The organism is Micromonospora sp. NPDC048842, assembly GCF_040649935.1.
In the GTDB taxonomy this organism is placed as follows: Bacteria; Actinomycetota; Actinomycetes; order Mycobacteriales; family Micromonosporaceae; genus Micromonospora; species Micromonospora hortensis.
Genome location: NZ_JBEZGK010000004.1, coordinates 56234 through 113904, shown reverse-complemented (window position 1 = coordinate 113904; position 57671 = coordinate 56234). Strand labels below are relative to the sequence as shown.

The 57671-nt window shown below is 72.2% G+C and carries 52 protein-coding genes (1 of these 52 cut by a window edge); 23 read left to right on the top strand and 29 right to left on the bottom strand.

Annotated features, from left to right (window positions below):
• Window positions 1-6 carry the 3' portion of a glycine cleavage system aminomethyltransferase GcvT gene (gene gcvT, locus AB0C19_RS07610; protein WP_357180973.1) on the top strand. Its footprint begins 1125 nt before the window's first position, so only the last 6 of its 1131 coding nucleotides appear in the window; the start codon falls outside the window, past its left edge; its stop codon occupies window positions 4-6.
• Window positions 7-78: 72 nt separating this feature from the next.
• Here the strand turns inward: gcvT and AB0C19_RS07605 are convergent, their stop codons facing one another.
• The 4 genes from AB0C19_RS07605 to AB0C19_RS07590 all read right to left on the bottom strand — a co-directional run bounded on the left by AB0C19_RS07605 (window position 79) and on the right by AB0C19_RS07590 (window position 6021).
• Entirely contained in the window at window positions 79-1377 is a 1299-nt protein-coding gene (locus tag AB0C19_RS07605; protein ID WP_357180969.1) for a DUF2314 domain-containing protein, read from the bottom strand.
• A gap of 67 nt (window positions 1378-1444) precedes the next feature.
• Window positions 1445-2218, bottom strand: coding sequence for an adenosylcobinamide-GDP ribazoletransferase (locus AB0C19_RS07600; RefSeq protein ID WP_357180966.1), 774 nt, complete (start codon window positions 2216-2218; stop codon window positions 1445-1447).
• Window positions 2208-4148, bottom strand: a complete 1941-nt coding sequence (locus AB0C19_RS07595; RefSeq protein ID WP_357180963.1) for a bifunctional adenosylcobinamide kinase/adenosylcobinamide-phosphate guanylyltransferase — start codon at window positions 4146-4148, stop codon at window positions 2208-2210. The genes AB0C19_RS07600 and AB0C19_RS07595 overlap by 11 nt, the downstream gene beginning before the upstream one ends.
• Window positions 4149-4197: 49 nt before the next feature.
• Window positions 4198-6021, bottom strand: a complete 1824-nt coding sequence (locus AB0C19_RS07590) for a protein kinase (RefSeq protein ID WP_357180960.1) — start codon at window positions 6019-6021, stop codon at window positions 4198-4200.
• A gap of 144 nt (window positions 6022-6165) precedes the next feature.
• Here AB0C19_RS07590 and AB0C19_RS07585 point away from each other — a divergent pair, with 144 nt between their 5' ends.
• Window positions 6166-6366, top strand: coding sequence for a hypothetical protein (locus tag AB0C19_RS07585; RefSeq protein ID WP_357180957.1), 201 nt, complete (start codon window positions 6166-6168; stop codon window positions 6364-6366).
• A complete protein-coding gene (locus AB0C19_RS07580; RefSeq protein WP_357180954.1) occupies window positions 6366-7160 on the top strand; it encodes a site-2 protease family protein in 795 nt (264 codons plus the stop codon). The genes AB0C19_RS07585 and AB0C19_RS07580 overlap by 1 nt, the downstream gene beginning before the upstream one ends.
• A gap of 125 nt (window positions 7161-7285) precedes the next feature.
• Here AB0C19_RS07580 and AB0C19_RS07575 read toward each other — a convergent pair whose 3' ends face one another.
• The 6 genes from AB0C19_RS07575 to nadA form a co-directional block, all read right to left on the bottom strand.
• Window positions 7286-8284, bottom strand: a complete 999-nt coding sequence (locus AB0C19_RS07575; protein ID WP_196918984.1) for an aldo/keto reductase family protein — start codon at window positions 8282-8284, stop codon at window positions 7286-7288.
• 44 nt (window positions 8285-8328) lie between these two features.
• Window positions 8329-13227, bottom strand: a complete 4899-nt coding sequence (locus AB0C19_RS07570; protein WP_357180949.1) for a WG repeat-containing protein — start codon at window positions 13225-13227, stop codon at window positions 8329-8331.
• 383 nt (window positions 13228-13610) lie between these two features.
• Window positions 13611-14171, bottom strand: a complete 561-nt coding sequence (locus AB0C19_RS07565) for an XRE family transcriptional regulator (protein ID WP_357180946.1) — start codon at window positions 14169-14171, stop codon at window positions 13611-13613.
• Window positions 14172-14342: 171 nt separating this feature from the next.
• The gene (locus AB0C19_RS07560; RefSeq protein WP_355007751.1) at window positions 14343-14936 is read right to left on the bottom strand and encodes a DUF3043 domain-containing protein; all 594 of its coding nucleotides are present in this window, start codon (window positions 14934-14936) and stop codon (window positions 14343-14345) included.
• Between the two features lie 112 nt (window positions 14937-15048).
• A complete protein-coding gene (gene murA / locus AB0C19_RS07555) occupies window positions 15049-16404 on the bottom strand; it encodes a UDP-N-acetylglucosamine 1-carboxyvinyltransferase (RefSeq protein WP_357180942.1) in 1356 nt (451 codons plus the stop codon).
• Between the two features lie 212 nt (window positions 16405-16616).
• Window positions 16617-17816 carry a quinolinate synthase NadA gene (gene nadA / locus AB0C19_RS07550; protein ID WP_357180939.1) on the bottom strand — a complete coding sequence of 400 codons (1200 nt, stop codon included), beginning with the start codon at window positions 17814-17816 and terminating at the stop codon, window positions 16617-16619.
• A gap of 68 nt (window positions 17817-17884) precedes the next feature.
• On the opposite strand from nadA, the gene AB0C19_RS07545 reads away from it, so the two are divergent.
• The 3 genes from AB0C19_RS07545 (at window position 17885) to AB0C19_RS07535 (ending at window position 20753) form a co-directional block, all read left to right on the top strand.
• On the top strand, window positions 17885-19024 hold the full coding sequence (locus AB0C19_RS07545; RefSeq protein ID WP_357181615.1) for a glycerate kinase: 1140 nt from the start codon (window positions 17885-17887) through the stop codon (window positions 19022-19024).
• A 181-nt stretch (window positions 19025-19205) separates the two neighbouring features.
• Window positions 19206-19574: an iron-sulfur cluster insertion protein ErpA gene (erpA, locus tag AB0C19_RS07540; RefSeq protein WP_091407494.1), complete on the top strand. Its 369-nt coding sequence runs from the start codon at window positions 19206-19208 to the stop codon at window positions 19572-19574.
• Between the two features lie 198 nt (window positions 19575-19772).
• Window positions 19773-20753: a carbohydrate kinase family protein gene (locus AB0C19_RS07535; RefSeq protein WP_357180935.1), complete on the top strand. Its 981-nt coding sequence runs from the start codon at window positions 19773-19775 to the stop codon at window positions 20751-20753.
• Between the two features lie 112 nt (window positions 20754-20865).
• On the opposite strand, the gene AB0C19_RS07530 is transcribed toward AB0C19_RS07535, so the two are convergent.
• Entirely contained in the window at window positions 20866-21099 is a 234-nt protein-coding gene (locus tag AB0C19_RS07530; protein WP_357180932.1) for a sulfurtransferase TusA family protein, read from the bottom strand.
• Complete coding sequence (locus tag AB0C19_RS07525) at window positions 21096-22247, bottom strand: aminotransferase class V-fold PLP-dependent enzyme (RefSeq protein ID WP_357180929.1); 1152 nt, start codon at window positions 22245-22247, stop codon at window positions 21096-21098. The genes AB0C19_RS07530 and AB0C19_RS07525 overlap by 4 nt, the downstream gene beginning before the upstream one ends.
• A 230-nt stretch (window positions 22248-22477) precedes the next feature.
• On the opposite strand from AB0C19_RS07525, the gene coxB reads away from it, so the two are divergent.
• Together coxB and AB0C19_RS07515 are read left to right on the top strand one after the other, a co-directional pair.
• Entirely contained in the window at window positions 22478-23449 is a 972-nt protein-coding gene (gene coxB, locus AB0C19_RS07520) for a cytochrome c oxidase subunit II (RefSeq protein WP_266304854.1), read from the top strand.
• 9 nt (window positions 23450-23458) lie between these two features.
• Window positions 23459-23884 carry a cytochrome c oxidase subunit 4 gene (locus tag AB0C19_RS07515; RefSeq protein ID WP_091407506.1) on the top strand — a complete coding sequence of 142 codons (426 nt, stop codon included), beginning with the start codon at window positions 23459-23461 and terminating at the stop codon, window positions 23882-23884.
• Window positions 23885-24054: 170 nt separating this feature from the next.
• Here the strand turns inward: AB0C19_RS07515 and AB0C19_RS07510 are convergent, their stop codons facing one another.
• The 4 genes from AB0C19_RS07510 to AB0C19_RS07495 all read right to left on the bottom strand — a co-directional run bounded on the left by AB0C19_RS07510 (window position 24055) and on the right by AB0C19_RS07495 (window position 27100).
• Window positions 24055-24255 (bottom strand): hypothetical protein, encoded by a 201-nt coding sequence (locus AB0C19_RS07510; protein WP_357180924.1) that lies wholly within the window; start codon window positions 24253-24255, stop codon window positions 24055-24057.
• A gap of 278 nt (window positions 24256-24533) precedes the next feature.
• Window positions 24534-25580 (bottom strand): anthranilate phosphoribosyltransferase, encoded by a 1047-nt coding sequence (gene trpD, locus AB0C19_RS07505; RefSeq protein ID WP_357180921.1) that lies wholly within the window; start codon window positions 25578-25580, stop codon window positions 24534-24536.
• 91 nt (window positions 25581-25671) lie between these two features.
• Window positions 25672-26067 carry a hypothetical protein gene (locus tag AB0C19_RS07500; protein WP_091407513.1) on the bottom strand — a complete coding sequence of 132 codons (396 nt, stop codon included), beginning with the start codon at window positions 26065-26067 and terminating at the stop codon, window positions 25672-25674.
• Between the two features lie 103 nt (window positions 26068-26170).
• Entirely contained in the window at window positions 26171-27100 is a 930-nt protein-coding gene (locus AB0C19_RS07495; protein WP_357181612.1) for a cytochrome c oxidase assembly protein, read from the bottom strand.
• Window positions 27101-27199: 99 nt separating this feature from the next.
• Here AB0C19_RS07495 and AB0C19_RS07490 point away from each other — a divergent pair, with 99 nt between their 5' ends.
• The 5 genes from AB0C19_RS07490 to AB0C19_RS07470 all read left to right on the top strand — a co-directional run bounded on the left by AB0C19_RS07490 (window position 27200) and on the right by AB0C19_RS07470 (window position 32374).
• Window positions 27200-27799, top strand: a complete 600-nt coding sequence (locus tag AB0C19_RS07490; protein WP_112582810.1) for a heme-copper oxidase subunit III — start codon at window positions 27200-27202, stop codon at window positions 27797-27799.
• Window positions 27800-27869: 70 nt separating this feature from the next.
• Window positions 27870-28706 carry a cytochrome c gene (locus AB0C19_RS07485; protein WP_238682815.1) on the top strand — a complete coding sequence of 279 codons (837 nt, stop codon included), beginning with the start codon at window positions 27870-27872 and terminating at the stop codon, window positions 28704-28706.
• 64 nt (window positions 28707-28770) lie between these two features.
• Complete coding sequence (locus AB0C19_RS07480; protein ID WP_357180916.1) at window positions 28771-29859, top strand: Rieske 2Fe-2S domain-containing protein; 1089 nt, start codon at window positions 28771-28773, stop codon at window positions 29857-29859.
• Complete coding sequence (locus tag AB0C19_RS07475; protein WP_357180913.1) at window positions 29856-31487, top strand: cytochrome b N-terminal domain-containing protein; 1632 nt, start codon at window positions 29856-29858, stop codon at window positions 31485-31487. Before AB0C19_RS07480 ends, AB0C19_RS07475 begins: the two co-directional genes overlap by 4 nt.
• 194 nt (window positions 31488-31681) lie before the next feature.
• Window positions 31682-32374, top strand: coding sequence for a DUF4142 domain-containing protein (locus AB0C19_RS07470; protein ID WP_238680080.1), 693 nt, complete (start codon window positions 31682-31684; stop codon window positions 32372-32374).
• A 105-nt stretch (window positions 32375-32479) separates the two neighbouring features.
• Here AB0C19_RS07470 and AB0C19_RS07465 read toward each other — a convergent pair whose 3' ends face one another.
• The 5 genes from AB0C19_RS07465 to AB0C19_RS07445 form a co-directional block, all read right to left on the bottom strand.
• Window positions 32480-32767, bottom strand: a complete 288-nt coding sequence (locus AB0C19_RS07465) for an Lrp/AsnC ligand binding domain-containing protein (RefSeq protein ID WP_074313163.1) — start codon at window positions 32765-32767, stop codon at window positions 32480-32482.
• Window positions 32768-32846: 79 nt separating this feature from the next.
• Window positions 32847-33716, bottom strand: coding sequence for a sugar phosphate nucleotidyltransferase (locus tag AB0C19_RS07460; RefSeq protein ID WP_357180909.1), 870 nt, complete (start codon window positions 33714-33716; stop codon window positions 32847-32849).
• Complete coding sequence (locus AB0C19_RS07455) at window positions 33713-34255, bottom strand: NUDIX domain-containing protein (protein WP_357180906.1); 543 nt, start codon at window positions 34253-34255, stop codon at window positions 33713-33715. The genes AB0C19_RS07460 and AB0C19_RS07455 overlap by 4 nt, the downstream gene beginning before the upstream one ends.
• Before the next feature lie 53 nt (window positions 34256-34308).
• Window positions 34309-36102 carry an HD domain-containing protein gene (locus tag AB0C19_RS07450; protein WP_357181609.1) on the bottom strand — a complete coding sequence of 598 codons (1794 nt, stop codon included), beginning with the start codon at window positions 36100-36102 and terminating at the stop codon, window positions 34309-34311.
• A gap of 126 nt (window positions 36103-36228) precedes the next feature.
• Window positions 36229-37983: a DEDD exonuclease domain-containing protein gene (locus AB0C19_RS07445; RefSeq protein WP_357180903.1), complete on the bottom strand. Its 1755-nt coding sequence runs from the start codon at window positions 37981-37983 to the stop codon at window positions 36229-36231.
• Window positions 37984-38110: 127 nt separating this feature from the next.
• On the opposite strand from AB0C19_RS07445, the gene AB0C19_RS07440 reads away from it, so the two are divergent.
• The 5 genes from AB0C19_RS07440 (at window position 38111) to AB0C19_RS07420 (ending at window position 43278) form a co-directional block, all read left to right on the top strand.
• Window positions 38111-39565, top strand: coding sequence for an NYN domain-containing protein (locus AB0C19_RS07440; protein ID WP_357180900.1), 1455 nt, complete (start codon window positions 38111-38113; stop codon window positions 39563-39565).
• A 62-nt stretch (window positions 39566-39627) separates the two neighbouring features.
• Window positions 39628-40347 carry a DinB family protein gene (locus tag AB0C19_RS07435; RefSeq protein ID WP_357180897.1) on the top strand — a complete coding sequence of 240 codons (720 nt, stop codon included), beginning with the start codon at window positions 39628-39630 and terminating at the stop codon, window positions 40345-40347.
• A 229-nt stretch (window positions 40348-40576) separates the two neighbouring features.
• The gene (locus AB0C19_RS07430) at window positions 40577-40795 is read left to right on the top strand and encodes a hypothetical protein (protein ID WP_196918964.1); all 219 of its coding nucleotides are present in this window, start codon (window positions 40577-40579) and stop codon (window positions 40793-40795) included.
• 102 nt (window positions 40796-40897) lie between these two features.
• Window positions 40898-42157, top strand: a complete 1260-nt coding sequence (locus AB0C19_RS07425) for a M48 family metallopeptidase (protein ID WP_357180893.1) — start codon at window positions 40898-40900, stop codon at window positions 42155-42157.
• Window positions 42154-43278, top strand: coding sequence for a glycosyltransferase family 4 protein (locus AB0C19_RS07420; RefSeq protein ID WP_357180890.1), 1125 nt, complete (start codon window positions 42154-42156; stop codon window positions 43276-43278). Before AB0C19_RS07425 ends, AB0C19_RS07420 begins: the two co-directional genes overlap by 4 nt.
• A 101-nt stretch (window positions 43279-43379) precedes the next feature.
• Here AB0C19_RS07420 and AB0C19_RS07415 read toward each other — a convergent pair whose 3' ends face one another.
• The 8 genes from AB0C19_RS07415 to AB0C19_RS07380 form a co-directional block, all read right to left on the bottom strand.
• Window positions 43380-44306, bottom strand: a complete 927-nt coding sequence (locus AB0C19_RS07415) for an endonuclease/exonuclease/phosphatase family protein (RefSeq protein WP_357180887.1) — start codon at window positions 44304-44306, stop codon at window positions 43380-43382.
• Window positions 44307-44469: 163 nt separating this feature from the next.
• Window positions 44470-45132 (bottom strand): lysophospholipid acyltransferase family protein, encoded by a 663-nt coding sequence (locus AB0C19_RS07410; RefSeq protein ID WP_357180884.1) that lies wholly within the window; start codon window positions 45130-45132, stop codon window positions 44470-44472.
• Complete coding sequence (locus AB0C19_RS07405; protein WP_357180881.1) at window positions 45102-45737, bottom strand: TetR/AcrR family transcriptional regulator; 636 nt, start codon at window positions 45735-45737, stop codon at window positions 45102-45104. The genes AB0C19_RS07410 and AB0C19_RS07405 overlap by 31 nt, the downstream gene beginning before the upstream one ends.
• A gap of 288 nt (window positions 45738-46025) precedes the next feature.
• Entirely contained in the window at window positions 46026-47684 is a 1659-nt protein-coding gene (locus AB0C19_RS07400; protein ID WP_357181606.1) for a bifunctional diguanylate cyclase/phosphodiesterase, read from the bottom strand.
• 79 nt (window positions 47685-47763) lie between these two features.
• On the bottom strand, window positions 47764-48573 hold the full coding sequence (locus AB0C19_RS07395; RefSeq protein ID WP_357180878.1) for an SAM-dependent methyltransferase: 810 nt from the start codon (window positions 48571-48573) through the stop codon (window positions 47764-47766).
• 189 nt (window positions 48574-48762) lie between these two features.
• Complete coding sequence (locus AB0C19_RS07390; protein ID WP_030337723.1) at window positions 48763-49431, bottom strand: response regulator transcription factor; 669 nt, start codon at window positions 49429-49431, stop codon at window positions 48763-48765.
• Between the two features lie 7 nt (window positions 49432-49438).
• On the bottom strand, window positions 49439-51130 hold the full coding sequence (locus tag AB0C19_RS07385) for a GAF domain-containing sensor histidine kinase (protein WP_328652791.1): 1692 nt from the start codon (window positions 51128-51130) through the stop codon (window positions 49439-49441).
• Between the two features lie 14 nt (window positions 51131-51144).
• Entirely contained in the window at window positions 51145-52959 is a 1815-nt protein-coding gene (locus tag AB0C19_RS07380; RefSeq protein WP_357180874.1) for a long-chain fatty acid--CoA ligase, read from the bottom strand.
• Between the two features lie 118 nt (window positions 52960-53077).
• Between AB0C19_RS07380 and AB0C19_RS07375 the strand changes: the two genes are divergently transcribed.
• The 5 genes from AB0C19_RS07375 to AB0C19_RS07355 all read left to right on the top strand — a co-directional run bounded on the left by AB0C19_RS07375 (window position 53078) and on the right by AB0C19_RS07355 (window position 57521).
• Window positions 53078-53533: an SRPBCC family protein gene (locus AB0C19_RS07375; RefSeq protein ID WP_238682830.1), complete on the top strand. Its 456-nt coding sequence runs from the start codon at window positions 53078-53080 to the stop codon at window positions 53531-53533.
• Window positions 53534-53564: 31 nt separating this feature from the next.
• Window positions 53565-54269 carry a hypothetical protein gene (locus AB0C19_RS07370; RefSeq protein ID WP_357180869.1) on the top strand — a complete coding sequence of 235 codons (705 nt, stop codon included), beginning with the start codon at window positions 53565-53567 and terminating at the stop codon, window positions 54267-54269.
• Window positions 54270-54345: 76 nt separating this feature from the next.
• Entirely contained in the window at window positions 54346-55293 is a 948-nt protein-coding gene (locus AB0C19_RS07365) for an ROK family glucokinase (protein ID WP_357180866.1), read from the top strand.
• Entirely contained in the window at window positions 55290-55997 is a 708-nt protein-coding gene (locus tag AB0C19_RS07360) for an endonuclease/exonuclease/phosphatase family protein (protein ID WP_357181603.1), read from the top strand. Before AB0C19_RS07365 ends, AB0C19_RS07360 begins: the two co-directional genes overlap by 4 nt.
• A gap of 117 nt (window positions 55998-56114) precedes the next feature.
• The gene (locus AB0C19_RS07355; RefSeq protein ID WP_357180862.1) at window positions 56115-57521 is read left to right on the top strand and encodes an NAD(P)-binding domain-containing protein; all 1407 of its coding nucleotides are present in this window, start codon (window positions 56115-56117) and stop codon (window positions 57519-57521) included.
• Window positions 57522-57671 lie beyond the last annotated feature (150 nt).

The window sequence follows — 57671 nt, the reverse complement described above, 5'->3', positions numbered from 1 at the left end:
AAGTAACCCCACCGCCTTGCCCCGGTGATCAAGAGGTTTGCGTCAAGTTCGGACGAGATCCTGACGCAAACCTCTTGATCAACTGGGGTTCGGGGTTGGGGGTTCGCCTGAGTCCAGGACTGCTTGGGTCCAGCCGCCCTCTATGACGCCTGTCGCGTCCAGGACGGCCCAGTCGACTACCTCGGTCGCCTCCACTACCACTGGGGCGCCGATGCGCACGCTCTGGTCGGTGTTGGCGTCGCTGGCGCTCACGCCGACGATGCGTTCCGGGGTCTCCCACGAGGTGACGCCCGCCCATACGTACTCCGGGCCGTCGTCTCCGGGCAGGCCGTACTTCACCACCAGTTGCGACTCGGTGGGAAGTTGGCCGGCGACGAAGCGGGCCCGCGCGTCATCCAGCGCGGCTCGGGCGGTGGCGACCGCGCGGCTCATCGCGTCGCCGGAGCGGGCGTAGCGCACGTCCGGCTGGATCCCGGAGAACAGTGTCGCGCAGGCGGCGGCGTAGTAGCGCCCGTCCGGGCCGGGGTGCCCGGCCGGCGGGCGCAGGCTGAGGAACGAGTCGGCCTCCGGGTCGGTCGCCGGGTCCAGTTCGAGGCGGAGCAGCACCGGGGCGGTGGCACCGTGCTGCTCCGGGTTGCCGTACGCCACAGCGATGTCGTGCCCGGTGACAGTGGCCAGCACCGGGAGCTGCACGAACGCCGGCACCTCCTCGCCGGTGAGCCCGTCGGTCCAGTCGCGCAGCAGTCGACGGGCCGCTCCGGTCATCACCGCACCCCAGGCGCGGGTGAGGTGGTCGGGCACCCCCTGGGTCTGCAACTCCAGCAGACCGAAGCGGCGCAGCCCCTTGGTGGTGAACCACAGGCCCTCGTTGTCCGAGGAGTACGGCACCAGCACCCAGTCGACCAGCCGGATGCGGCCCTGCTCGTCGGGGAGGGAGCGCAGCGCTGTCGCCGGGTCGAGGAACTGGAGGCCGAAGACGTCCACCACGTCGCTGTCCACGGATTCCGCCACGGCGGCCGCTACCGCCCGGGCGGCCCACTCGTGCGCGGGTGGCCAACCGGGCCGGTACTCGGCCTGTACGACCACCAGGTGCGTCGCCGCCGCCAGCCGGTCCAGCTGCTCCTTCGTGGCACCGAACGCGGTGAGCAGGTCCGGTGGCAGCTCGGGGAACTCGGCGATCGGTCGGGTGTCGACGCTCATCAGCGGGCTGTCGAGCATCTGCCGGGCCAGCCCGTGCACGGGCTCGGCCAGCCGGCCGGTCAGGGCCGCCACCGCTGTCTTCGCACTGACCTTCGGTAGCCCCGCCATCGGCACCAGGTAGGTCGCGCTGAGCGACTCCGGCACCGGTACGGGCAGGAAGTCGTCCGTGATGAGCATTGTGGGATCCCCCGGTGGCCGCGCCGGTGTTGTCGAGCCGAACGCTACCCGGCCCGCCGGGCCCGGTTCAGCCGGACAGCACCAGACCCAGGTAGACCAGCGTGGTGACCACCTCGACTGTCGCGCCGAGGACGTCGCCGGTGATCCCGCCCAGGCGGCGTACCACGTGGTTGAGCAGCCCTAGCGCGACGGCGATCGCGGCGACGACGGCCAGCGGCCCCTGCCACGGACGGCCCGGCACCGCGGGCACCGCCAGCAGCACGACGGCGACCGCGCCGGCGGCCACCGCCACCGGGCCGACCGTGCCGGCGACCAGCGCGCCCAGCCCGTCGGGCCGGGCCGCCGGCACGCCCCGCCGGCAGGCCACAGTGACGCCGAGCCGCCCGGCCGCGGTCGCCGCGACCACAGCCGCGAGGCATGCCGGCCAGGACCGACCGGCGAGGTCGGCGAGCGCCGCGGCCTGCACCAGGAGTACGACCACTAGGGCGACCACCCCGAACGGGCCGACGTCCGGCTTCTTCATGATCTCCAGGGCGGCGGCGCCCCGTCGGTACGAGCCGAGCGCGTCCACGGTGTCGGCCAGCCCGTCCAGGTGCAGCCCCCGGCTGAGCAGCGCGGCGACGCCGACTGTCACACCGGCCGCCACCAACGGTGGGGCGAGCGCCCCGGCCAGCAGCAGCACACCGGCCAGCACTGCGCCGAGTAGCGCGCCCACCACCGGGGCGAGGGCCATCGCCGTGCCGGCGACCGGGCGGTCGATGCGCCCGGCCCGCACCGGCAGCGTGGTGAACGTGGTGACCGCCAGCCGGGCCCCCGCGAGCAGCCGTGGCTCAGCCGGCACGCCAGCCCGACGCCGGCTGCTCGTCCGCCCCGGTGCTGGCCGGGCCCGGCCCGGCCGGCTCCGGCTCGGCGAAGTCGGGCTCGGTCGAGTCGGGCTCGGTGAGATCCGGGTCGGCGTAGCTCGGGTCGGCGTAGCTCGGGTCGGTGGACTCCGGCTCGTCGACGGCCGGGTCGGTGTCGTCGGTGCCGGCCAGCGACGGGTGCACCGGCAGCGCGGCGGACAGCGCCAGCACCGAGCGCAGCAGCGGCAGCGCGACAAGCGCGTTCGCGCCCTCACCGAGATCCATCCGCAGGTCGAGCAGCGGGGTGAGGCCCAGCACGTCGGCGGCGAGCCGGACGGCCGGGTGCCCGCCGTGGTCGGCCAGCAGGCACCAGTGCCGGGCCTGCCCGGCCAGGTCGCGGCTCACCATGCCGGCGGCCAACCCGACCGGCCCGTCGAGCAGCACCGGCACCCGGCGGGCGGTGGCGCCGAGCAGCACGCCGGTGGCCACCGCCACGTCGCCGCCGCCCAGCTCGGCCAGGATGTCCTTGGCGCCGCGCGACGAGCGCCGGGTGCGGTGCAGCGCGTCGCGTACCGCCGCGCAGCGGATCATCCACGCCGCGTCGTCGATCTCGCCGGAGTCGGTGATCACCCGGCCCAACACGGCCGGCGGCTCCGCGCCCGCTGTCGCCGCGAGCACCGCCGCGGCCGCCGCCTCGGTGCCGGCGCCGCACGCGCCGAGCACCAGCAGCTGTACGCCGGCGTCGGCGGCCTGCTCGGCCAACCGCCAGCCGTAGCGCAGCGCGGACTCCACCTGCTCCGGCGCGAGGGCCGGCTGGTCTTCGATCGGCGCGGAGGCCGGAGTGTCCACCACCTGGAGACTCGCGCCGCTCTCAGCGGCCAGCCGTGCCAACGCGCCCTGGCCGGCGCGGGCCTGCGCGGCGCGGCGCGCCGATTCACCGGCGACGGTGCCGGCCGCCGCCCCGCCGGCGTGGTCGCCGTGCAGCAGCAGCACCCGCACCGAGCCCCAGGCGGCAGGGGTCGAGGTGCCCTGGGTGGCGGCGGCGAAGCCCACCACCCGGTCCAGCACGCCCAGCCCGGCGCCCGGTACGTCCAGCGTGGCCAGCCGGTCGATCGCCTGCGGCCCGGCGTACTCGTCGGGCATCGGCAGCTCCATGCCGGGCTGGATGACCAGCCCGGTGGACACCATCGGCAGCGCCATCGTCGGCGCGGCCCACGGGTTGCCCGGCTCCGCGGTCGGGGTGGCCGGAGGCGTGTGGGTCAGCACGTCGGGCAGCTGCACCTCGGGGGTGGGCTCACTGTCGGCCAGGCTCGCCAAGGTCGGTGCGGCGGCGGCCGTCGGCGCGGTCACGGGGGCGGGAACGGACTGTTCAGTCGCGGCGGCGACCGACTTGAGCCAGACCGGCTGACCGGCGACGACCAGTACGACAGCGTCGCAGGCGTCGGCGACCGCGCGGTTGGCCGCGCCGAGCGCGTCGGTGAACGCCCGGCCCAGCGGGGTGGTCGGCACCAGCGACAGCCCCACCTCGGGGCTCACCAGCACCACCCGGGCGGCACAGCCGCGGATCGCCTCGGCCAGTTCGGCGATGGTGGCCACGTCGTCGGCGGGCTGGTGGTCCGGGTCGAGCAGCACCGTCACCCACCCGCCCAGGTCGTCGACGAGCAGCATCTCGTTGGGCTCGGCGGACTCCAACACGTCGGCCAGCCGGCGCGGGTCCTCGGTGGTCTCCTCGGTGGTCCAGCTGCCCGGCCGTCGGGCGCGGTGCGCCGCCAGCCGGGTCGCCCACTCGGTGTCCTCCGGGTCGCCCTCGGGCGCGGTGGCGACGTAGCGGACCACCGGCGCGTCGGTGACCAGGGACTCGGCGAACTCGGACTTGCCGGACCGGATACCGCCGAGCACCAGGACCGTGTTCCACCCGTCTACGGACATGCCCGTACCTTAAGGCCGCCCACGGTTGTGGTGCCTGCCGGCCCGTCGTTCAGTCGCAGTGTTCGAACCCGCTGCCGTAACTGACCCCGCCGGTGGAGCCGCCCCACTTGACGCACGTCCCGGCGGCGGTGGCCCGCACCGGTCCGGCGTAGTAGTCGAAGGACCCGCTGTCGGTGCTGCGTGTCCGCCCCTGCACCTCCAGGTACGCCGAGGCGGCCGACTTCGCGCCGACCGCGGTGTCCTTGAGGGTGACCACGCAGTTGGTGCCGGTGCCCGAGTGGTACAGCAGGAAGACTCGGCCCTTGCGCTGCCCGTCCCCGCCGGTCAGCGTCGCCGAGTCGATCACCTGGTAGCCGCTGCCGCACGCCTGCGCCGCCGTGTACGGGTTGGGCCGGCTCGACGGGGTGCGGGTGGGCGTCGGTCGGCTGCTTGTCGTACCGGTCGGCGTACCGCCCGGCGTCGTGGTGCGCGGGTCCGGCGCGTTGGTTGGCGCGTCGGTCTGTCCGCCGGAGGCGGTCGGTGCGGCGGACGCGGTGCGGCTGGTGCCCGGCGCGCCGCTCGGTGAGGGTCCCGAGGTGCTCGCACCTCCGTCGTCGAGCGCGCCGCCGTCCGGGGCCGCCGCCGACTCGCCGGCCAGTGCGGGTGGGTGGTTCGCCCCACCCGGCTCCCCGTCGGGTCGTAGGGCCGCCACGGCCACCGCGATCAGTGCCACGAGAGCGACAGCGCCAACCCCGACCAGCAGTTGCCGGCGTCGGCCGGACGACCCCGTCCGCAACACGTCCTCCCGGATCGACCCCGGCCCGCTCACCGGCGAGGCCGCGAAGCCGGCCGGCGTGCGCACGGCGGCAGCCCCGACCGGCGCGGGCTGCCCGACCGGCGTCGGTCCGGCCGAGAGCGGCGGTGCGGCCGGCGGCACGGGGGGTGTGGCGGCCAGCGGGGCGGGGGGTGTGGCGGCCGGTGTGACCGGAACGGCCGCGGGCGTCCCCGGGGTGGGGGCGGCCAGCGCCCACGGTGGGCGGGCCGAGACCGGAATGCTCGCCAGTGTCGCGTCGCGGGCATCGGCGGCGGCAGCGGCCAACTCGGCGGCGCTGGCGAACCGGTCCTCCGGACGCTTGGCCAGCGCGCGGCTCACCACTGCGGCAACCGCCGGTGGGGTGTCCGCCGGCAGCGCCGCCGGGTCCTCCTGGGCGTGCCGCAGCGCCACCGCGAGGGGGTTGTCACCGTGGAAGGGCGGCTGCCCGGCAAGGCAGAAGTACGCCACCGCGCCGAGCGCGTAGATGTCCGTGGCGGCCGAGACCGGCTGCCCGGTGGCCTGCTCGGGAGACATGTACGAGGCGGTGCCGAGCACCATGTTCGCGGCGGTGAGCCCCGCCATGGCGCGGGACCGGGCGATGCCGAAGTCGACGAGCACCACAGTGCCGTCGTCCTTGACCAGCAGGTTGCCCGGCTTCACGTCCCGGTGCACGATGCCGGCGAGGTGGGCGGTGTGCAGCGCGTCGGCGGCCTGGGCCAGCACCGACATCGTGGTGGCCGGATCAAGCCGCCCCGCCGCGCGTACCCGGGCGGACAGCGGCTGGCCCTCGACGTACTCCATCACCAGGTAGTCGACCTGGCTGCCGTCGTCGAGCGCGGCCTGCCCGACGTCGTGCACCGGGACCACGCCGGGGTGCCGCAGCGCGGCCAGCATCCGCGCCTCGGCCCGGAAGCGGGCGGTGAACTCCGGATCGGCGACCAGCGACGGCAGCAGAACCTTGACGGCGACCTCGCGTTCCAGCAGCACGTCAGTGCCGCGCCAGACCGCGCCCATCCCACCCGTCGCCACCCGCTCGCCCAGCCGGTATCGGTCCCCGAGCAGCACTCCCCGTGTCAGCACCGAGCCACCGTACCGGCCGGCGTCGATTGGATTGATCCACCCCGTGGGCCCCCGCCGGGCGAGCGAGCGGCCGTTGCGCGCCGGGCCGACTACGCTGGCGAGGGTTCGTCCCACGGGGACTTCAGCGGCGAGGGGAGACGCGGCATGGCGTGGAGCTGGCGGTACGAGGGCACGGACGGCAAGACGGTCGAGGGGCCGGCGGAGTCGTTCGGCAGCCAGGCCGACGCCGAATCCTGGATCGGTCAGACCTGGCGGGAGCTCGCGGCGTCCGGCGTCACCTCGGTCGCGCTCGTCGAGGACGACCGGGTGGATTACCGGATGAGCCTGCTGCCCACGGCCGAGTGATGGCCTACGACCGCCCGGGCGGTGACGGGCTGGTCCTCGGCGTGCCCAAGGCGGCGTTCCGGCCCAGCCCGGTCTTCCTCGGCCTGGTCGCGCTCTTCGCGGTCAGCGGGGTGCTGACCTGGAACGGGTACGGCAGCGTCCGGTTCAACGTGTTCCTCTTCGTGGTGTCCGGTTGGCTGGTGTCGCTCTGCCTGCACGAGTACGCCCACGCGGTGGTCGCCTACCGGGCCGGCGACCGGGACATCGCCCACCGTGGCTACCTGACGCTCAACCCGTTGAAGTACACCCACCCGCTGCTGTCGATAGTGCTGCCGGTGGTGGTGGTGCTGCTCGGCGGCATCGGTCTGCCCGGCGGCGCGGTCTGGGTGGACCGGCACGCCATCCCGGGCCGACTGCGGCACACCCTGGTCAGCCTCGCCGGCCCGGCGACAAACGTGCTGTTCACGCTGGTGCTGGTGGCGGCACTGCGGATCGGCATCGAGTCGGGTGGCCCGGTGGAGTTCTGGGCGGGGGTGGCGCTGCTCGCCTTCCTGCAGCTCACCGCGAGCTTCCTGAACCTGCTGCCGGTGCCCGGCCTGGACGGCGGCAACATGATCCAGCCGTGGCTCAACCCGCAGTGGCGCAAGATGTACGACCTGTTCGCGCCGTACGGCTTCATCCTGCTCTTCGCGCTGCTGTGGAACCCGCGCATCGGCGGCTGGTTCTTCGACGCGGTCTTCGCGGTCGGTGACCTGCTCGGTCTGCCGTCGTGGCTCTACGCCACCGGCCTGGAGCTGATCCGCTTCTGGCGGTGACCGTCTACCGGGCGGAGCTGACCTGGCCGACGACCGGGCGGAGCTGACCTGGCCGACGACCGGGCGGAGCTGACCTGACCCGGCCGGCCGGCGCGAAACCCTCGCGCCGGCCGGCCGGAACGGCGTCAGGGACGCTGCGCGGGGGACTCGGTCTTCGCCGGGTCCCGCTCGGTGACCGGCCCGACGATGTCGTCGATCGCCTTGAGCAGGTCGGCGTCGAGCTTCACCCCGGCCGCCTTCACGTTGTCGTGCACCTGCTCGGGGCGGGACGCGCCGATGATCGCCGACGAGACGTTCGGGTTCTGCAGGACCCACGCCACGGCGAGCTGGGCCATGCTCAGCCCGGCCTGCTCGGCGATTGGCTTGAGCTGCTGCACCCGGGTGAGCACGTCGTCGTTCATGAACCGGGAGATGAAGCCCGCGCCGGACTTCTCGTCGGTGGCGCGGGAACCGGCCGGCGGCGGCTGGCCCGGCAGGTACTTGCCGGAGAGCACACCCTGCGCCATCGGCGACCAGACGATCTGCCCGATGCCCAGCTCCTCACTGGCCGGCACCACCTCGGATTCGATGACCCGCCAGAGCATCGAGTACTGAGGTTGGTTGGAGACCAGCGGGATGTGCAGCTCCCGGGCGAGCGGGTGCGCGGCGCGCAGCTGCTCGGCAGTCCACTCGGAGACCCCGATGTAGTGCGCCTTGCCGGAGTGGACGACGTCGGCGAACGCCTCCATCGTCTCCTCCAGCGGCGTGCTGTAGTCGTACCGGTGGGCCTGGTAGAGGTCCACGTAGTCGGTACGCAGCCGGCGCAGCGAGCCGTTGATCGACTCCATGATGTGCTTGCGGGACAGGCCACGGTCGTTGCGGCCCGGCCCGGTCGGCCAGTAGACCTTGGTAAAGATCTCCAGGCCCTCCCGGCGCTCGTTCTCCAGCGCCCGGCCGAGCACGTCCTCTGCTCGGGTGCCGGCGTACACGTCGGCGGTGTCGAAGGTCGTGATCCCCGCGTCGAGCGCGGCCCGGACGCAGGCGAACGCGGCGTCCTCCTCGACCTGCGACCCGTGGGTGATCCAGTTGCCGTACGAGATCTCGCTGACCATCAGGCCGGAACGGCCCAGGTGTCGGAATTCCATGTACCGACCCTAGCTCCAGTGGATCAACACTGACGACCGGCGACTCAGAGCACCGGGTTGGCGTCGGTGAGTAGCCGGTCGATCTCCTCCAGCACCTCGGTGCGATCGCGGTACACCGGATCGATGAGCGGCACGCCGCGCCGGTCCAGCGCGCCCCACCGCCCGTTGTCGCTCTCGACCAGGAACGCCACCGGGTGGATGACCAGCATCGGGTGCGCCGGCGGGACCAGCACCGTGCCGGTGCGGTCCACCACGCCCCGCCGACCCGCCACGTCGACAACGGCGAGCCCCTCGTCGGTGAAACCGTCGATCTGCTGGCCGTCGGCCAACTCGGTGACGAAGCCGTGGTAGCGGGTGGGCACGATGACCCGACCGGTCCGGTCGACAGCCCCCCATCCCTCGCGCCGCACCGCGGCCAGCCCACGCCGGAACGGTCGTACCTCGGCGAAGTTGGGCGCGACCTGCACCGCCCCGGTCGCGTCGATCGCCGTCCAACCAGCCTCGCCGACCACCCAGGCCAGGCCGTCGCTGAACGGCTGCGCGGCCCGGAAGGACGGCGGGATCACCGTCGTACCGAGCAGGTTGATCAGCGACCAGCGGTCCGTGTCCGGCCGGCGGACCCAGGCCAACCCGTCGTGGAAGGGCTGCGCCTCGGCGTACCGGGCGGGGACGACAACGTCGCCGTCCTGGCTGGTGTAACCCCACAGCGACCCGTCCCGGTCCGGCAACGGGGGTCGGTCCCGGTCGAGCACCTCGTCCCGACCCCGGGGGTACGCCCCGAAGCCATCCGCCTCGGCCCGGACGGTGACCGCGTCGAGGGCCACCCGGACCCGGTCCAGCAGTTCGGCGTCGCCCGCGCCGCGCAGGTCGAGCGCCTTCTCGAAATGCTCGCAGGCCTCCATGAGCCGTCCCTGGTCGTAACACGACCGCCCGGAGTGCTCGTGCAGCGCGGCCCGCAGCCGGTCGGGCAACTCGACCGAGTTGGCCTGGGCGAAGAGTTGGTCGGCCTCGGCGAAGTCGCCGCGCCAGCGCAGCACGTGGGCCAGCCGGGCCTGGGCCAGCGCGGTCCGGCGCAACTCGCCGGTGGCCTCGGCGTAGGTGAGGGCGAGCCGACCGTCGGCCAGCGCGTCGTCCAGGTCGCCGAGAATCCGCGAGGCCACCGCCCGCAGGCTGAGCAGCCGTGCCCGGGCCCGGTTGTCGACCGCCGAGCCCAACTTCTCGGTCAGCCGCCGCCGGATGGCCCGCAGGTCGTCCGGCTCCGTCAACTCCTCGCGCAGGGTGATCGGGTCCAACCGCCACCGGTACGCGGCCAGCACCTGCTCCGGGTCGCCCGGGTCGGCCAGCGACGGGCGGGTCACCACCGGCGGCGCGTCGTCGGGTGGCGCGGACACCGGCTCGTTCTCCCCGTCCGAGCCGCTCCTCGGGCCGGGTACGGCCGAGGCTGGTGGCCCGGAGGTCGGTACTACCGACGCTGGTGGCCCGGAGGTCGGTACTACCGACGCTGGTGGCCCGGAGGTCGGTACTACCGACACTGGTGGCCCGGAGGTCGGCACTACCGACGCTGGTGGCCCGGAGACGGGCGCTGCGGTGGGCGGTGGTGTCGAGGCCGGCGGCGCGGAGACGGGTGCTGGTGCTGGTGCTGGCGGTGCGGAGGACGGTGCTGCGGAGGACGGCTGTGCCGCCGCGGGTGGCGCGGAGACGGGTGCTGCGGAGTACGGCTGCGCTGAGGCGGGTGGTGCGGACACCGGGGCGGCGGTCGGCGCTGGCGGCGCGGAGACGGGGGCTGGGGTCGGCGCTGGCGGCGCGGAGACGGGCGCCGCGGTGGGGAGGGGTGGCGCGGAGACCGGTGCCGCGGCGGACGCTGGCGGCGCGGAGGCAGGGGCTGTCGCGGACGCTGGCGGCGAGGAGACGGGTGCCGCGGGCGGGGCCGATACCGGCGGTGCCGGAGGAGCGGAAACCGGCGTGACCGAGGCGGGCGGTGCGGAGACCGGCGGGCTCGCGTCGTCCGCAGCCGTGGCGTGCAGTGCCGCGTCGCCCCGCCACTCGTCGATTCGCGAGCCCTGCGTCGGGCCCGTGTTCGGATCGTCTATCGCGTCCGCCGGCTCGTCGGGTGGCGCGAGTTCGTGCTCGACCGGATCGGTGTCCTCGCTGGGCGAAGCGGTGAGGGGCTGCTGGCCGGCCTCACCCTCGGCTTCGGTCCGCTGGTGGGGCATCGCGACGACAGGTGCGCCGGAGACGGGCTGGTCGCCGTCCAGCGCTTCCATGTCGAAAGTGGGCTGCGGATCGTCGTTCAGGTCGTCCGCCCAGAGCCGAGGGGCACCGGAGACGGGGTGAGCGGGTGGCGCGGAAACCGGCTCGAATGCGTCCTCTGGTGTCGACCCACTGGCGTGCTCGTCGGCCACGTCGGTGTGGGTGTCGGCCGCAGACGTCGACGTCTGCGCGTCCGGTGTCGCGGAGAGGTCGGGGTCGCCGGCCGTCGACTCGTCGTCGACCGGGTCGAACGACCGCTGGTCCGTCGCCGGCTCGGCCTGGTCGGATTCGGCGGGCTGAGCGGGGCTGAACCACGCCTCCGGCCCGCGGGTGCCCGGGACGTCGTCCGGCTCGTGAACGGGCGCCACCGGCTCTTCCGAGGGCGGCGGGGGCACGTAGCGGCGCGGCGTACCGGGGGCCGGTGGGAGCACCGGTGCCGGTGGCTGCGAGGCCGCCGGAGTCGGAACCGCGGGCGTCTGGTCGGCCGGGGCCGGGTCGGGGCGGGTCGCCAGCGGCGGCGGTGCCTGCCAGGTGGGTGGCGGGGCCACCGACGGGCGCGCGTCCGCCGTCGGAGATAGCCGCTCCGGCGAGTACGGGCGCTGCTGCGCGGCCGGTCGCTCCGGCGCGGCCGGTCGATCGGCGGGGTGCGGCCGCTCCGCCGGGGGCGAGCGGTCCGGGGAGACCGGGCGGCGGTCGGTCGGTGGGGTGCCTGCCAACGGGTCGCCGACCCGACGGCGGTCCGGGCCCGGCTCCTCGCCGCGCCGCTGGTCAACCGGACGGTCCCTGCTGTCCGGGCCGGGGTAACGCGGCGGCGGGGCGGGACGCGCGCCGGATGCCGGTGGCGGTTCGGCCAGTGGCCGGCGTTCCGATGCTGGACGGGCATCCGAGCGCTCGTCGGCGCCGGGCGGGTCCACCGGCGCGGGCAGGTACTCCAGCCGCAGGCGCGCGGCGGGTGGCCCCGAGACGGGCCGGTCGGAGGTGGGGGACACCGGAACGGCCGACACCGGTCGGTCTCGACCGGGCGCGGCGGGGGAGACGGGGGCGGCCGATACCGGTCGGTCCCAAGCGGGGGAGACGGGCGCTGGCGACACCGGTCGTTGCGGGGAGGCCGGGGCGGCCGATACCGGTCGGTCCCAGCCGCGGCTGGCGGGGGAGTCGGGCGCTGGCGACACCGGTCGTTGCGGGGAGGCCGGGGCGGCCGATACCGGTCGGTCCCAAGCGGGGGAGACGGGTGCCGGCGACACCGGTCGTTCCGGGGAGACCGGCATGGCACGGCCGGAGGCCGGCGGCGCCGTCGCGGCCGGGCGTACCTGTCGCTCGTCGTAGCGTGCCGGAGTGGCCGCCGGGCGCTCGTCAGGCCGGGACGGCGTGGCCGCCGGCCGCTCGGGCCGCGCGGCCGGCCGCGACGCGATGCCCGGCTCGGGGCTGCGGTGCGGGTCCGTGGTGCGGTGCGGGTCGGTGCGGTGGCCGGGCTCCCTGGTGCGGTCCTGGCGCACCGGACCCGGTGCTGGCCAGGGCAGACTGCCGTCCGAGCGTTGGCCCGGCTGTGGCCGGGGCTCGCGGTACGCATCCTCACGGGGCGCGTCCTCGCGGTACCCGTTGTCGCGGTAGGTGTCCGGGCGGGCCTGCTCGCGGGGTCGCCGGTCCGGGTACGCCTCGGCGCGGGCGGCCGCCTCACGGGGCTGCTGCCGGTGTGGGTCGGTGTCGGGCCGCCGCCGGTCGTCGTCGAGGCGGGGCTGGTCGGGGAGGTCCGGATCGGGGCGACGCCGTCGTCCACCGTTGGGTGAGGGCGCTGCGCCGATCCCCTCGTCCGGGCGGTAGCGCGGCTCCGGGCGGCGCGGGTCGTCGGCGGCCCGGTCCGGGTACCCGTCGGCGCGGTATCGCGTGCGGCCGTCAACGGGTGCCCACGGGTCGACCGCGTCGGCGACGCGGCCGTCGTGGTCGCGGGTGGGTCGGACGCCGTACCCGTCGCCGGTGTGCCGTTCGTAACCAGCGGCCGGTCGTTGCGGTGTGCCGCGCCGACGTGGTGTGTCGTCCGGCTCGGGCACCCAGCCGGGTTCGGGCCGGGGCGCGGGGGAGACCGGCGGAGAGCCTCGGTAACCCCGGTCCCGCTCGGTGGGCTCCTGCCGGGGACGGCGGCTGTCGTACCGCTCGGGGGTGGGCTGGTCCTGGTGCCAGGCGGCTTCCCGCGCGGGCCCCCGCTCGTCGGCGGGGCGTCGGTCGGACCAGGCGGTACGTCGGTCCGACTCGGGCGAGCGGCGGTCGTCGCGGCGGGGTGGCTCGGGCAGCGGACGACGGTACGGCTCGTGGTCGTAGTGGCGGGAGTCGGCGTTGTCGGGCCGGCCGTAGGCGGAGGTGTCCGTCGAGAGTTCGTCGCTGCGGAGTCGGCTGTAGGCCGATGCCTCGCCAGGCTCGTCGTCCACCCAGGAGCGGCCGTGTGGTGTCTGTTCCGCTGGTGGTTCGTCGGACCAGGACCGGCCGAGGTAGGTGCCGTCCGGGCGGGTGGGCGCCAGCGGCGGCACTTCGGCGCGACCGGACACCGTCGCGCGGCCGCGCGGTGGCGGCTGGTGCGGCATGCCGATGTCGCCGGCGTAACGCTGGCCGGGGAACTGGGGGTGCCACTCGGTGGTCGGCTCGACCACCCAGGACGGTTCGTTCGGGTCTGACCACCGGTCGGTGTAGCGGCCGTTCATCCGTCGAGCCCGTCGCCACACCCGGCCGCTGGGCCGATTCTCGGCGGGGTTGAGGTGTCCGCAGCCGCCGTCGGGTGACCAATGGGCGTCCGGTCGCCGCCTGCCACGCCCCGGTGGCCGGCTCGCGTCCGCTCGCTCACGCGTTGTCACCTCGTTGCAAATTGTCGCGCTGGGGCCGCACGTGCCGGTCAGATCGCTGCTCCGGCAGGCCGTGGCTGCGGATGGAGGGTAACGGCGTGGGCTCGCTCACCGCCACTGTGGTGCCGCCCACCGGCGCAAACGTTATCCCATTGGTTTCGGACATTTGGTCCTATAAGCGAATCTGGCCTCCGACCATACCGCACACGAAGACCACCCGGCTGCGGCGGGATCGCCGTCCTCGTTCAGGGGTGCTCCATGATGAGGACGGCGAACGTACCGGGAGCGAGCGCCTCGTAACGGTGCGGGGCGTCGCCGGGAAACGTGGCGTAGTCGCCGGGTTCGAGTTCGACAGGTGCCGCCTCGGGTCCCACCCGCAGTCGGCCGGCAGCGACCACCACGTGCTCGATGCTGCGCGGGGTGTGTCCGTGCCCGGCTCGGACCGCGCCCGGTTCCAGCCTGATCAGGTAGATGTCCCGGCGCAGGTGCGCAGCGCCGGCGCTGAGCAGCGTTCCGCTGAAGTCGGCCCGCTCGGAGCGGACGCGCGGCCCGTCCCCGGCCCGGATGACCCGTACGCCGTCGTCGACGGGCTCCACCAGCCGGCTGAACGGCACACCGAGTGCGACGCCCAGCGCCCAGACCGTCTCCACACTCGGGTTTCCGGTGCCCGACTCCAGTTGGGAGAGGGTGGACTTGGCCACCCCCGCTCTGCGGGCCAGCTCGGTCAGCGAGATGCCGACCCGTTCCCGCTCCCGGCGCAGGGCGGCGGCGATGGTGGCCAGGGGGGCAGCCGGTTCCGAAGGCATGCCTTCGCTCCATTGGTCAAATGTTCGGTCTGTCGAACAACGACCCGTTCAGCATGATGAACGCACGACAAGATCCGCGCAGTTACGGCAAAACTGCTGCCTCAGAGGTGTCTGAGGCAGCAGTTTTGGCGATGTCGCGCGGATCTGGAACTGCGGGAGTGGAGCCGGGGGTCAGACCTTGTCGCCCAGCTTGACCTGGGGCGCGGGAGCGCGCATGCGTCGGAAGGTGATCGACCGCATGACCGCGTAGAGGAAGAGCGAGCCCATCCGCTGGTCGGTCTTCGGGAAACGTTCCCGGACCAACTTGCTGATCTTGCGGCAGATCAGCACCGAGTCGACCACCACACCCAGCGCCAGCGCGCCCCAGAGCACGTTGGAGATCAGTCGGACCACCGGCGGCATGGCCGCGTTCGACCCGACCAGCACGATCAGCGCGCCGCCGAAGAACCAGGTGCCGACGGTACGCCGGGAGTCGACAACGTTGCGGGCCAGCAGCCGCTCCGGGCCACGGTCGCGGGGGCCACCCTCGCGGCGGAACTCCGACGCCGCCTCGGCGCGCAGTTGACGGCGACGCTCCCGCTCCTCCTCCTTGGTGAGGGGACGCGTGGGACCGGCCGGGCGACGGCCGACGGTCGGCCGCTTGGGCGTCTCCCGACCCTTGGCCGGGGTGTAACCCCGGGAACGCTCAGCGGTCTCCTCGGGGGTCACCGAGGTGACGGCCTCGTCGACGAGGTCGGTGGACTTGCGGCGAAAGAGCGACGGCACGCGGCAAGGGTAGCCAACGGTCCGCGCCCGGTGCACATCGCGGTACAGCGGCGACGGCTCCAGGTCGCAGCGCGACCTGGAGCCGTCGTATCCGAACGATGGGTGAGCGAGGTTACGGACGCTCGGCGTGCGCGCCCAGGTCGGCGAGCTTCGCCTCGAAGTCCTCGTAGCCCCGGTTGATCAGGTCCACGCCGTACACCCGGGAGGTGCCCTCGGCCGCGAGCGCCGCGATCAGGTGGCTGAACCCGGCCCGCAGGTCCGGGATGACCAGGTCGGCGGCGTGCAGCTTGCTCGGCCCGGCGATCACCGCGGAGTGCTTGAAGTTACGCCGGCCGAAGCGGCACGGGGTGCCACCGAGGCAGTCCCGGTAGACCTGGATGTTGGCGCCCATCGAGTTGAGGGCCTCGGTGTAGCCCAGCCGCTGCTCGTAGACCGTCTCGTGGACGATCGACAGGCCGCGGGCCTGGGTCAGCGCCACGACCAGCGGCTGCTGCCAGTCGGTCATGAAACCGGGGTGCACGTCGGTCTCCAGCGCCACCGCGTTCAGCTCGCCACCCGGGTGCCAGAAGCGGATGCCGCCCTCCTGGCCGGGGTCGCCCAGCTTCGGCGCGCGGGCGTCGGTGACCTCGTACTCGCCGCCGACCGAGCGGAAGATGTTCAGGAAGGTCATCATGTCGGCCTGCTGCGCGCCCAGCACCTCGACGTGACCACGGGTCGCCAGGGCGGCGGCCGCCCAGCTCGCCGCCTCGATCCGGTCCGGGATCGGCCGGTGGGTGTAGCCGTGCAGCTTGGGCACGCCCTGGATCTCGATCACCCGGTCGGTGTGGACCTTGATGATCGCGCCCATCTTCTGCAGGATGCAGATCAGGTCGATGATCTCCGGCTCCACCGCGGCGTTGCGCAGCTCGGTGACGCCCTCGGCCATCACGGCGGTCAGCAGCACCTGCTCGGTGGCGCCGACGCTCGGGTACGGCAGGGAGAACTTGGTGCCGTGCAGCCCGTTCGGCGCGGACAGGTGCAGACCCTCCGGCCGCTTCTCGACAGTGGCGCCGAACTCTCGCAGCGCCTGGAGGTGGAAGTCGATAGGGCGCGGGCCGATGTGGCAGCCGCCCAGATCCGGGATGAACGCGTGCCCGAGCCGGTGCAGCAGCGGGCCGCAGAACAGGATCGGAATCCGGCTGGAACCGGCGTGCACGTTGATCTGGTCGGTGCTGGCGCTCTCCACGTTCGCCGGGTCGAAGACGAGCTCGCCGTCCTCGGCGCCGTCGGTGACCTTGACGCCGTGCAGGCCGAGCAGACCCCGCACCACCTCGACATCGCGGATCTTCGGCACGTCGAACAGCCGGCTCGGGCTGTCGCCGAGCAACGCGGCGACCATCGCCTTCGATACCAGGTTCTTCGCGCCGCGCACGCGGATCCGCCCTTCGAGCGGAGTACCTCCGTGCACAACCAGGACGTCGTCGGTCAACGCAACCTCCAGCGCGTCGGTGCTGCCGTGTTGATGGTGGGGCGCCTGAACGTTGTCGCTACCCCGGATGCGGCCATGTCGAAACGGCCCGCGTGTGTCGTCGCTTGGGCAGCATAGCCCTCGGTGACGAAAAAGGACTCGGTCACATCGGCGTGTGTGGCATTAATCGGTGATCCGGCACTTTTGCGTACCAAGAGCGCTACGGATCGTGATCAGGGCACCGTCGGCGGCGGAGTGTCCGCGCCGGGCAACGCGAGCATCTGATCGAGCGCGACCCGGGCGTGGTGCGCGGTGTCGGGGTCCACCGTGATCTGGTTGACGACCCGGCCCGCGACCAGCTCCTCCAGGGCCCAGACCAGGTGCGGCAGATCGATCCGGTTCATCGTCGAGCAGTAGCAGACGGCCTTGTCCAGGAACATGATCTGCTTGTCCGGGTGCGCCAGCGCGAGCCGGCGGACCAGGTTCAGTTCGGTGCCGAGCGCCCACGCCGAGCCGGCCGGAGCCGCCTCGATCGTCTTGATGATGTATTCGGTGGAGCCGACGTAGTCGGAGGCCGTGACCACCTCGTGCCGGCACTCCGGGTGGACCAGGACGTTGACCCCGGGCACCCGCTCCCGTACGTCGTTGACGCTCTCCAGGGTGAACCGGCCGTGCACCGAGCAGTGCCCCCGCCACAGGATCATCTTGGCGTCGCGCAGCTGCTCCGGGGTGAGCCCGCCACCGGGCTTGTGCGGGTCGTAGAGCACGCAGTCGTCCAGCGACAGGCCCATCTCCAACACTGCGGTGTTGCGGCCCAGGTGCTGATCCGGCAGGAAGAGCACCTTCGACCCCTGCTCGAAGGCCCAGTCCAGGGCGCGCTTGGCGTTCGACGAGGTGCAGACCACGCCGCCGTTGCGGCCCACGAAACCCTTGATGTCGGCCGAGGAGTTCATGTACGTCACCGGCACTGTGTCGCCGGCGATGCCCAGCTCGGCCAGCGTGTCCCACGCGGCCTCGACCTGGCCCAGCACCGCCATGTCCGCCATCGAACAACCCGCCGCGAGGTCCGGCAGGATCACCCGCTGGGTGGCGGTGGTGAGGATGTCGGCGCTCTCGGCCATGAAGTGCACGCCGCAGAAGACGATGTACTCCGCGTCCGGGCGGGCCGCGGCCTCCCGGGCCAGCTTGAACGAGTCGCCGGTCACGTCGGCGAACTGGATCACCTCGTCGCGCTGGTAGTGGTGCCCCAGCACGAAGACCTTGCTGCCCAGCTTCGCCTTCGCGGCGGTGGCGCGGGCCACCAGATCCGGATCGCTGGGCGCCGGCAGGTCGCCCGGACACTCGACGCCGCGCTCGGTGTCGGGGTCGCTGCCCCGGCCGAGCAGCAGCAGAGCCGTCGCCGTGTTGGAGGGTTCCACCCAGGTCGAAGTCACGTAGCCCATGGTCCCACAGCGCGAGCGCGACGCAGCCTCGCTCGGTGTGGGCTGCCACACTGCTCGGCATGCGCGTGTTGCTCTGCCCGGACAAGTTCGCCGGCACCCTGTCCGCACCGGAGGTGGCCGCCGCCGTCGCCGCCGGTTGGCGCACCGTCACCGACGGAGACGATCTGCTGATCCGGCCCCTCGCGGACGGCGGACCGGGCTTCGTGGAGGTGCTCGCCGAGGCGCTCGGCGGCCGGCGGGTGCCGGTGCCGACTGTCGATCCGCTCGGGCGCCCGACGCCCGGTGAGATCCTGCTCACCGCCGACGGCTCGACCGCCTACCTGGAGAGCGCGCAGGCGTGTGGCCTGCACCTGCTCTCCGCGGCCGAGCGCGACCCGAAGACCACCACCTCGTACGGGCTGGGTCTGTTGGTGGCCGCCGCTGTGGAGGGCGGTGCCCGCACCGTGGTGATCGGGCTGGGTGGCTCCGGCACCAACGACGCCGGCGCCGGAATGCTCGCCGCGCTGGGCGTGACACCTCTCGACCAGGGTGGCGCCGCGCTGCCGTACGGCGGGGCGGCGCTCGCCGCGGTCGACGCGCTGGACGGCGCGCCCCGGCTACGTGGGGTCCGGCTGGTCGCGGCCACCGACGTGGACAACCCACTGCTCGGCCTGCACGGCGCCAGCAACGTGTTCGGGCCACAGAAGGGCGCCGACCGCGCCGACGTGTTGCTGCTCGACGCGGCCCTGGAGCGTTTCGCGGCGGTGCTGGAACGGGACCTGAACGGCTGTCCGGCGGGGCTCGGCGCGCTGCCCGGGGGAGGGGCCGCCGGTGGCATCGGCGCGGCGCTCCTCGCCCTCGGCGGCGACTGCGAGTCGGGGATCGGCCTGGTCACCCGGGCCACCCGTCTCGACGCCGCGCTGGACACCGCCGATCTGGTGATCACCGGTGAGGGGTCGTTCGACCACCAGTCGCTGCGCGGCAAGGTCGTCGCCGGGGCGGCCGGCGCCGCCCGCGACCGCGGAGTTCCCTGCGTGGTGGTGGCCGGGCAGGTGAGCACCGGCCGGCGGGAGGCCGCCTCGGCCGGGGTGACCGACGCGTACAGCCTGGTGGAGCACTTCGGCGGCGAGCAGAGCGGCGGGCTCGACGCGGCGCTGAGCCGGCCCGCGGAGGGGTTGCGCGAGCTGGGCGCCCGGCTGGCCCGGCAGTGGAGCCGCTGAGCGTTCCGACCGCCAGCGCGCCCGCCCCGACCGAGGGCCTACCTGCGGCGGGGGTCACGCCACGCGGGTGAGCACGGCCAAGGCGGCGTAGGATCGGCTGAGGACCACAACCGGGAATCACTGGACGGCGCGTGACGTTGGCCAGTGCGTCCGGACCCAAACCGCGCAGGGAGACTTCCACGTGACCACGCCAGCGCAGACCGAGTCGACCGAGGCCAAGGCCCCTACTTCCGTCGTCCTCACCGACGTCGCGGCGCAGAAGGTCAAGGCCCTGATCGAGCAGGAGGGCCGCGACGACCTGCGGCTCCGCGTCGCCGTGCAGCCGGGCGGCTGCTCCGGCCTGCGGTACCAGCTCTTCTTCGACGAGCGTTCGCTCGACGGTGACGTCGTGACCGACTTCGGTGGTGTCGAGGTCGTCGTCGACCGGATGAGCGCCCCGTACCTTTCCGGCGCGACGATCGACTTCGCCGACCGGATCGACGCCCAGGGCTTCACCATCGACAACCCCAACGCGGGCAGCTCCTGCGCCTGCGGTGACTCGTTCAACTGAGTCACACCACACACCAGCGACGATGGGGCCGTTCTTCGGGACGGCCCCATCGCCGTACCGGTCGGGTCTCGCACCGGTTTGGGAGCGGTCCCGAAGGGGGCCGTGGCGGGCTGGTTGCCGTTGTCCGACCGAGCGGTGACCATCGCGTTGCCGTCCCGGTAGGCTGACCGCGCCCTGCTCCCGACCCCGAGGGTTGACATGAAGATCGCCGTCACCGGCTCGATCGCCACCGATCACCTGATGAGCTTCCCCGGTCGCTTCGCCGACCAGCTCATCGCCGATCAACTGCACAAGGTGTCCCTCTCCTTCCTGGTGGACGACCTGGTGCTCCGCCGCGGCGGCGTGGCGGCGAACATCTCCTTCGGGATGGGTCAGCTCGGGCTGCGCCCGGTGCTCCTCGGCGCGGTCGGCGCCGACTTCGCCGACTACCGCTCCTGGCTGGAGCGCCACGGCGTGGACTGCGACTCGGTGCACATCAGCGAGGTGGCGCACACCGCCCGCTTCGTTTGCACCACCGACACCGACATGTGCCAGATCGCGTCGTTCTACGCCGGCGCGATGAGCGAGGCCCGCAACATCGAGCTGGCCCCGGTCGCCGACCGGCTCGGCGGTCTGGACCTGGTGCTGGTCGGCGCGAACGACCCCGAGGCGATGCTGCGCCACTCGGCCGAGTGCCGCACCCGCGGGTACGCCTTCGCCGCCGACCCGTCCCAGCAGCTCGCCCGGATGCCCGGCGAGGACGTGGTGGCGCTGATCGAAGGCGCCGAGTACCTGATGACAAACGACTACGAGAAGTCGCTGTTGCAGAGCAAGGCGCAACTCAGCGACGACCAACTGCTGGACCTGGTCAAGGTGCGGGTCACCACGCTGGGCAAGCACGGTGTGGAGATCGCCGGGCGCGGCATCGACCCGATCCACGTACCGATCGCGCGGGAGATCCGCGCGGTCGACCCGACCGGCGTCGGCGACGGCTTCCGGGCCGGCTTCTTCACCGCGCTCTCCTGGGGCCTCGGCCTGGAACGCGCCGCCCAGGTCGGCTCGCTGCTGGCCACGCTGGTCCTGGAGACCGTCGGCACCCAGGAGTACGACGTTCGCCGCGACCTGTTCGTCAAGCGGCTCGCCGAGTCCTACGGCGACACCGCAGCGGACGAGGTCCGCCCCCACCTCCTCCCGGCTTAACCCCGCCCCCACCCTGGCGATCTTGCACTTTCTGTCGCCGTCTTGCGGCTTCTGCACCCCTTTGTCCACGCAGAAACTGCAAGATCGCGGGGGTGGCCGGGGTGGCGCCGGGTTAGTGGGTGCGGCGGATGTCGTGGGCGGGGCCTTCGGGGCCGTTGACGGACCCTAGGAACTCCTGGCCGCGCATCCGGCACCAGGCGGGGATGTCGACCGCCGCCGCGGGGTCGTCGGCCAGCACCCGGACCACAGTCCCGATCGGCACCTCGGGCATCCGTCGCGCCGCCGCGATCACCGGCAGCGGGCAGCGTTGCCCCCGGCAGTCGATCACCTCGTCCGGCGTCGTCACAGCCCCACCACCCCGGCCTCGGCGCGCAGCCCGGCGACGATCCCCGGCAGCTCGGTCAGGAACCGCTCCACGTCCGCCTCGGTCGTCTCCCGGTGCAGGCTGACCCGCACGTTGCCGTGCGAGAGCACCCCCATCGCCTCCAGCACGTGCGACGGACGCAACGTGGACGAGGTGCAGGACGAGCCGGACGACACGGCGAAGCCCCGCCGGTCCAGGGCGTGCAGCAGCGCCTCCCCGTCGACGTACAGGCACGAGAAGGTGACCAGGTGGGGGAGCCGGAGCACCGGGTCGCCGACGACCTCCACGTCGGGCACCTCCGCCGCTACCCGCTCCCGGATCCGGTCCACCAGGGTGGCCAACCGGCCCGCCTCGGCCGCCGCGTCGGCCGCCGCCGCCCGCAGGCTCGCCGCCGCCGCCACGACCGCTGGCAGGTTCACCACCCCGGGGGTACGTCCGCTCTCCCGCTCGTCGGCCGGCCAGGGCGACTCCCAGCGAGTGCCCTTCCGGACCGCCAGCACCCCCACGCCGGGTGGCCCACCCCACTTGTGGGCGCTCGCCGTGAGCACCGACCAGCCGGCCGGTAGGGGCACCCTGCCCACCGACTGCGCCGCGTCCACGTACAGCGGCACACCCACGTCGGCACAGGCCGCCGCCGCCTCGGCGACCGGCTGCACCGTCCCCACCTCGTGACTGGCGGTAATCAACGCGGCCAGCGCGACCCCCGGGGCCCGAACGGCGGTCGACCACGCGGTCAGCTCCAGCCGGCCCAACCGGTCGACCGGCACCGCGGCGGCCGTCCCGCCAGCGTTGACGTGCTGTTCCGCCGCGTGCAGCACCGCCGAGTGCTCGATCGCAGAGTGCACCAGCGTCGACCCGACCCGGCGCCGCCCCGCCAGGCCGCCGAGCACAGCGCCGTGGGCCGCTGTCGTACCACTGGGGGTGAAGGAGACCTCGTCGGCGCGGACGCCGAGCGTCAGCGCGGTGGCCTCGCGTGCGGCGTCGAGCAGTTGCCGGGCCCGGCGGGCCTGCGTGTACAGCTTGCCCGGGTCGGCCCAGCCGTCGTCGAGGGCGGCCAGCAGAGCCTGCCGCGCGACCGGATGCGTCGGCGCGGCGGTCGCCGCGTCCAGGTAGACCGGGGATGCGCTCACAGACCTGCCTTCGTTCGCGGCTGCGGGGCTCGCAACCCCGGCTCGCTCCTCGCGCTCACAGACCAAGACGCTATCGCGGCGGTATGCCTAGGATCCCCCCGATGGGGGTCGGACAGTGACCCCACCACGGCCGAGTCCGTCATGGTCGAGTAATCTGCGACCGTCGGTGACGCCTTTGCCGCGGGTGCTGAGGAAAGACGCACCGCGGCGCGCTAGGGAGGCAGGACCAGGTGGTCGCAAGGAGTTCGGAGGTACGGCCGTCGGCCGTACGGCACAGCGCTTCCCCAGGGGTTGGTGGACGCCGGGGGCGTGGTGCTGGTCGCCTGGCCGGGCTCGGTCTCGGTGGCGTGGCGCTGCTGGTTCTGCTCACGGGCTGTGACGTGGGTCAGACGTTCCACGGCTTCGGCTGGCCGCAGGGCGGCATCTCGCCGGAGTCCAAGCGGATGTACGACCTGTGGATCGCCTCCTGCATCGCCGCGCTCGCGGTCGGCGTCTTCGTGTGGGGCCTGATCTTCTGGTGCGTCGTGCGCTACCGCAAGCGTGGCAACGCGCTGCCGGTGCAGACCCGCTACAACATGCCGATGGAGTTCCTCTACACCATCGCGCCGATCCTGATCGTCTCCGTGCTCTTCTACTACACGGCGATCGTGCAGACCGACGTCGACAAGTTGTCGAAGAACCCGGACGTCACTGTCGAGGTCGTCGCATTCAAGTGGAACTGGCAGTTCAACTACCGGGACGGCCAGGGCACGGAAGCCCGCACCACCGCGTCGACGCTCGGCACCAGTGAGGTCATCCCGGTGCTGGTGCTGCCGACCAACCGGTCCATCCGGTTCGAGGAGACCAGCCGCGACGTCATCCACTCGTTCTGGGTGCCCGAGCTGCTCTTCAAGCGGGACGTCATGCCGGGCAAGATCCGCAACGTGTTCGAGGTCTCGAGCCTGGACGCCGAGGGTGCCTACGTCGGGCGCTGCGCCGAACTGTGCGGCAGCTACCACGCCTTCATGAACTTCGAGCTGCGGGTGGTCTCGCCGGAGAAGTACGACCAGTTCCTCGCGGCCAAGCAGAGCGGCAAGTCGACCCAGGATGCGCTGTCCGCGATCGGTGAGCAGCCGTACGCGACGACCACGCAGCCGTTCGACACGCGGCGGACGCAGGACAACTTCAACCCGGACGACGTTCCGGCCCGCACGGGAAGCTGAGGCAGCCGCATGAAGACCGAGTGGCGTATCTTCCTGATCATCGCCGGTTTCCTCTTCGGCGCCACCATCCTCTACGGCGCCTGGACGAACGGTGCGTCGGGCGGCATCGAGTGGGTCGGCACCGTCGCACTGCTGCTGTCGTTCCTGCTCTGCTCGATGTGCGGTGGCTTCTTCTGGTTCGTCTCCCGCCGCATCGACCTGCGCCCGGAGGACCGCCCGGACGCCGAGATCGCCGACGGCGCTGGTGAGGTCGGCTTCTTCAGCCCGGGCAGCTACTGGCCGTTCGGTCTGGCGCTGGCCGCCGCGATCGCCGCGCTCGGCATGGTGTTCTGGCAGTACTGGCTGATCGGCGCCGGTCTGCTAGCCGTCGTCTTCTCCGCCTGTGGGCTTCTGTTCGAGTACTACAGCGGCACCCGGCGTACCGCCGAGCACTGACCCACCCGGTCGCCGTCGCGACCGACCCGGTACGACGAAGGCCCGTTCCCCGAGTGGAGGAGCGGGCCTTCGGTCATGTTCCACCCCGCGCGGCCCGCCGCGGCGGGGCGGCGGTGCGGGCGGCGCTGTGGTCGGGGCGGCGGTGCTGCGGTCAGGGCGGCGCGTTGTGGTCAGGCGGCGCGGCGGGCGGGCTGGCGTCGGCGGGCGGCCAGCCGGGTGACCGGGAAGGCGAACGTGCCGATCACCACGGCGGCGCCGCAGTCGGTGCAGATCAGCTCTGGACAGTCGGTGCCGTGGCTGTCGACGCAGGGCGGCGCCTCGAACAACGCCACGCCCTCGCAGACGTCGCAGTAGAGCTCGCGGTGCGACACGGGCGTCTCCTCTCGGATACCAGGCGGACCGCCCCCGGATGCGACAACGACGCACCGACGGCAGCAGAGAACTACTCACCTGTAGTTTCCCAGACGGGTCCGACAAATCTCCGTGCACGGTCGCCCGCTCGTCGGAATCCGCGTGATCCACTCGACTGCAATGAAGTCGGGGCATCCGGGCTGCCCGGTAACCGCGGATTCAGGGAACCCGAGTCGATCATCGGCCGAGACACCGCCGCCCGACGGGTCGGGCGCCGACGGGGCGGGTGGTGGTGAGGTCAGGCGGCGGTAGCGGTCTCGATCCAGCGGTCCAGGGTCGCGGCGGCCGCGCCGGAGTCGATCGACTCGGCCGCACGGGCCAGGCCGGCGCGGAGCGCCTCGGTCAGGTCGCCGTCCAGCGGGCCCTGGGTGGCCAGCGCCGCCGCCGCGTTGACCAGGACCGCGTCCCGAACCGGGCCCGTCTCGCCGGCCAGCAGACGACGGGCCACGCCAGCGTTGTACGCGGCGTCACCGCCCCGCAGGTCGGCGAGGGTGGACCGGGGTACCCCCAGGTCCGTCGCGTCCAGCACGACCTCTCGTACGGTGCCGCCCTGGGCCGCCCAGACCCGGGTGGGCGCGGCGGTGGTGAACTCGTCCAGCCCGTCCTCGCCGCGCATGACGATCGCCGAGTCGCCACGGGCCGCGAACACGCTGGCCATCACCGGGGCCATCCGCAGGTCGAAGCAGCCGACCGCGCCGGCCCGGGGGCGGGCCGGGTTGGTCAGCGGGCCGAGGAAGTTGAAGAAGGTGGGCACGCCCACCTCGCGGCGAACCGGGCCGGCGTGCCGCATCCCGGGGTGGAAGCGGGCCGCGAAGCAGAACCCGATGCCGGCCTCCTCGACACAGTGGGCAACCTGCTCCGGGCCGAGATCCAGCGGGATGCCGAGGAACTCCAGCAGGTCGGCGGTGCCGCACAGGGAGGAGGCGGCCCGGTTGCCGTGCTTCACGACACGGACACCCGTGCCGGCGACCACCAGCGCCGTCATCGTGGAGATGTTCACAGTGTGGGCGAGGTCACCGCCGGTGCCGACCACGTCGAGCGCGGTACGGCGCAACTCCTCGGGGAGCGCCACCGGGACCGCGCGACCGAGCATCGCCTCCACCAGGCCAGCCAGCTCCGCAGGGGTCTCCCCCTTGGCCCGCAGCGCCACGGCGAAGGCGGCGATCTGCGCCGCGCTCGCCGAGCCGGTCATGATCTCGTCCATCGCCCAGGCGGTGTCGGCGGTGGAGAGTTCGTCACCGCGCAGCAGCGCGTTGAGCAGGTGCGGCCAGGTCCGATCGCCCATGGCGGGCCTCCCGAGCATGCGAAGTGCGGGTGGGCTGGAACCGGCGCCGAGGAGATCCGGCGCCGTGGGGGTGCCGGAGGAGCGTGGGACGTCAGGCGGGTGCGTGCGTCCGCAGCAACTCGGCCACCGTGCCGCCGGTGGTCACCGGGTCGAGCGGGTGCACCAGCGTCGCGTCGACCTCGGCGTACGCGGCGAGCCATCGGTCGGCGGCGCGGGCGATCACCAGGCAGGTCGGGGGAGCGTCGTCCCGGTCGTCCTTGACCTGCCGCGCGATGCCGATGCCGCCGCCCGGGCTCGCCTCACCGTCGAGCAGCAGCAGGTCGATCTCGTAGTCGTCGACCAGCCGGATCGTCTCCGCGTAGGTCGACGCCTCGACGAACTCGATCTGTAGACCGGGAGCGGGCCGGGTGCCGACGGCCATCCGCATCCGATCGCGGACCTGCGGGTCGTCGCTGTAGAGCAACACGGTGCAAAGACGATCGGTCATGCCGGAACTCCCACCTCGTAGCTGCCCGCAGATCGTACCGGTCGGCGTGACGTAGCCGACATCCCGCCCGGCGTCGCGCGTCGGGGCGTACCGTCCGGGCAGCTCAGGCGGGCGCGGCGTCGGCGGCGCGTTCGCGGGCCTCCTGGCGGTCCAGCTCGCGGTCCACCCGGCGGGCCTCCCGTTCGGACTGCTTGACCCACTGCACCACCAGCACCGCGAGCATTGTCACGCTGACGAACTCACCACCGGCCCAGAGGATGCCGCCGGCGACCACCTGGTCCTGCCACGGGTCGACCCAACCGAGGTTGAGCGACGGGTACCAGTCACCGCCGAAGAGCGTGCTGCTCTGCATGATGGTGAGGCCGAGCACTGTGTGGAACGGCACGGAGAGCAGCATCAGCAGCGCACGCGCCGGGTACGGCCAGCGGCCGGGCAGCGGGTCGAGGCCGAGCAGCGGCCAGAAGAACACGCAGCCGGTCATGATGAAGTGCGCGTGCACCAGCTCGTGCGCCCAGGCGTGTTCGAGGGTGTAGCGGTACAGGTCACTGAAGTACAGCACGAACGGGTTGACCACGAAGATGGCGAACGCCACCAGCGGGAAGCTGTAGACCCGGGCGACGCGGCTGTGCACGATCGCGAGCAGGCGCTTGCGCGGCCCGACCGGCAGGGTCCGCAGGGCAAGGGTCATCGGCGCGCCCAGCGCCAGGAAGATCGGCGCCACCATGGAGAGCACCATGTGCTGGATCATGTGCACTGACAGCAGCGCGGTGTCGTACGCGTGCAGCCCGCTGACCGTGACGAGCGCGATGCCGCCCAGGCCGGGGCCGAGGAAGAACACGGTACGGGTGATCGGCCAGCGGTCGCCGCGCAGGCGCAGCCGGTACACGCCGTAGAGGTACAGGCCGGCGGCGAGCACCAGGCCGAGGGCCAGCCAGCTGTCCAGCCGGGTCTCGGTCAGCACCGCGCCGACGGTGAACGGCGGCGGGGCCGAGGTGGCGGCGAAGATCGAATCGACGTGCAGCACGCTTTTCAGGCTAGGCCAGGCGAACCGGACCCTGACGCTCGGGCCACGGAAGGCGCAGGTTTGCCACCCCGCTGATCGGCGGCCCCGGTCAGGGGCAATAATGACGGCGTGACTGCGGCCCCAGCCATTGACAAGAGCCGGATCCACTCTCTGACCCGACCAAACATGGTCAGCGTCGGGACGATCGTGTGGCTCTCCAGCGAACTCATGTTCTTCGCGGCGCTGTTCGCGATGTACTTCTCCATCCGCGCGGCTGCGCCGGAGCAGTGGGAGAAGCACACCGAGGCGCTGAACATTCCGTACGCGACCACCTTCACGGTGATCCTGGTGCTGTCCTCGGTGACGTGCCAGCTCGGCGTCTTCGCGGCGGAGAAGGGTGACGTGCACGCGCTGCGGCGCTGGTTCACCGTCACCTTCGTGATGGGCCTGATCTTCGTCCTCGGCCAGCTGAACGAGTACCGGCACCTGGTCGCCGACGGCATCAAGATCAACGAAGACGGGTACGGGTCGGTGTTCTACCTGACCACCGGCTTCCACGGCCTGCACGTGACCGGTGGTCTGATCGCCTTCATCATCTTCATGGTCCGTACGACCATGGGCCGGTTCACTCCGGCGCAGGCGACGTCGGCGATCGTCGTGTCGTACTACTGGCACTTCGTCGACGTCGTGTGGATCGGGCTGTACGCCATGATCTACTGGCTCCAGTGATCTTGCGCGTCACATTCCGCGCTGCTGCTCCGTCCCCTGAGACAGGTCCAACCGGTTAAGGACACCGCTCATGACTTCTGACAACGACCGCCGACGCGGTCTGCTCGCGCGGTTGCGCGAGCGGCCCGCCGCGCGCAGCAGGGGCCGCCGCCGGCTGGGCGCCGCGGTCCGGCTGATCGCCGCGCTGATGCTCGCCGGTGGCGCGTACACCGTCTTCGCCCCGGGCGCCCAGGCGCAGGACAACCCGCAGCTGACCGGCGCCGCCGCCGAGGGCAAGGCGCTGTTCGACGTGAGCTGCGTGACCTGCCACGGCCGCAACGCCCAGGGCGTCGAGGGCCGCGGGCCGAGCCTGATCGGCGTCGGCGCGGCATCGGTCGAGTTCCAGGTCAGCTCCGGGCGGATGCCGCTGGCCCGCCAGGAGGCCCAGGCGCACCGCAAGCCCCCGGTCTTCACCGACGAGCAGACCCGTCAGCTGGCCCAGTACGTCCAGGAGCTCGGCGGCGGCCCGGTCGTGCCCGAGGGCGACGACCTCCGCGAGGACGGCAACATCGCCGCCGGCGGTGAGCTGTTCCGGATCAACTGCTCGCAGTGCCATGCCTTCGGTGGCGGCGGTGGTGCGCTCTCCTCGGGCAAGTTCGCCCCGAGCCTGCACCCCGCGACCGACCGCCAGATCTACGCGGCGATGTTGAGCGGCCCGCAGAACATGCCGGTGTTCGGCGACAACCAGCTCCGGCCGGAGCAGAAGGCCGACATCATCGCCTACATCCAGGAGACGCTGAAGCACGACCAGGACCCGGGTGGGTTGAACCTCGGGCGGTACGGCCCGTCCACCGAGGGCCTGGCGATCTTCCTGGTTGGCATCGTGGCGCTCGTCTTCGCTAGCCTGTGGATTGCGGGTAAGTCGTGATCGAGCAGGCCATCCGATTCAGTGCTGTGGTGCCGCTCGGCGCCACCCGTAGCGAGGTGACGGCATGAGCACCCACCCCGAGCACCAGGCCCCACAGGGCCCGGAGCCGCTCGACGTGAACGACCCCAAGCTGACCCGGTTCGACATCGTTCGTGAAGGCGCGCGTCGGGACGACATCGAGATCGTCCACTACGAGCCGCAGGTGCTGCCGGGCACCAAGGCGGAGCGTCGGCTGACCCGGGTGGTCGCCGGTTTCTTCCTGATCACCGGCCTGGCCGCGACCGCCTTCCTGGCCATCTACATCTGGTGGCCGTGGAAGTACGAGGCGGGCCGGGGCGGCGACAAGTTCTACACCCCGCTGCTCGGCTTCACCCTCGGCGTGGCGCTGCTCGCCGTCGGCTTCGGCATCCTGACCTGGGGCAAGAAGTTGCTGCCCAAGGAGGTCTCGATCCAGGACCGGCACGAGGGCCAGGTGGACTCCGACGGCCGCACCATCACCGGTCAGACCATGCTCTACATGGCGGACGAGCTGGGCGTGAAGCGTCGCCCCCTGCTCGGCATCTCGCTGCTGGCCGGTCTCGCGCCGGTCGCCGCGGTCGCCGCGGCGCCGCTGGTCGGCGGCCTGATCTCGCAGCCGCACAAGAATAACCAGATGTTCACCACCGGGTTCGCCACGCCCGAGGGCGGCGAGCGGATCCGCCTGGTCCGCGAGGACGGCCGTCCGGTCCGTCCGGCGGACATCAGCACCGGTGGCCAGATCACCGTCTTCCCCGGCATCGACCACGGTGTGAGCAACAAGCACGCCGACTCGCCGACGCTGCTGATCCATCTCCGCGACTCGGACGCACAGGAATCGCGCCGGGCCAACGAGAAGATCGGCCACGGCGACTACATGTGGGGCAACTACGCGGCGTTCTCCAAGATCTGCACGCACGCGGGATGCCCGGCCAGCCTGTACGAGCAGCAGACCAACCGGCTGCTCTGCCCGTGCCACCAGTCCCAGTTCCTGATCACCGACAACGCCCGGCCAGTCTTCGGCCCCGCCAGCCGGCGGCTGCCGCAGCTGCCGATCGAGGTGGACTCCGAGGGCTTCTTCGTGGCGAAGTCCGACTACACCGAGACCGTCGGGCCTGATTTCTGGGAGCGGCCATGAAGCGTCGAAAGTTCGACCTTGCGGCGACGCCGGGCAAGGCCGCAGTGGGAGTGGATGACCGCTTCCAGGTGGCCACCCCGCTGCGCAAGCTGCTGAACAAGGTCTTCCCGGACCACTGGTCCTTCCTGCTCGGCGAGATCGCGCTGTTCTCGTTCATCGTGCTGCTGCTGACCGGTGTGTTCCTCACCTTCTTCTACGAGCCGGCGATGACCGAGGTGGTCTACGACGGCAGCTTCGCACCGCTGCAGGGCACCCCGATGTCCGCCGCGTACGCCTCCAGCCTGGACATCTCGTTCGACGTCCGCGGCGGTCTGGTGATGCGGCAGATGCACCACTGGGCGGCGCTGCTGTTCATGGCCGCGATCGTCGTGCACATGCTGCGGGTCTTCTTCACCGGTGCCTTCCGCAAGCCGCGTGAGACCAACTGGATCATCGGTTCGCTGCTGTTCTGGGTCGGCTTCCTGGCCGGCTTCACCGGCTACTCGCTGCCGGACGACGGCCTGTCCGGCACCGGCCTGCGGATCGCCTCGGCGATCATGCTGTCCATCCCGGTGATCGGCTCCTGGGTCACCTCGTCGGTCTTCGGCGGCGAGTTCCCTGGCACGATCATCATCAGCCGGTTCTTCATCGCCCACGTGCTGCTCATCCCGGGTCTGCTGGTCGCGCTGATCAGCGTCCACCTGGGTCTGGTCTTCAAGCAGAAGCACACCCAGTGGCCCGGCCCCGGCCGGACCAACAACAACGTGGTCGGCGAGCGGATGTTCCCGCGGTACGCGCTGAAGCAGGGCGGCTTCTTCATGGTCGTCTTCGGCGTCATCGCGCTGATGGGCGGTCTGTTCCAGATCAACCCGATCTGGTTGTTCGGCCCGTACGAGGCGTGGGTGGTCTCGGCCGCCAGCCAGCCCGACTGGTACGTCATGTTCCTCGACGGGTCGACCCGACTCATGCCGGCCTGGGAAATCAACATCCCGCTCGGCGACGGGTACGTCATTCCGCCGCTGTTCTGGCCGACTGTCGTGCTACCCGGCATCCTGGTGGGCCTGTCGACGATGTACCCGTTCCTGGAGGCCCGGCACCTCAAGGACCGCAAGAGCCACAACCTGCTCGAGCGTCCCCGGGACGCGCCGGCCCGGACCGCCGTCGGCGCCATGGCCGTCTCGTTCTACATCGTGCTGACGCTCTCCGGCGCCAACGACGTGATCGCTGACAAGTTCCAGATCAGCCTGAACGCGATGACCTGGGCGGGCCGTGTCGGCCTGCTGGTGGTCCCGCCGCTGGCGTACTACGTCACCTACCGGCTCTGCCTGGGTCTGCAGCAGCACGACCGGGAGGTGCTCGCGCACGGCGTGGAGACCGGCATCATCCGGCGCCTGCCGGACGGCCGGTTCGTCGAGGTGCACCAGCCGCTCAGCGCGTCCAACGGGCACGCTGACGGTCACGGCCAGCTGGACTACGTCGGCTGGGTCGTGCCCAAGAAGATGAACCGGCTGGGGGCCCTCGGCCCGGCCATCCGGGGCTTCTTCTACCCGATCGAGAAGCCGGTCGAGGCACCGGTCTCGCCGGGGCACCCGCCGGTCGAGGCCCGACCGGAGCGCGAGGAGATCGGCAGCGGCGAGAGCCGCCGCTGACCGCCCAGTCACACAGTTACGGAGCGCCCGCCGGATTCCGGCGGGCGCTCCGTCGTATCCACACCCCCGGGACCCATCCGACCAGGAGTCGGACGCCCCTGATGGGACCGGTCGACCCCGCGCGACGGGCGATCGCAGGAATAACCACGGTGAGCCGGGTATCCGTGCGGTCCAACGTCTCAAGGGGGGGAAGCATGTTGGGTATCAAACGCCTCGGCCTGTTGGCCGCGCTGGTACTTGTCGGTGTCGCGCCGGCTGCGGCCGCGCAGGCCGCGGCACAGCCGTCAACGCAGGACACCCAGTACCTGCAGGCGGTACACCAGGTCAACCTGTTCGAGATCACCGCTGGTGACCTGGCTCAGCAGAAGGGTCAGGACCAGGGGGTCAAGGACCTGGGCGCGATGCTGAAGACCGACCACACCCAGCTGGACCAGACGGTGCAGCAGACCGCGTCGCAGCTCGGGGTGGAACTGCCGAACGAGCCCAGTGCCGATCAGCAGGCGGTCATCGACAAGCTGAACAACGCCAGCGGTGCGGAGTTCGACCGGCTCTGGGTGACCAGTGAGCTGGCCGGCCACGTCCAGGCCATCCAGGCCACCCAGACGGAGATCTCGCAGGGCTCCGAGCAGTCGGTGGTCCAGTTGGCGCAGACGGCGCTTCCGACGCTGCAGACGCACTACGACGAGTTGGTGGCGCTCGCCAACAAGCTGGGCATCCCGGTTCCGCAGACCAGCGCCAGCGGTACGCCCAGCCCGGGCGGCACCGGCACTGAGTCCCCGGCTCCGGGCGGCACTGTCACCGAGTCCCCGGCTCCGGGCGGCACCGGCACCGAGTCGCCGGCTCCGGGCGGCGGCAGCACCGAGGTACCGGCTCCCAGCGAGAGCTGACGTAGCCACAGCAGACGGCCGGTCCACACTTGAGGTGGGCCGGCCGCCCTGTGCGCGCTACGCGCCGCCGTGCGGCCGGCACGGCCCCCCGAAACGGCGAGCGGGTCAGTCGGCGCTGGCCAGACCGATCGCGAACGCCTCCTCCAGGTCGTGCTGGGAGTACGCCCGGAAGGCGATGTGCGACTCGGTGTTGAGCACGCCCGGGACCTTGGAGATGCTGCCCGCGATGACCTGGGCGATCTGGTCGAACTCGCGGACCCGGACGATGGCGATGAGGTCGACGTGCCCGGCCACCGAGTAGACCTCGCTGACACCGGGAAGGTTGGCCAGGTTCTCCGCCACCTCGGGGATCGCATCGGTGGCGCAGTCGATCAGCACGATCGCGGTGATCACGGGGCATTTCTCCGTTCGTCGGCGTCGTCGCCCATGCTAGATGTTCCGGTGCGAAACCGGAGGCGGGAGCCGTCGGGGCTCAGCCCTGGGCGGGGCAGGGCACTGTCAGGTCGCTCCCGGCCCGGATCACGTTCCGTAGCCGCTCGCCGGCCCGTACTGTCGCGCCCGGCCACACCACGGTGCGGGACACGTCACCGTCAACCCGGGCGCCCGTGCCGATGACCGACTCCACGCAGTGCCCGGTCACCGTCGCGGACTCCTCGACGAGAACGCCGCCGGCCGCGGCGTGCAGGTTGGCGGCCAGGTAGTCGGCCGGGGTTCCGGTGTCGAAGAAGGTGCCCGGGTAGGGCACCACAGTCAGGGCGCCCGCGGCCTCGGCCGGACGCCACACGGCGCGGACCAGGTCCGAGAACACGACCGGCAGGTCACGGACCAGCCGCCAGGGCAGCAGCGAGAAGCCGGTGAAGCAGTGCCCGGCGAAGGTGCCCGGCGCCGCCGGGTCCGCGGCGGGCTGGCCGAGCAGGCGTACGGTGTGCCCGTCCCAGCCGTCGAGCAGGGCGGCCACGTCCGGGCCCGGGGGAGCGGCCGGGTCAGCGAGGTACGCGTCGGCGTTGCCGACCAGCACCGGCCGCCCGTCGATCCAGTCCCGCAGGTTGGCCACCCCGCCCGCGGTGCCCAGCGGGTCGCCCGGCTCCACCGACAGGTGTGCGCGGTCGCCGACGTGCGCCACCACCTGGTCGCCGAGGTAACAGGCGTTCACCGCCACCCGATCGGGACCGGTCAGGCCCAGGCCGGCCAACCGCGCCAACGCCCGATCCAGCAGGGAGACGTTGCCCACCGGGCAGAGCGCCTTGGGTAGCCGTTCGGTGAGCGGGCGCAGCCGCGTACCCTCGCCGGCGGCCAGCACCACCGCGCACAGCTCCGCCGGCACACCGGCCGCCCCGGTCACGGGGTGTCGTCGGGCACGGGCGGCGGGAACTGCCCGGCCAGCGGCCCGATGTCGTAGTAGGCGAGCAGCCGGGCCGTCGGCCAGGTCAGCTTGGGCAGATCGTCCAGGGGGTGCCAGGCGGCCTCGAAGACCTCCCCGCCGTCGACGGTCAGCTCGGTGCTGGACGCCGGCACCTCGGCCTCGAAGACCATGTCCACCCAGCCCTTGGCGTGCACGATCGCGTTCGGCACCGCCGGGCGCAGCCGCGACGGTGGGAGCCGGACACCGGACTCCTCGAACAGCTCACGGGCCGCGCCCACCACCGGAGCCTCACCCCGGTTGAGCAGGCCGGCGGGGAGCGACCAACCCTTGCCGGGCGGCTGGCGCAGCATGAGCAAGCGACCCGCGCCCGTCGCCTCGGTGTCCCGGACCAGGGTCACCGCGCCGACGATGTACTTGGGCACGACCAGCCGGACCAGGCGCCGACGCACCGGCAGCGGCAGCCGGTAGAAGGCCTGGTAGAAGAGGGCCCGACCGGTGGCGCGGGAGCGGGGGATCATGACTCCAGGCTAGTGGTCACGAATGTCCTTCGGTCGCGCTGGGGCCCGCCGGGTCACTGTCGATGGTCGACGAGGTCGATGAGCTGGCGGACCACGGTGTCTGGTTCGATCACCCGGTCGAAGACCGCGACCAACAGGGTCTCCAGGTCGGGGTAGCCCAACTCCTCGGAGAGGCGCAGCAGTGGCAGGTCACTGGCGAGGCCCCGGTTGTGCTGGCGAAGGGCGAGCCCGATGGTGGCCCGACCGAGGCGCACCTTGTCGCTGATCGTGATGCCCGGCTCGGTGTGCTCGGCGAACCACCTGTTGATCTGCATCTGCGCGTGCGGCGACTTGACGAAGGTCAGCCACTCCCGCCGGGGGCCGCGCGGCGCCACACCGGCCTCGAAGCCGTTGTCGCCGTCGTTCTCGGTGAAGATCTCCACCACGTCGCCCTCGTCCAGCTCCGAACTGAGCGGGGCCAGCCGACCGTTGATGCGCGCGGCGAGGCAGTGGTCGCCCCGGTCGTTACCCAGCTCGTACGCGAGGTCGACGGGCGTGGCACCGGCCGGCAGCACGACCTGCCGCCCGTCGGCGAAGACCTGGATCTGGCCCTCGGCCAGGTCGCAGCGCAGCGACTCGTAGAACTGTGCAGGGTCGGCGGCGTCCGGCTCCCAGTCGAGCACCCGGCGCAGCCAGTCCAGCTGTTCGGCACGGGCCGCGGCGCTGCCACGCCCCGATTGGGGGAAACGGAAGTCGGCGGCGATGCCGTACTCGGCCGAGCGGTGCATCTCCTCGGTGCGGATCAGCACCTCCACTGTGCGGTCCTGGGGGCCGCAGACGCTGGTGTGCAGCGAACGGTAGAGGTTGTTCTTCGGCGAGGCGATGAAGTCCTTGAAACGGCCGGCCACCGGTCGCCAGGTGCCGTGGATCGCGCCCAGCGCGGCGTAACAGTCGGTGGCCGGGCCGTCGACCACCACCACGATGCGGGGCAGGTCGTACGGGGCGGTGTGGCCCCCGGCGATGGTGTCCTTCCAGATCGAGTAGAGGTGCCGGGGACGGGGGCTGACCTCGGCGTCGACCCGGCTGCGGCGCAGCGCCACCCTGGTCCGGGTGACGACCGAGTCGAGGTAGGAATCCCAGCCCGGCCGATCGTGCACGTGCCGGGCCAGCCGGGCGTGCTCGTCGGGCTCGAGGTGCAGCAGCACCACGTCGTCCAGCTCGCGTTTGAGGGTCTGGATGCCCAGCCGGTCACAGAGCGGGACCAGCACCTCCTGGGTCTTGCGGGCGATCCGTTCCCGCGACGACGCGGAGCGCACCCCGAGCGTCCGCATGTTGTGCAGCCGGTCGGCCAGCTTGATGATCAGCACCCGGACGTCCTTGGCGGCCGCGACGATCATCTTGCGGACCGTCTCCGCCTCGGCGGCCTTGCCGTAGAACGCCTTGTCGAACTTGGTCACCCCGTCGACCAGGTGGGCCACCTCGCCGCCGAAGTCCTCGGAGAGTGCCTGGAGGGTGTAGCGGGTGTCCTCAACTGTGTCGTGCAGCAGCGCCGCGACCAGGGTGGTGGTGTCCATCCCCAGCTCGGCGCAGATCTGCGCCACCGCGAGGGGATGGGTGATGTACGGTTCCCCGCTCTTGCGGAACTGCCCGCGGTGCATGTTTTCCGCGATCGTGTAGGCACGGCGCAGCACCGCGGGGTCGGTGCCGGCGTGGATGCCCCGGTGGGTGCGGACCAGTTGGGTGACCGGGTCCGAGTCGGTGGTCGGCCAGCTGAGCAGCGACCGCAGCCGGCGAGCGAGCGGCAGCTCACCCGGCTGTGTCGGCAGGGCGCCCCCCAGGGCGGCGCCGTGTCCGGCGTCGACGTCCACGAGGGACACCTCCTCACCCCGGCTCCACATCGCCGGGACCCGGCGGGGGAGCAGGCCCACGAATCGGGCAGGACTGCACTTCTCTAACAGCCTAAGCGAGTCGACGTAGTCCGATCGGTCAGTTGGTCATGAGCGTTCGGTCGAGAGTTGGTGGGACGCGCCGCCCTCGGCCTTCGCCAGCAGGTCACGGAACCGGCCCGCGCCACTCGCCGGAGAGGACCAACCGGACGACATCTCGACGAGTCGGGTCTCCGGTCGCTCCAACCAGGACAGGATCCGCTCGGACTCCTCGGCGGTCGCGGCCGGCACCGGACCGTGCCCGCCCGACACCGTCTCGGCGGTGGCCCGGATCGTGGTCAACGTGGGACGCGGGTGCACGCCCGGCGGGGACACCCCCGCGCCGGCCAGTCTGCCGTGCCGGACCAGCGCCAACTCCCAGCCGCCCCGGGCGGCCGGCCGGGCCGCGGCCAACTCGACGATCCCGGTCAGCGCGGCCAGCCGCTGCATCCGCACTGTGGCCCGCAGCACGGCGGCCAGCCGGGACCGCACCACGGCGGCCTCCTCGTAGCGCTGGTCGCGGGAGAGCACGTCGATCCGCGCGAGCAGTGCGTCCACCACCGGCTGGGGGTCACTGGCCGTCGCGGTGCGGAATGGCGTGGCGGCGCTGTCGTCGTACTCCTCGGGGGTGATCTTGTGTTCGCAGGGCGCCGGGCAGCGACCCAGCTCGGCCAGCGCGCAGGCCGGCGTGACGGTGCGTAGCGAGAGCCGGTGCGTGCACTGGCGCAGTGGCACCGCGTCGTGGAAACCGGCGGCGGCCAGCTCGGCGGCTCGCCGGGAGGTGAACGGCCCGAGGTACGCGGTGTCGGTGGGGGAGAGGTCGCGGACGATCGACAGCCGAGGGTACGGACCGTCGGTCAGCTTGAGCCAGACCATGCGTTCCGGGTATTTGGACCGGCGGTTGTACGGCGGGGCGTGCGCGGCGATCAACCGCAGCTCACGGACCTCCGCCTCCAACGAGTGGGCGCACTCCACCGCCTCCACCCGCTCGGCCGCGCCCAGCATCTCGGAGATCCGGGCGCGCTTCTCGCCGGCGGTGAAGTAGCTGCGCACCCGGGTGGCGATGTCGACCGAGGTGCCCACGTAGAGCGGCCTGTCGTCGGCGGCCCGGAAGATGTAGACCCCGGGGACCTTGGGCAACCCCTCGGCCAGGTGCCGTTTGCGGCGCTGGGTCGGGGTGACAGCGCGGGCGAACTCGATGGCGTCGCCGACCGTGTCCACCCGGTGCCCGCCGAGCCGACCGATCAGCCCGTGCAGCACGTCGACGGTGGCCTTCGCGTCGTCCAACGCCCGGTGGGTGGGCTGGGTGGCGGTGCGGAAGTAGGCGGCCAGGGTGCCCAGCTTGCGGTTGGGCACCTCGTCGCGGGTCAGCACCCGGCGGGCGAGCGCCGCCGTGTCCAGGACCCGGGGGTTGGGCCAGCGGTAGCCGTGCTTGGCGCAGGCGGCCTTGAGGAAGCCCACGTCGTACGGGGCGTTGTGGGCCACCAGCACCGCGTCGTCGATGAACTCCAGGAAGCTCGGCAGCACCTGCTCGATCGGTGGCGCCGGCACCAGCATGGCCTGGGTGATGCCGGTCAGCACCGTGATGAACGGCGGAATCGGCTGGCCCGGGTTGACCAGGGTCGCCAGCTCCCCCAACTGCTCACCACCGCGCACCTTCACCGCGCCGATCTCGGTGATCCCGCCGCCGTCCGGCGCGCCGCCGGTGGTCTCCAGGTCGACCACCACGAACGTCGTCGCGTAGAGCGGCAGCGCCGGGTCCACCCCGCCAACCGCCGGGTCGAGACCGGCCAGTGACTCCTGGACGTACTCCGCCTGTGCCATCGGCGGCACGCTAGCGCCCCGGTCCGACACTCCCGTCGCAGCCGTCCCATCCGTCACCATGGGGCTAGGATGAGAGATCGGCTCACTCACCGGGCGGTGGGCCCGGTCGCGGTGGGAGACTTGCCACATGCCCCTCACCGAGCCGTACGACGACCACCTCCCGCAGGAGGATCCGGTCGCGCTCGACGGGGCCCTGGGCAACCCGGACGACAACGTAGTCACCGACACATCTGGCGCATCGGACCCGACGACGACGGGCGACGGCCCCGCCGCCGAGCCGGAGCCGACCCTGCCCGAGCCGGTCCGGCAGCGGATCGTGACGCTGACCGCCGCGGTGTTGCCCACCCTTCCCACCGACGAGGTCCCGGTGCCGTTGCGTCGGGTGGCCAAGTTCGCCCCCAACCGACGCGCCCGACTCGGCGCGCCGGTCATCGCCGCCCAGCTCACCGCCGACCCGCTGTTCCGGCAGCGGGTCACCGCGCGGGTCCTGGCCGACGCCGGCGATCTCGGCGCGGCGGTGGTCGAGGGCACCGCGCCGGCCGCCGCCGACCCGGTCGAGGTGGCCGCGCTGGCCTACCTGGCCCGTCCCCGTGGCTGGCGGGAGCTGATCGACGCCAGCGGCGCGGCAGTGCGTGCCGAGGCGGACAGCGCCGTCGTCGCCGAGTTGGTCCGCGAGGCCGAGCAGCGGGCCACCCGGGCCGAGCACGACCGCGCGGTGGCCCGGGTCGAGGCCGAGAAGCTTCGCGACGAGTTGGCCCGCGTCCGCGAGGAGCTTGGTCAGCTCCGCGAGGAGTCCCGACAGGTGGCTCGCACCCTGCGGGAGACCCAGGTCCGCGAGCGGAAGGCCACCGAACTGCTGGCCACCGAGCGCGGCCGGGCCGCCCGCGCCAGCGCCGACGTGGACGCCGAACTCCGCCGCGCCCGGGCCCGGCTGGCCGAGGCCGAGGCCGCCGCCGGAGTGGCCCGGGCCAGCGCCAAGGAGGCGCGCTCGGTCGACGACGCCCGGCTCTGGCTGCTCCTGGAGACCATCGGCCAGGCTGCCGTCGGGCTGCGCCGGGAGCTGGCGCTCGACCCGGTGGACAAACTCCCCGCCGACTTCGTCGCCGACGCGTTCGCCGAGCAGCCGGGCACCGCCCCGGCCGGCCCCGCCGCCCGCGCCCGCGACACCGACGACCCGGCCCGGCTCGACCAGTTGCTCGCCCTGCCCCGGGCGCACCTCGTGGTGGACGGCTACAACGTCACCAAGCGTGGCTTCGGCGAGATGTCCCTGGAGCAGCAGCGCAAACGCCTGATCACCGGGCTGGGCGGGATCGCCGCGCAGACCGGCGACGAGGTCACTGTGGTCTTCGACGGCGCCGAGCGGATGCACGGACTGCCGCCCGCGCCGCGCGGCGTACGGGTGCTCTTCTCCCGCAAGGGTGAGACCGCCGACGAGCTGATCCGGCGACTGGTCCGTGCCGAGCCGGCGGGCCGACCGGTGGTGGTGGTCTCGTCGGACCGCGAGGTCGCCGACGGGGTACGCCGGCACGGCGCCTACCCGCTGGGCGCGGACTCGCTGCTACGGCGGCTCGCCCGCTCCTGACCTACCCGGCTGTCGTACCCGAGCGTTAGCGTCGCTGCTGTCGCTGACGGGAGGGAGTCGCCATGAGCCAGAACGACGTCAAGGTCTTCCTCGACCGGGACTTGCGAGGTGCCCGGTTCAACAGGTCGACGCTGGCCGGGGCGGTGATGCGCGGCGTCGATGTGGATGCTCTGGACATCGACGCACCGTGGCTGGCCGAGGGCACGTTCCTGATCAACGGCGTCGATGTCGTACCGCTGGTCGAGGCCGAGCTCAACCGGCGATTTCCCGGGCGCGACCTTCGGCAGGCCAACAATCCGGACGACCTCCGCGTGGCGTGGGCGGCTCTCGAACGGGCCTGGGCGGCGGCGGTCGACCGGGCTGTGTCCATGCCCGAGGGTGCTGTCGACGTCTCGATCGACAGGGAGTGGTCGTTCGCGCAGACACTGCGCCACCTCGCGTTCGCCGCCGACACCTGGTTGGGCAAGTCGATCCTGCGCCTGCCGCAGCCCTTCCACCCACTCGGGCAACCGCATGCCGAGTACGAGACGGAGGGCTTCGACATGTCGATCTTCGTCGTCGAGCAGCCGACGTTCGCCGAGACCCTTGAGCTGCGAGCCGAGCGGCAGGCGATGGTCCGCGACTTCCTCGCAGCCGTCACACCGGACCTGCTCGCCGAGACTCGGCCGGCCGCCTGGTGGCCCGAGAAGCAGGTGTCCGTCCTGCACTGCCTTCACGTCATCTTCGACGAGGAGTGGCAGCACCTCCGCTTCGCACTGCGTGACCTCGACGCGCAGGGCTGATCAGGTGCAGCGCCTCGTCGGTCAGCCGTAGCGGCAGACGAGGCTGACGGCGCAGGTCCCGGCCGGGTGGGATACCCCGATTTCGCTGATCTGGAGTGGATCTAGCCCTGAAACGGGCGGTCGGACGGGGTTCCTGTCGTACCCGGTGGTTAGTGTCGATGTCACCGACGGTGCTCGGTCGGCGACGAAAGGGCGTCGACCGAGCGCCGAGAGCCGATCAGGAGGCACGATGCTCATCGACTGTGACGGGTGCGCGAAGCGGGCCGACGGCTGTTCCGGCTGCCCGCTGACCGCCCTGTTCGACGAGACGTCCCCGGCGGCCGGGTTGGTCGCCGCCGAGGTCGAGGCCATCGAGGTGTTCGCCCGGGCCGGCTTCGACGTGGAGGTGCTGGCCGCACCCGCGCGCCCGGAGGCAGCTCGCCGTCGTGCCACCCGCCGCGTCGCCTGAGCACGGCACCGCGCCCGGAAGCGGGCTTCTCACGGGCCATAGGATGAGCGGTCACGGCAGGAGGAGCGGCGCGATGAACGGGGAACAACGGGCGGTGACGCGGTGACGCCGCGCGGTTGGGCGCTGCTGACCCTGGCCGTGCTCACCCTCGCGCTGGTCGTGCTGGCCGCGCTGCTCATCCCGTGGCACCGCCCGCCGGCACCCCGGGCCGACCAACTCGCCGCGCTGCGCGACCTTCCGACCGAGCAGGTGGCCAAGGGGCGGGAGTTCCGGGCCGCGCTGCGTCCCGGTGGCTACGCCGCGCTCGCCATTGGGCTGCTGATCGCCCTCGCGCTCGGCTTGACCCCGTTGGGCAGTCGTCTGGTCGAGCTGGTGGGCCGGCCGTTCGGTGGGCACTGGGCAGCGCAGGCTGTGCTCGGCGGGCTGGCGGTGGTGCTCGTCGCCGACCTGGTGACGCTCCCGTTCGCCGCCTGGCGGCAGAGCGTGCTCACCCGCTACGGGTTGAGCACCAACGGCTGGAGCGGCTGGGCGGTCGATCTGCTCAAGTCGTACGCCGTCAGCGCGGTGATCGGCGCGGTGGCGCTGTTCGGCTTCTACGCGGTCATCCGGCTCGCGCCACGCTGGTGGTGGGCGTTCGGTGCGGCCGGCGCCGCGGTGCTCGTGGCGCTGCTGTCGTTCGTGCTACCGGTGCTGGTGGAGCCGGTGTTCAACCGCTTCACCCCGATGGAGCAGGGCCCGTTGCGCACCGAGCTGATGAGCATGGCCGCCCGCGACGGGGTGCCGGTGCGTGACGTGCTGGTCGCCGATGCCTCCCGGCGCACCAGGGCGGTCAACGCGTACGTCTCCGGTCTCGGGCCGACCCGACGGGTGGTCGTCTACGACACGCTGCTGCGCGAGGCGACCCCGGCCGAGGTGACCGCCGTCGTCGCGCACGAGTTGGGGCACGCTAAGGACTCCGACGTGGCGGCCGGCACACTGACCGGGGCGCTGGGCGCCGCGGCCGCCGTGGTGGCGCTCTACCTGCTCGGCTCGTGGGGGCCACTGCTGCGGCTGGCCGGTGTCGACTCGGTGGCCCAACCGCGCGCGTTCCCGCTGCTGGTCGCCCTGGTCACGGTGGCCGGGCTGGTTGCCGCTCCGGTGCAGGCGTTGATGTCCCGCCGGGTGGAGGCGCGGGCCGACGCTCACGCGCTCGCGCTCACCAACGACCCGGAGTCCTTCGAGTCGATGCAGCGCCGGCTCGGCTCGGTCAACCTCGGCGACCCCGACCCGCCCCGCTGGGAATACCTCTATTCGGCCTCACATCCATCCACAGTGGAGCGGATGGCCGCCGCCCGCGCGTACGCCCGGGAGGCCGGCCGATGAACCGCACCCTGCTGATCACCAATGACTTTCCGCCCCGCCCGGGTGGGATCCAGTCGTTCGTGCACAATCTCGCGGTCCGTCAACCGGCCGGCTCGGTGGTCGTCTACGCGTCGAGCTGGCGTGGGGCCGCGAAGTTCGACGCCGACCAGCCGTTCGAGGTGATCCGGGAGCGTACCCGGGTGTTGTTGCCGACCCCGTTGATCGCCCGGAGGGCGGCCCGGTTGGCGCGCGCGTACGACTGCGACACCGTGTGGTTCGGCGCGGCGGCCCCGTTGGGCCTGCTGGCGGCAGGCCTGCGGCGGCGGGCCGGCATCCGCCGGGTGGTGGCGCAGACCCACGGCCACGAGGTCGGTTGGGCGGCGGTGCCGGCCGCCCGGCCGGCGCTGCGGCGCATCGGTCGGGGTGTGGACGTGACCACCTATCTCGGCGAGTACACCCGCAGCCGGTTGGCCCGGGTGCTGAACGGGGTGACCGAGCTGCGCCGCCTCGCGCCCGGGGTCGATGTGGACACCTACAACCCGAGCGTGGACGGTGAACAGGTCCGGGCCCGGCTCGGGTTGACCGACCGGCCGGTGGTCGTCTGTGTGTCCCGGCTGGTGCCACGCAAGGGTCAGGACACCCTGATCCGAGCCCTGCCGGAGATCCGCCGCCAGGTGCCCGACGCGGCCCTGCTGATCGTCGGTGGCGGGCCGTACCGGGCGACCCTGGAGAAGCTGGCCCGCCAGACCGGTGTGGAACGGGATGTGGTGTTCACCGGCACGGTGCCGTCGGTGGAGTTGCCGGCGCACTACGCGGCCGGCGACGTCTACGCGATGCCGTGCCGCACCCGCAACCGCGGCCTCGACGTCGAAGGGCTGGGCATCGTCTACCTGGAGGCATCCGCGACCGGCCTGCCGGTGGTGGCCGGTGATTCCGGCGGCGCGCCGGACGCGGTCCGGGAGGGGGAGACCGGCTACGTCGTCCGCGGTCGGGACGTTGCCCAGCTCGCCGACCGGGTCGCCCGGCTGCTCGCCGACCGGGACTTGGCCCGTCAGCTGGGCGCTGCTGGCCGGGCGTGGGTGGAACGGGAGTGGCGCTGGGAGGCGCAGGCGGAACGCATGGCGGCACTGCTCGCCGGCTGACGGCTACCTGAAGGCAGTGGCCCGAGCTCCATCCTGGAAGGAGGGGCTTCGTCGCCGTGGACGATGCCCCTCCGTTGCGCGCTTGAGCGCGATCGGGTGGATCAGGAGGCTACCGTCACGGTTACCGATCCGATGACGATCCGATGATCGGAGCAGGCGCCGCCGCAGCTGTTGGAAATGGTCAGCGAATCACCATCGTAGGCACCCACGATCTTGTCCTCCCGCACGAAAATCAAATCGATTTTCTTGCCCGGCCCGCACGGGCCGGGAGGAGTCCCATCGTCCTGGGTGTTCTCGCCGTATCCGACGCAGCGCGAATCACGATCGTCAAGCTCCCGATGGGCGCCAACGTTGTTGGGGTTGTTCGCCGTGTTCACCGACTGCGCATACCACCTGTCCAGGCGGTTGTAGCTGGGCTGGGCGTTGAAGTCGCCCGCGATGATTACGGTGTCGCCGTTGGCGTTGAACGCATCCACGTGAGCACGGACCGCGTCGAGCTGCTGCTGGTTGATCGGGCTTCCCCCGATGATTTCGCTCGACGTGGTGATATGGGTCGTGCAGAACCGAAGGTGTGGCCGGGCCTCAAGCGGGGCGCACAACAACTTCCGCTTCTCCACCCGGCCGTCGTCCGGCAGCGTGATGCGGTCGGCAGTGCCCATCGGTGCCTTGCTGAAGAGGGCGATGCCGGACTTCTCGCCGCCGCAGCCGGTGTCGTTGGTGCTCTCGAACCGCGAGTAGTCGTCCTCGTTCTCGCCCCAGTCGGACGCCCGGAGATTCGCCTGCACCGCCTTGTACTGCCCCCAGCACAGCTCGTTGAGAGCGGCGAGATGTGTTGAGCGGTTCCGGATGGAATTGGAGATCACGTCAATCAAGCCGTTGCTGGTCGAGCCGCGGTGCATCGTCCAGCCCGCCACGTTCCAGGTCCATACGTTGTAGCTGACGTTGGCGGCTGCCGAACTGACACCGGCGCTCGCCAGTAGAACAGTGAGAATTGTTGCGGCCGCCAAGCCGCCCTTCCAGATACGCACATCTACCCCCGTAATTGGCGCGAGAATGCGTATCGTAGCGCCCGCTCAAGTTCCACTGTGGACCCGCCGGCTCGGTGCGAGAAAACTCGCGTATCGGGCCGCGCCCGGCATGTTCGCGAGCGCTGTCGGTTGCGCTCGACGGGGCCCGGCGAGGAGCAGGCGTTCAGCTCTCCCGGGCGGGCGCGTAGTGCGGGACGTACTCCTGGCCGGTGAGCTTCTGGATCGCCGCCATCACCTCGTCGGTGACCGTCCGGATGTCGCGGGGCCCGTTGATCCGCTCGGCGACCGGGATCGGCGGGCCGAACCGCAGGGTGATCGGGTGTCGACGGGGCAGCCGCGCGTCGACCGGCAGCACCTCGGCGGTGCCGGTCACGCCGACCGGGATGATCGGCACGTCGGCGTCGCGGGCCAGCCGGGTCATCCCGACCCGGCCCCGGTAGAGCCGCCCGTCCGGGGAGCGGGTGCCCTCCGGATAGACGGCGACCAGGCCGCCGGCGCGCAGCACCGGGACGGCGGCGTCGAGGGCGCGCAGGGCGGCCCGGCCGTCGGCTCGGTCGACCGGGATGGCGCCCATGCCGGCGACGATCCGCCGGTTGAGCCAGCCGCCCGGACCACGCCCGTTGAAGTATTCGACCTTCGCCCAGAAGGTGACGTGTCGGGGCGTCGAGGTGACGAGAAACAACTCGTCGGCGACGGACAGGTGATTACCGGCGAGGATCGCGCCGCCGTTTCGGGGCAGATGCTCCAGCCCTTCCACCCGAGGGTGCCAGCCGAACCGCAGCGCGGTGCCGACGGTCAGTTTGGTGACGTCGTACAGCAGGGGCACGTGTCCTCCGGGGTCGGGTTTCTGGCCGGCGCCGGGCCGAGGTGGGCGTCCAGCGTGGCGCGCAGCAGGGCATCGTCGTCGGTGGCGCCGGTGGCCAGCGGCAGGCTGCCCCAGGCCCAGAGTTGGGCGATGCCGTGCAGGTTCGCCCACAGCGCGCCGGCCAGCACCGCCGCGGGCGCGTCGGTGGGCCGGCGCGCCTGTGCCACCAGGTCGGCCAGCACGGCGAACAGCGGCAGGCTCGTCTCGCGCAGCCGCAATCGGCCGCTGTCCAGCAGGTCGTGGCGGAACATCAGCTCGAACATGCCGCGATGGGCCGCCGCGAAGTCCAGGTACGTCCGGGCCAACGCGGTCAATCGGGTACGCGGGTCCGGACCGACGTCACGCAGCGTTCGCTCGAACCGGGCGGTGAGGTCGGCGAACCCTTCCCGGGCGATGGCGGAGAGCAGGTCGACGTGGGTTGGGAAGTAGCGGCGCGGTGCGCCGTGCGAGACCCCGGCACGACGGGCGATCTCCCGCAGCGACACCGCCGACTGGCCCTCGCGCAGCACCAGATCCACCCCGGCGGCCACCAGCCGAGCCCGCAGCCCCGTCTCGTCCGCGTCCATAGACACTGTCTACCAGTCGCCGTAGACGCCGTCTACCTCGTCGGTGGGGTGGGCTTCAAGCAAACGTGTCTCGGGGGCTGCCGTGCCTTGCCGGGATCAGCGTGATGCCGGTGAGTCATCGTGATGACTCACCGGCATCACGCTCAACGGAAGATCCGACCCCGCGTGGTCCGCTCGCGTCGTCCGCTCGTCTGCGCCCAACTGGTGAGCCCGGCGAGCTGCGGGTGATGGGTGAGCCGCAGTTTGGGGGAGTGGGCGGGGACGGGTTGGGGCGTGCGGGCCCGAGGGTCAGCGCATGCGGGCCAGGATGCGATCGGCGGGGGCCGGGCGGCCGAAGTGCCAGCCCTGTGCTGCGTCGCAGCCGATCGCGCGTAGCCGCTCGGCCTGCCCGGCGGTCTCCACACCTTCGGCGGTGACGGTCAGGTCCAGCGCGTGCGCCAGCGAGACCAGGGAGGCGAGGATCCGCTCGTCGGTGCGGCCGACGGAGGGCGAGCGCAGGCCGGCCACGAACTCTCCGGCCACCTTCAGCTCGGTCACCGGCAGGTCCCGCAGGTACGCCAGGTTGCTGTAGCCGGTGCCGAAGTCGTCGATCGCGATGCGTACCCCGAGGTCGGCAAGGACCCGCAGGGCACGGACCGGCTCCTCGGCGGTGCTCATCATCGTGCTCTCGGTGATCTCCAGTTGGAGGCGCTCCGGTGGCAGGCCGGTCTGCCGCAGCAGCGCGCGGACCTCCTGCACCAAACCGGGCCGGTGCACCTGCCGTACCGCCAGGTTGACGCTGACGAACGGCGCGGCGGCACCCCCGGCCGACCACGCCTCGGCCTCGCGGCACGCCTCGGCCAACACCCATCCGCCCAGCTGGACGATCAGGCCGGTTTCCTCGGCCAACCCGATGAAGCTGTCCGGGCGCAGCACCCCCAACTCGGGGTGCCGCCAGCGGACCAGCGCCTCCACGCCGACCAGGCTGCCGTCGCGCAGTGAGGTCAGCGGCTGGTAGTCGAGGTAGAACTCGCCCCGCTCCAACGCCGCCGGGATGGCCGCGGAGAGCGCGTAGCGGGCCAGTTCACGTTGATTGCGCTCGGCGTCGTAGAGCGCCCAGCGCGCCCCACCGGCGGACTTCGCCCAGTGCAGAGTGCTGTCGGCGGCTCGCATCAGGTCCGTGGGGTTGGCACCGGCCACCTGGCGCTCGACGATGCCGATGCTCGCCGAGATCTGCAGCTCGTGCCCGTCGACCAGGGCCGGTGTGCGTACCGCGGCGAGCGCGGTCTCGGCCACCGCCACCATGTCGTCGGTGCCGGCGGTGCGTTCCACCAGGATGACGAACTCGTCGCCGCCGAGCCGGGCCACCAGATGCTCGCCCATGGCCTTGCGCAGCCGCTCAGCCACAGTGGCCAGCAGAAGGTCGCCGATCTGGTGCCCCAGCGTGTCGTTGACCACCTTGAAGCGGTCCAGGTCCAGGAAGCACACCCCGACCCGCTGCGCGCCCCGACCCGGCTCGTTGAGCGCGGCGGCGAGCCGTTCGGTGAACAGCGTCCGGTTGGGCAGGCCGGTGAGCGGGTCGTGGGTGGCCTGATGCCGGAACCGGGCCTCGCTGGCCCGCAGTGCCCGCTCGGCCTGGGTGCGGGCCCGCATGGCGGCGCGGCGGATCGACTCCTGCTCGTCGAGCGTCCGGTCGCGCAGCGCGCGGGCGTAGCCGGTCGCGACGGCCGCCAGCAGCCGGGCCATCCGGTCCTCGACGTCCTCGGCCACCAGGCCTAGGTCGCGCACCAGGCGGAGCTGGATGACCTCGACCGTACGACCCAGCCCCTCGGCGGAAGCGATGTGCGCGGCGACCAACTCGGCGCCGACCCGGTGCCCGGCGCGCAGGTCGAACGGCTCGGTGCGCAACGCCCTGGCCAGTTCCCCGGTGAGCCGGTCCAGAAGGGACTCCAACTGGGCCTGGGTCATCGGTAGGTAGCTGGTGCCGGAGACCGCCTTCGCCCAGGCCCGGGCGAACGTCCCCGGATAGGGGTTCGCCCCGGGCGACTCAGTCACCGAGGCGCCCGACGCCGCCCATGAAGACCGCGCGCTCGGCGTCCTCCGCGCTCTCCGGAGTGTCCGGTCGCCACTCGGGCACCCAGACCACGCCGGGGTCGAGCAGCTCGAAGCCGTCGAAGAGCGCGGTCAGCTCGGCGCGGCTGCGCACCGACAGCGGGTTGTCGGTGCGCCGGTAGACCCGCTCCGCCTCGGCGCGTTCGTCCTCGCTGCGCCCGTCGTCGCTGGCTTGCGACAGCACCAGGTAGCTGCCGGGCGCCAAGGCGTCCCGCAGTGTCCGCAGCAGCTCCGCCGGCCGGTCGTCGTCGGGGACGAAGTGCAGGACGGCCACTACCATCACGGCCACCGGCTGGCTCAGGTCGAGCAACTTGCGGACGTCCGGATGGGCCAGGATCGCCTCCGGGTTGCGCAGGTCCTCCTGCACGACCACGGCCTGCTCGTTGCCGGCGAGGATCTCACGGCTGTGCGCCACCGCCACCGGGTCGACGTCCACATAGACCACTCGCGACTGCGGGTCGAGCTGCTGGGCGATCTCGTGCACGTTGCCGACCGTCGGGATGCCCGAACCGATGTCCAGGAACTGCCGGATCCCGGCGTCGGCGAGGTGGTGCACGGCGCGCCGCAGGAACGCCCGGTTGGCCTGGGCCATCAACGGTGCCTCGGGCACCGCGGCGACCATGGCCTGCGCCGCGGCCCGGTCGGCGGCGAAGTTGTGTGAGCCGCCGAGGTAGTAGTCGTACATCCGCGCGACGCTCGGGCGCTCGATGTCGATGGTGTCGGGTGCCCAGTCCGGCCGCTGCATGCGTTTCACCCCTCGAATCCGCGACGCGAGCATCGTCGCCCGCGCGGGTATTGTGCACCCGCCACGCACGCCAGACCATAGCGCGCCGAAGGTTGCCCGCCGACGTCGGTCGATGCGCGACGGTCCGCGCCTGCCGAAGCTGGCGCGGACCGTCGGTCGCGTCGTCCCGCTCGACGAGCGGGATGCAGGTCAGAACTTCGGCGCGTCCGGTGCCTCGAGCAGGCCCAGCCGGAGCGCGGTCATCAGGGCCTGAGCCCGGTTGGCCGCGCCGAGCTTCTCGTAGAGCTTCGAGATGTGCGTCTTCGCCGTGGACTCGCTGACGAACAGCTGCTTGGCGATGCCCGCCACGCTCATCCCGTCGGCGAGCAACCGCAGCACCTGCCCCTCCCGGGGAGACAACTGCGGGCCGGACGGGGCGAGCCGGCGCTTCATCGCCTCGGCCAGGTCGGCCGCCGTGAACGCGCTGGGGGAGGAGGCGGCGTGCCGTGCGGCGGCCACCACCTCGTCGGCAGGGGCGGTCTTCGGCACGAAGGCGCTCGCGCCGGCCTCAAGGGCGCCGAAGAGCTGGTCGTCGCCCGCATACATGGTCAGCACCACGATGCCCATCGACGCGCTGGACTTCCGCAGTGCGCGGGTGGCCTCCAGGCCGCTGCCGTCGGGCAGCCGCAGATCCATGATCACCACGTCCGGCTGCAAGGCGCCGGCCTGGCGTACTCCCTCCGCCGCCGTGGCCGCCTCACCGACGACCTCGAACTGGCGGTCGCGCTCGAAGGCGTGCCGCAAACCCTTGCGAATCAGGTCATGATCGTCGACAAGGAGGACCTTGGTACGGGTGGCCGGTATCGGACTTGTGGTCATCCTCGGGTTACTCCCCTTCTGGTGCTGCGCTGCCGCGCACGTTATCGCGCCGGGCCGAGGTGCCGAGAACCACCGCCACAGTCGTGCCGCTGGGTTGCCGCGGCCTGATCTCCAACCGGCCCCGGATACGTTCCGCCCTCTCGGCCATGATCGCAAGACCGTACCGCCCGTCCGGGCGCTGGTCAGCCATCCCCTGACCGTCATCCGACACTTCTATTTGCGCGTACGGGGGGTCGACCTCACACGTGACCCACAAATTCGACGCCCCGGCGTGCTTGCGCGCGTTGGTCACCGCCTCCTGCGCGATGCGCAGCAACTCGGCTTCGGTGGCGGCCGGCAATCGGGCGGTGGACTCGTCCAGCGAGAGGTGCACCCGCAGTCCGCCGGACGCGCCCACGGTGCGCGCGTACTCGGCGATCGCCGCGGCCAACCCACCCTGCCGGTCCACCTCGCTGCGCAGCTCGAAGAGGCTCAGCCGCAGCTCCTGGATCACGCGTGTCACCTCGCCGCGCAGCGTACGCAGGGCCTCGGCGGTCTCGTCGGCGTCGTCGAAGACGGTGGCCAGGGCGTTGTCGATGCCGTAGCCGACCATCACCAACTCCTGGGCAACCCCGTCGTGGATCTCCCGGGCCAGCCGCTGCCGCTCCTCGTTGGTGGCCAGCGAGCGCACCTCGTCGAAGAGCAGCGCCGCCTCCAGCCGCAGCGCGGCCGGGCGGGTCAGCGCTGTCACCCGGGACACCACCGGTGGTGGGTACGCGTGCGCGGCGTCGGCCTCCAGCACCACCAGCCCCACAGTGCGCACCCCGGCGACCAGCGGAATGATCAGCGCGGACACGTCGCCGCCGCGGTGCGAGCGGGACTGCGACCGGGCGGCAGTGGTGGCCTGCTGGGTGGCCCAGGCGTCGGCGATCGCCGAGTCCGCGTCCAGCGTCGTCTCCCAGTCCACCCGGTCGACGCCGGCCTGGGCGAGCACCACGAGCCGGCCTCCGCCGCTGGCCGACAGCACCGCGCCCCGGTCCGCGCGGGCCACCGTGCGCAGTTCCTCCAGCAGGTGCTCGGAGATGCCGCCGGGGTCCAGGGTCGCCCCGGGCAGCTGCCGGGCCACCGTCCGCAGCTGGGTCAGCAGCCGGGTTGCCTCGGCGTACGGCTGGGGTTTGCCCTCACCGCGGACAGCCATCACCCGGTGCAGCGTGCCGGCGGCGTAGAGCCCCAGCGCCGCCAGGATCAGCCACTGCGCGCACACCGCTAGGTAACCCAGCTGGCCGAGCTGGAGACCACCGTCGACCTGGGTCAGCGCGCCGCTGAGCAGCAGGGTCGCGGCGGTGACGACGAGCAGCGCGGCGCCCTCCGGGAAGCGGCGGCGCAGCGCGGTGACGGTCACCGGGACCGCCAGGTAGGGCAGCACCGCCGAGGCGCCCAGGCCGTCGACTGTGCCACCGATGGACGCCACGGCGGCGACGTGGCTCGCGGCCAGCCCCAGCACCACCACCTCGGCCACCCGGCTCAGCGGGCCGACCAGCCGGTGCTGCGGTGCCAGCAGCGACGGCAGCCCGGCCACCGCCAGCAGCGCGATCCACCAGAGCTGGGTGACGTCGCGGGTGGCGAACAGGGTCAGGATGGCGATCAGCGCCAGCATCACCACGCGGGCGGCCGCGGCGAGGGGATGCGGGTGCGGGGCGGTGGCTGTGGATGCGGGCACGTGACGGATGGTAGTCAGCCTCGGTAGATATCGGCGATCTCCGCCGCGTACGTCTTGTGGACAACCTGGCGCTTGACCTTGAGCGACGGGGTCAGCTCGCCGGTCGCCTCGGTGAAGTCGTGGGGCAGGACCCGGAACACCCTGATCGCCTCGGCCTTCGACACGGCCTGGTTCGCGGCGTCGATCGCCGCCTGGATCTCCTTGCGGAGGCCCTCGTGCTCGCGCAGTTGCTCGATGGTGGCGTCGAGGGGCATCCCGGCCTTCTCCAGCCAGGTCGGCAGCGCCTCCTCGTCGACGGTGACCAGCGCCGCGATGAACGGCTTCCGGTCACCGACCACGACACACTGGCTGATCAACGGGTGCGCCCGGACCAGGTCCTCCAGCACCGCCGGGGCGACGTTCTTGCCGCCGGCGGTGACGATCAGCTCCTTCTTGCGGCCGGTGATGCTCAGGTAGCCGTCGGAGTCGAGCTGGCCCAGGTCGCCGGTGCGGAACCAGCCGTCGGCGCTGATCGTCTCGGCGGTCGCGGTCTCGTTGCGCCAGTAGCCCCGGAAGACCAGCTCGCCGGAGATCAGGATCTCGCCGTCGTCCTCGATCCGCACTGTCACGCCGGGAAGCGGACGACCGACGCTGCCCATCCGGGTGCCGCTGGGCAGGTTCGCGGCGGCGGCGGGGGAGGTCTCGGTGAGGCCGTAGCCCTCCAGGACCGTCACGCCGACGCCCCGGAAGAAGTGGCCGAGCCGGGCGCCGAGTGGCGCGCCGCCGGAGATCGCGTCCCGGCACCGTCCGCCGAGCGCGGCGCGCAGCTTGCGGTAGACCAGCCGGTCGAAGACCACGTGCTGGGCGCGCAGCGCCAGGCCAGGGCCGCCCGGGGTCTCCAGGGCCTCGCTGTACGCGATGGCGACCTGCTCGGCGCGGGCGAAGATGCCGCCCTTGCCGTCCGCCTCGGCCTTCTGCTTGGCGGCGTTGTAGACCTTCTCGAAGACCCGGGGTACGGAGAGCACGAAGGTCGGCCGGAACGCCTGTAGCTCGGCGACCAGGTTCTTGGTGTCGGCGCAGTGCGCCATTGTGGCTCGCGCCTGCACGACGCCGATCTGGATGAGTCGGGCGAAGGCGTGCGCCAGCGGGAGGAAGAGCAGGGTGCTCGCGCCGGCGTTGAACAGGTTCGGCAGCACCGGCACCGCGTTGGCGATGTCGGCGTACATGTTGCGGTGGGTGAGCACGCAGCCCTTGGGCCGGCCGGTGGTGCCGCTGGTGTAGATGATCGTGGCCAGGTCGCCGGCGCGGACGGCCTTGCGCCGCCGCTCGACCTCGGCCAGCTCGACAGTGGCACCGGTGGTGACCAGCTCGTCGACCCCGCCGCTGTCGATCTGCCAGACCTGGCCCAGCTCCGGCAGCCGGTGCCGGACACCGGCGATCAGGGCGGCGTGGGCCTCGCTCTCCACCACGACGGCGACCGCGTTGGAGTCCTCGAGGATCCACGCGGCCTGCTCGGCGCTGGACGTCTCGTAGATCGGCACCGTCACGGCGCCGACGGCCCAGATCGCGTAGTCGAGCAGAGTCCACTCGTAGCGGGTGCGGCTCATCAGCCCGACCCGGACACCGGGCTCGATGCCGGCGGCGATCAGCCCGCGGGCCACGGCGGCCACCTCGTCGCGGAACTGGAGGCAGGTCACCTCGGTCCATTCGGTGACGGTGCCGTCGGCGCGCGGGGTGGGGCGGGCGAACTGGACGGTGTCGGGCGCGACTTCGGCGTTGTCCCAGACCGGATCGGTGAGGTTGGCCGCGTCGCCAACGGTGACGATCGGCGGGACGGAGAACTCGCGCACCTGCACTCCTTCGTGCTCGCACTGGTTGGGCCGGCCGCCGCCGTGGCGTCGGCATGTGTCGAAACCTACCCGGCGGGCGGTCGGGGTGAGACAACCAGGAGGCGGGTAGCCTCCCCCCATGGCGGACTCCTCCACCCAGTCGATCATCATCGGCGCCGCACCGGATCGGGTGACGGCGGTCATCTGCGACTTCGCGCGTTACCCGGAGTGGACCGACGCGGTGCGTCGCGCCGAGGTCGTCGAGGAGTACGAGGACGGCTACCCCAGTCAGGTGCGTTTCACCATCGACGCCGGGGTGATGGCCGACGAGTACGTGCTCGCCTACGAGTACGCCGAGGACCTGTCCCGGATCGAGTGGCACCTGGTCGCCCCCTCGAAGATGCAGAAGGCCCAGCGTGGTTCGTACGACCTGGTGGGTAACCCGGACGGCAGCACGACGGTGACCTACACGCTGGAGGTCGACCTGTCGGTCGGCATGCTCGGGATGTTTCGGCGCAAAGCCGAGAAGATGATCATGGACACCGCGTTGAAGCAGCTCAAGCGCCGGGTAGAAGCAACCGGTGCGGCGCAGTGACGTGTCCGGTGGCACGGTAGAGGAGCCGACGGTGGGCGGAACGGATCCGGGTTCGGCCCGGGAAGAGGCGGAGCGACTGGTCGCCACCCTGCTGGCGGGGGCGCGACTGGCCTCCGCCGGCTCGGCGGGCGGCGCGTTCGGCTCGTTGGGCGGGATGCTGTCCGGTGTCCTCGGTCACAGCGCGGGCCCGGACGCCCGCTCCGGCACCGGTGGTGCTTTCGCCACCGGTTCGGCCGAATGCTGCGTCTGCCCGGTCTGTCGCGGCATCGCCGCGTTGCGGGACCCGAGTCCGGAATTCGCCGAACGGCTCGCGACCGGCGCCGGTGACCTCGCCGCGGGCGTCGCCAGCCTGCTCCGCGCGTTCTCCCCGCCGGAACCGTCCGCGCCGAGCCCCGCCGAGCCGGCCGCCGAGCCGACCACCCCGCCCTCGCCGGCACCCGCCGCGAGCAGCGACGGCGTGCTCCCCGAGCCACCCCCGAGCGCCCCGCCCACCGCGACAGTCGACGACCACGTGTGGCGCGATGCCACCCGTACCGGGCATGATTCTCAGCCGGCGCCGGAGCGGGATGTCTGGTCGGTCGCCACCCGGACGGCGGACCCACTCGCCCCGGCCGCCGTACCACCCGTCGACGAGGCCGGGACGGCGACCGTACCGGCACCGACCACCCGTCCCGTGGTGCCCGCCTCGCGGGTGCCCGATGACGCCGACGCGGAAGCATCGGGCGACGGCGCCTGAGCGCGGGACCTTCCGACCCGGACCGGCACTGGGCCGGAACCTGGGCCGGACAGCACAGCAGAGGGGGGCGGTAGCGGTGACGCTGACCATCGGAGTCGACGTCGGTGGCACGAAGGTGGCCGGCGGTGTCGTGGACGACACCGGCACGGTCCTCGCGCAGACCCGACGGGACACTCCCGCCGATGACGTGGCCAAGACCCGCGACGTCATCATCGAGTTGGTCGGCGAGCTGGCTGCCGGGCGGACCATCGAGGCCGTCGGCATCGGCGCGGCCGGTTGGATCGACGCCAGTCGTTCGACTGTGCTCTTCGCTCCCAACCTGGCCTGGCGTGACGAACCGCTGCGCGAGTACGTCAGCGAGGCCGTCGGGCTGCCCGTGATCGTGGAGAACGACGGGAACGTCGCCGCGTGGGCCGAGTTCCGCTACGGCGCGGCCCGCGACGCCGACGACTCGATGATCATGTTCACCATCGGCACCGGTGTGGGCGGCGGCATCGTCCTCGGTGGCGACCTGATGCGCGGCGCGCACGGCATCGCCGCGGAGTTGGGCCACATGCTTGCGGTCCCGGACGGGCACCAGTGCGGCTGCGGCCGGCTGGGCTGCATCGAGCAGTACGCCAGCGGCAGCGCCCTGGTGCGGTTCGCCCGAGCCGGAGCCCGGCAGGAGCCCAACCGGGCCACCGCCCTGCTGAAGCTGGCCGGCGGCGAGGCCGAGGCGATCACCGGCCCGATGGTGACCGCCGCCGCACAGGGCGGCGACCCGGTCTCCGCCGAGGCGTTCGCCCAGATCGGCCGGTGGCTGGGCACCAGCCTCGCCGACATGGCACAGATCCTCGACCCGCAGACCCTGGTGGTCGGTGGCGGTGTGATCGACGCCGGTGACCTACTGCTCGGTCCCACCCGCCGCTCGTACCTCGACGCGCTCGCCCAGCGTGGTCGCCTGCCGGTGGCCGAGGTGCTCCCGGCGGAGCTGGGCAACAGCGCCGGGGTGATCGGCGCCGCTGACCTGGCCCGCCGGATCTGAGGCGGTCCGGGATGGGTGTGCCGCTGCGCGTGGTGTCGTACAACATCCACAGCCAGCGCGACGACACCGCCGCGCTCGCGGCGGTGGTCCGGGCCGCGACTCCGGACGTGGTGATCGTGCAGGAGGGGCCGCGCCGGTTCCGGTGGCGGCAGAAGTCCGCCACGTTGGCCGAGTCGTTCGGTCTGGTGGTGGCCGCCGGTGGGCTGCCCGCCCTGGGCAACCTGCTCCTGACCAGCCTGCGGGTCCAGGTGCTGGGCACCCACTGCCAGCGCTTTCCGCTGACCCCCGGCCGGCACCTGCGCGGGGCCGCGTACGCCGACTGCCGGGTCGGTGACGCCCGGTTCACCCTCGCCGGCTCACACCTGTCCACCGACCCGGCCGAGCGGCCCTCCCAGGCCGCCGAGTTCAAGCGTGGCCTGGACGCGGCGACCAGCCCGGTGCTGGCCGGGGCGGACCTCAACGAGGGTCCGGACGGGCCCGCCTGGGCCACCGTGTCGCGCGGGTTGACCGACGCGGCGGTGGCGGCCGACCGGGCCGAGCGGCTCACCTATTCCTGCGCCGACCCGCGCCGACGCATCGACGCGCTCTTCGTCGACCCGCGGATCACAGTTGTCGACTACGACGTGGTGGACACCCCGCAGACCCGTCGGGCCAGTGATCACTTCCCGGTCCTGGTCGACCTGCTGCTACCCGCCACCGGCTGACCCCCGAGCCCGGCTCGGCCGTCGGCCCGTCCGGCCCAGGACTGGACATCCGGCCCGGTTGTGGAGAGGATTTCGCGGCGACCGGCACGCCTGCCGTACCAAAAGGAGATGTCCCCGGTGTCCACCTCCACCGACCACGGCCGGCCCGACCCGGAGGCGACCTCGCCCGCGGCGAACAGCGACGGCCGCCCGGTCTCCGACCGGGGCGACACGGTCTGCGTCATCGGGGCCGGCGCCAGCGGCCTGACGGCCATCAAGAACCTGCGTGAGCACGGGTTCGGCGTGGACTGCTACGAGCGGGAGACGGGCGTCGGCGGCGCCTGGAACTGGCGGCACGACCGCAGCCCCGTGTACGCCAGCACCCACCTGATCTCGTCGAAGCCGTTCACCCAGTTCCCCGACTTCCCGATGCCGGACTCCTGGCCTGACTACCCGCACCACGGTCAGTTGCTGTCCTACTTCGAGCGGTACGCCGACCACTTCGACCTGCGTTCGCACATCTGGTTCGGCACCGAGGTGATCCGGGTCGAGCCCGTCGAGGGCGACCGTTGGGACGTGACCACACGCTCCACTGGCGGGTATGGCCCGGAGCGCACCGCCCGGTACGCCGCCGTGGTGATCGCCAACGGCCACAACTGGTCGCCGAAGCTGCCCCGCTACGAGGGCCTCGAACAGTTCCGCGGCGAGATCATGCACGCCTCGTCCTACAAGGACCCGGCGCAGCTGCGCGGCAAGCGGGTGCTGGTCGTCGGCGCCGGCAACACCGGCTGCGACATCGCCGTCGAGGCCGCCCAGCAGGCGTCGCGCTGCTGGCACTCCACCCGCCGGGGCTACTGGTACGCGCCGAAGTACGTGCTCGGTCGCCCCGCCGACCAGGTCAACGACAGCCTGTTGGCGCTGCGGGTGCCGCTGCGGGTGCGGCAGTGGCTCTACCACTGGACGCTGCGGCTGACCGTCGGCGACCTGACCCGCTTCGGTCTGCCCAAGCCCGACCACCGGGTGTACGAGACACACCCGATCGCGAACAGTCAGCTCGTCTACTACGTGGGTCACGGCGGGATCGGCCCGGTGCCGGACGTCGCCCGGTTCCACCCGTACGCGGTGGAGTTGGCCGACGGCCGCGAAATCGACCCCGAGGTGGTCGTCTTCGCCACCGGTTACCTGCCGCGCTTCGAGTTCCTCGACGCGTCGGTGTTCGGAGACAGCGCGGGCGCGGGTCGGCCCACGCTGTGGCTCAACGCGTTCACCCCGGGGCATCCGACCCTGGCCGTCGCCGGCCTGCTGCAACCGGACTCCGGGCTGTTCACCCTGTCGCACTGGCAGACGGTGCTCTTCGCCCGGCTGCTACAGGCACGTCGGGACCGGCCGGAACGGGCCACGGCGTTCGCGCAGCGGGTACGGGACCGGGCGGGGGAGCGGTACTCCGGGCCGGTCAAGGACAGCAGCCGGCACTGGTTCGAGGTCGGGCACGCCGACTATCTGCGCGCCATCCAACGCGCCCTGGTCGAGCTGGAGGGCAAGTGAGCGCGAGGAGTGAGCTTGCGAGCCCCGCAGTCGCGAACGAAAGGCTGGCACGGTGAGCGCGAGGAGTGAGCTTGCGAGCCCCGCAGTCGCGAACGAAAGGCTGGCACGGTGAGCGCGAGGAGTGAGCTTGCGAGCCCCGCAGTCGCGACG

Coding starts and splice junctions, on each gene's coding strand:
- AB0C19_RS07400 (WP_357181606.1), bottom strand. CDS start 47,684: ATGACCCAGGCCCAGTTGGAGTCCCTTCTGGACCGGCTCACCGGGGAA.
- AB0C19_RS07585 (WP_357180957.1), top strand. CDS start 6,166: ATGGCGTGGAGCTGGCGGTACGAGGGCACGGACGGCAAGACGGTCGAG.
- AB0C19_RS07595 (WP_357180963.1), bottom strand. CDS start 4,148: ATGTCCGTAGACGGGTGGAACACGGTCCTGGTGCTCGGCGGTATCCGG.
- AB0C19_RS07430 (WP_196918964.1), top strand. CDS start 40,577: ATGCTCATCGACTGTGACGGGTGCGCGAAGCGGGCCGACGGCTGTTCC.
- trpD (WP_357180921.1), bottom strand. CDS start 25,580: ATGGGCGATCGGACCTGGCCGCACCTGCTCAACGCGCTGCTGCGCGGT.
- AB0C19_RS07470 (WP_238680080.1), top strand. CDS start 31,682: ATGTTGGGTATCAAACGCCTCGGCCTGTTGGCCGCGCTGGTACTTGTC.
- AB0C19_RS07405 (WP_357180881.1), bottom strand. CDS start 45,737: ATGGACGCGGACGAGACGGGGCTGCGGGCTCGGCTGGTGGCCGCCGGG.
- AB0C19_RS07570 (WP_357180949.1), bottom strand. CDS start 13,227: ATGAACGGCCGCTACACCGACCGGTGGTCAGACCCGAACGAACCGTCC.
- AB0C19_RS07575 (WP_196918984.1), bottom strand. CDS start 8,284: ATGGAATTCCGACACCTGGGCCGTTCCGGCCTGATGGTCAGCGAGATC.
- AB0C19_RS07395 (WP_357180878.1), bottom strand. CDS start 48,573: ATGCAGCGGCCGGACTGGGCACCCGACACCATCGACATCGAGCGCCCG.
- AB0C19_RS07435 (WP_357180897.1), top strand. CDS start 39,628: ATGAGCCAGAACGACGTCAAGGTCTTCCTCGACCGGGACTTGCGAGGT.
- AB0C19_RS07440 (WP_357180900.1), top strand. CDS start 38,111: ATGCCCCTCACCGAGCCGTACGACGACCACCTCCCGCAGGAGGATCCG.
- AB0C19_RS07475 (WP_357180913.1), top strand. CDS start 29,856: ATGAAGCGTCGAAAGTTCGACCTTGCGGCGACGCCGGGCAAGGCCGCA.
- AB0C19_RS07565 (WP_357180946.1), bottom strand. CDS start 14,171: ATGCCTTCGGAACCGGCTGCCCCCCTGGCCACCATCGCCGCCGCCCTG.
- AB0C19_RS07545 (WP_357181615.1), top strand. CDS start 17,885: ATGCGCGTGTTGCTCTGCCCGGACAAGTTCGCCGGCACCCTGTCCGCA.
- AB0C19_RS07580 (WP_357180954.1), top strand. CDS start 6,366: ATGGCCTACGACCGCCCGGGCGGTGACGGGCTGGTCCTCGGCGTGCCC.
- AB0C19_RS07455 (WP_357180906.1), bottom strand. CDS start 34,255: ATGATCCCCCGCTCCCGCGCCACCGGTCGGGCCCTCTTCTACCAGGCC.
- AB0C19_RS07605 (WP_357180969.1), bottom strand. CDS start 1,377: ATGCTCATCACGGACGACTTCCTGCCCGTACCGGTGCCGGAGTCGCTC.
- AB0C19_RS07445 (WP_357180903.1), bottom strand. CDS start 37,983: ATGGCACAGGCGGAGTACGTCCAGGAGTCACTGGCCGGTCTCGACCCG.
- AB0C19_RS07515 (WP_091407506.1), top strand. CDS start 23,459: ATGAAGACCGAGTGGCGTATCTTCCTGATCATCGCCGGTTTCCTCTTC.
- AB0C19_RS07485 (WP_238682815.1), top strand. CDS start 27,870: ATGACTTCTGACAACGACCGCCGACGCGGTCTGCTCGCGCGGTTGCGC.
- AB0C19_RS07480 (WP_357180916.1), top strand. CDS start 28,771: ATGAGCACCCACCCCGAGCACCAGGCCCCACAGGGCCCGGAGCCGCTC.
- AB0C19_RS07390 (WP_030337723.1), bottom strand. CDS start 49,431: ATGACCACAAGTCCGATACCGGCCACCCGTACCAAGGTCCTCCTTGTC.
- AB0C19_RS07500 (WP_091407513.1), bottom strand. CDS start 26,067: ATGACCGATCGTCTTTGCACCGTGTTGCTCTACAGCGACGACCCGCAG.
- AB0C19_RS07535 (WP_357180935.1), top strand. CDS start 19,773: ATGAAGATCGCCGTCACCGGCTCGATCGCCACCGATCACCTGATGAGC.
- AB0C19_RS07375 (WP_238682830.1), top strand. CDS start 53,078: ATGGCGGACTCCTCCACCCAGTCGATCATCATCGGCGCCGCACCGGAT.
- AB0C19_RS07420 (WP_357180890.1), top strand. CDS start 42,154: ATGAACCGCACCCTGCTGATCACCAATGACTTTCCGCCCCGCCCGGGT.